A 52,209-nucleotide genomic window follows, 5' to 3' on the forward strand; every position below is an offset into this window, starting at 1 on the left:
AACGCCATGAAGAAGGCCGCACCGTGTGGCACCCGGTCGGCTGCGACAAGTGCGGCCATTCGGGCTACGCGGGCCGGCGCGGCGTGTACGAACTGCTGCTCGTCGACGACGCGATCCGCTCGCTGATTCACCGCAACGCAGCCGACGCGGAGATTCTCGCGACGGGCCGCGCGCAAGGGATGCGCACGCTGCGCGACGACGCCGAGCGCTGGCTCGCGGCCGGTGCGACGTCGCTCGAGGAAGTGCTGCGCGTGACGGGAGGCGCATAGCGCGATGCCGGCATTCCGTTTCGAAGCGATCGATGCGGCGGGTCACGCGCAAAAGGGCGTCGTCGAAGCCGACAGCGCGCGCGGCGCGCGCGGCCAGCTGCGCACGCAGGGGCTGACGCCGCTCGTCGTCGAGCCGGCGGCCAGCGCGACCCGCGGCGCGCGCAGTCAGCGCCTCGCGTTCGGCCGCAAGCTGTCGCAGCGCGAGCAGGCGATCCTCACGCGCCAGCTCGCGAGCCTGCTGATCGCCGGGCTGCCGCTCGACGAGGCGCTCTCGGTGCTGACCGAACAGTCCGAGCGCGACTACATCCGCGAACTGATGGCCGCGATCCGTGCCGAGGTGCTCGGCGGCCATTCGCTCGCGAATGCGCTCGCGCAGCATCCGCGCGATTTTCCGGAGATCTACCGCGCGCTGGTGTCGGCCGGCGAGCACACGGGCAAGCTCGGCATCGTGCTGTCGCGGCTTGCCGACTACATCGAGCAGCGCAACGCGCTGAAGCAGAAGATCCTGCTCGCGTTCACCTATCCGGCGATCGTCACGCTGATCGCGTTCGGCATCGTCACGTTCCTGCTGAGCTACGTGGTGCCGCAGGTCGTCAACGTGTTCGCGAGCACGAAGCAGCAGCTGCCGATCCTGACGGTCGTGATGATGGCGCTGTCGGATTTCGTGCGGCACTGGTGGTGGGCAATCCTGATCGCGGTCGCGCTGGTGATCTGGTTCGTGAAGGCGACGTTGTCGCGCGACGGCCCGCGGCTCGCGTTCGACCGCTGGCTGCTTACCGCGCCGCTCGCGGGCAAGCTCGTGCGCGGCTACAACACGGTGCGCTTCGCGAGCACGCTCGGCATCCTGACCGCGGCGGGCGTGCCGATCCTGCGCGCGCTGCAGGCGGCTGGCGAGACGCTGTCGAACCGCGCGATGCGCGCGAACATCGAGGATGCGATCGTGCGCGTGCGCGAAGGCTCGGCGCTGTCGCGCGCGCTGAACAACGTGAAGACGTTTCCGCCGGTGCTCGTGCACCTGATCCGGTCCGGCGAAGCGACGGGCGATGTGACGACGATGCTCGACCGCGCGGCGGACGGCGAGGCGCGCGAACTCGAGCGCCGCACGATGTTCCTGACGAGCCTGCTCGAGCCGCTGCTGATTCTCGCGATGGGGGGGATCGTGCTCGTGATCGTGCTGGCCGTGATGCTGCCGATCATCGAGCTGAACAACATGGTGCAGTGACGGCCGTGTCGGCCGTCACCGGAACCGGGCGCTCAGCGCATGTAGATCGCGGGGGACGGCGTGTTGGCCGGCAGCTGGATTTCGGCGCGGGCGCCGTTGCGGTCGACGACGATCGAGCGGCCGCGGACTTCGGCGAGCTTCGCACCGGGCGCGACCTCGGCGCCGAGCGACACCGCGCGCGGCGGTTCGCCGCCGACGCCGACGATCGCGGCGGCGCCATGCTGGAGCGCGAGGATGCCGAACAGGTGGATGTCCTGCACGGGATTGCGCACGAGCTGGCCGCCGAATAGCGCGGCGGCCTCCTCGGTGCGGATCGGGGGCCGCGCGGCGGCGGCGGGCAGCGGCGCTTCGCGGGCCGACAGCGTGACGACCCAGTAGGTGGCCGTCGCGCACAACGCCGCGAAGAGTGCGAGGGAAAGGATCCGGATCGAGAGCGCGTTCATGCGGGCTATTGTACGGATGTATGTGAAATTTGCGTTGGGTGAAAGCCCTTGGCGATGCGCGCCTTACAATGCGTGCTCCGTGTTCGGGTCTGCTGGAAGCGTGCCGTAAGGTCGTGGTCTGGCGATCGAGGATGCGTCACTCAATCGACGATATTTTTTTGGAAAGAGGTAGTCAGTCATGCAAACGTGGATCACTCGCCGCAACGGGGCCGTTCGCCGTCAGCGCGGTTTCACGCTGATCGAGATCATGGTGGTGGTCGCGATCCTCGGGATCCTCGCGGCGCTGATCGTGCCGAAGATCATGAGCCGCCCGGACGAGGCGCGCCGCATTGCCGCGAAGCAGGACATCGGCACGATCATGCAGGCGCTCAAGCTGTACCGTCTCGACAACGGCCGCTATCCGTCGCAGGACCAGGGCCTGCAGGCGCTGATCCAGAAGCCGAGCACCGATCCGATCCCGAACAACTGGAAGGACGGCGGTTATCTCGAGCGCCTGCCGAACGATCCGTGGGGTAACGCGTACAAGTACCTGAACCCGGGCGTGCACGGCGAGATCGACGTGTTCAGCTACGGCGCCGACGGCAAGGAAGGCGGCGAAGGCAGCGATTCCGACATCGGTTCGTGGCAGTAACCGGCCGCTGATCCGTCACGCGCGACGCCCGTCCATGCAAGCCAGCCGCACGACTTTCCGCTTCGGGCGCCGCGCCGGTGTGTACCGGAAGGCGCGGGCCGCCGGCTTCACGCTGCTCGAGATGCTCGTCGTGCTCGTGATCGCGGGGCTGCTCGTGTCGCTCGCGTCGCTGTCGCTCACGCGCAATCCGCGCACCGACCTGCGCGAGGAAGCGCAGCGGGTCGCGCTGCTGTTCGAGACCGCGGGCGACGAGGCGCAGGTCCGCGCGCGCCCGATCGCGTGGCAGCCGACCGCGCACGGCTTTCGCTTCGACGTGAGCACGCCCGACGGCTGGCGCACGCTGCGCGACGACCTGCTGCGCCCGCGCGACTGGGACGGGGGCGTGACGGGCGCCGACATCGACTATCCGGGGTCCGATTCGCACGCGACGCGTGTCGTGTTCGGCACCGAGAGCATCGACACGCCGGTGCGCGTGACGCTGCATTCGACGGCCGGCAGCGCGACGATCGTCGGCACCGGCAACGGCCGCTACGAGGTGCAGTGACGATGCGTCGTCGGCCGTTCTCCCCTTCCTCCACGATGCGCCCCTCAAGGCGGCTGCGTTCCGCACGCGGTTTCACGATGATCGAGGTGCTGGTCGCGCTCGCGATCATCGCGATCGCGCTGGCCGCGTCGATCCGCGCGGTCGGCACGATGGCGACCGGCGCGTCGGACCTGCATCGCCGGCTGCTGGCCGGCTGGAGCGCCGACAACGCGCTCGCGCAGCTGCGCCTCGCGCACGCGTGGCCGCAGATCGGCGAGCAAAGCTTCGACTGTTCGCAAGGCAACGTGCAGCTCGTCTGCACGCAGCGCGTCAGCGCGACGCCGAATCCGGTGTTCCGGCGCGTCGAGGTATCGGTGAGTTCGCCGGGAAGCTCCGGCGTCCTGGCACAGATGGTCACGGTGATCGCGAATGAAACCAGCCGCTCGCTCTGACGCGCTCCGCCGTGCGCGCGTCAACGGCCCTTCCTCCGGGGCGCGTCCCCGCAGAGGGCGCCGTTCGGCACGCGGCTTCACGCTGATCGAACTGATGATCGCGATCGCGATTCTCGCGGTCGTCGCCGTGCTGTCGTGGCGCGGGCTCGACCAGATCATGCGCGGCCGCGACAAGGTTGCGTCGGCGATGGAGGACGAGCGCATCTTCGCGCAGATGTTCGACCAGATGCGCATCGACGCGCGCCGCGCGGCGACCGACGACGAAGCGGGCCAGCCCGCGATCGGCGTCGCCGGCAACACGCTGCAGATCGTCCGCGAATTCGACGTGCCGGGTGCCGCGCCGCGGCTGCAGGTGGTCCGCTACCGGATCGCGGGCGGCCGCGTCGTGCGTTACGCATCGCCGCCGTTCGACGACGCCAACCGGCTGCACGACGCGCTGAAGAATGTCAGCGTCGACGGCTGGAACGCAGTGGCGCTGATGGGCGGGGTCGGCGCGATCAACGCGAAGTTCTATGTGCCGCGCGTCGGCTGGACCACCAGCCTGCAGGCGGCCGACGACGCGCTCGCGCAGAACATCGACGCGCAGAAGGTGCCGCAGCTCGGCAATGCGCCGCCGCCACGCGCGGTGACGGGCCTGCAGGTCAGCATCGGCGCGACGTCGCTGCGCGTGCCGGTCACGCGCATCTTCCTGGTCGGGGAATGACGATGCGTGTGTGTCGCCCTTCGTCGCCCCCTCCCTCGCCCTCCTCGTCCGCGCGCGCGGACGCCGCCGGCCGCATGCGAAGCGCCGGCAGCGCGTGCCGCATCGCGCGCGCGCCGATCCGGGCGCGCAGGCAACGCGGCGCCGCCATCATCACCGCGCTGCTGGTCGTCGCGCTGGCGGCGATCCTCGTGTCGGGGATGCTGTGGCGCCAGCAGGTGCAGGTACGCCGCATCGAGAACCAGCGCGTGCTCGCGCAGGCGCAGTGGGTCGCGCGCGGCGCGCTCGACTGGACGCGGATGGTGCTGCGCTCCGAAGGCGACACGGCGCCCGGCATCACGTACCTCGGCGGCATCTGGGCCGTGCCGATCGCGAAGACGAAGCTGTCGGACTTCATGGGCAAGATCGGCATTACCGACGGCAGCGGCGGCGATGACACCTATATTTCCGGCTCGATCGAGGACGCGCAGGCGAAGTTCAACCTGCGCAACCTCGTGTCGACGCCCGCGCCCGGCGTGCTGCAGCTGAACGCCGCGCAACTGCAGGCATTCGCGCGCCTGCTGTCGACCCTCGGCTACGACGGCGCGCTCGCGAAACGGATCGCGATGCAGGTGCGCGCAGGCCTGATGCATTCGTCGTCGCGCTTCCAGATGCCGACCCTGCCCGGCGCCGGGGGCACGCCCGTGGTGCCGGAAGCGGGCACGGGCACGCAGGGCACGACCTACACCGACGAACCCGGCCTCGCCGACAGCGATCGCGGGCCGTCGCCGCTCATCATGACGGGCGTCGACAGCCTGCTCGACGTCGACGGCGTGACGCCGGAAATGGTCGAACGGCTGCGCCCGTTCGTGACCGTGCTGCCGACGACGACACCCGTGAACATGAACACCGCGCCCGCCGAGGTGATCGCGGCGCTCATGCCGGGGATGAGCGTCGCGTCGGCGCAGGCGCTCGTGTCGCGCCGCGAGACCGTGTTTTTCCGCAACATCGGCGACGTGACGCTCGCACTGCGCGGCGCCGGCGCGCCGCCGAACGTGACGCTCGACACGAGCCAGATCGATGTCAATTCGAGCTATTTCATCGTGCATGGCCGGATCCAGCACGATCGCGCCGAGGTCGATCGCACCTCGCTCGTGTATCGTGATCCGACCACGCACTCGACGCGGGTCGTGCGTATCCGCGACCAGCTATAACGACGCCATTCGGGAGAGGAGCCCTTGAGCACGCTGATTGTTTTACTGCCGCCGCGCGAGCCCGCCGTGCCGTTGCAGGAATGGCAATGGCCCGAGCTGCCGTTCATGCTCGTCGACAAGGCCGGCCAGACGCAGCGCGCCGGCCGCGCCGCGCTCACGCTGCTGCCGCGCGCGGCCGCGACGGTGCTGATCGTCGCCGCGCGCGACGTGCTGCTGCTCGCCGCGACCGTGCCGCCGCTCAAGGGGCCGAAGCTGCGCCAGGCGCTGCCGAACATCGTCGAGGATCAGTTGATCCAGGATCCGCAGGGCTGCCACATCGCGCTCGACCCGGCCGCGCTGCCCGACGCGCGCCGCGTGGTCGCGGTCGTCGATCGCGCGTGGTTCCGCACGATCTGCGACGCGTTCACCGCGGCCGGCCACCGTCACCTGCGAGCGGTGCCCGCGATGCGCTGCCTGCCGTCACCGCTCGCACCACTCGCGTCGCCCGCGGCCGATCCGGCGCAGGCGGCCGACGGTGAGGCCGGCATGGCCGACGCGGCCGATACGGCTGACACTCCGCCGACGGTGCGTCCGACCGTGGTAGCCGCGGTGCTCGGCACCGTGACGTCGGTCGAGCCCGCGCTCGTCGAAGCGGGCGCGCAGCCGGGCATGGCTGTCGCGCCGCGTCTGGAGCTTGCGGTCGCGCGCGGCGCGCTCGGCGAAGGTTTTGCCGCACCCGCGCAGCGCGCGGCCGGAACGCTCGCCGCGCTGGCGGGCGGCGCAGCGGTGGAACTGTACGAACTCGGCGAGCCGGGCGCGGAGCCGCGGCTCGCGTCGGTCACGCGCGCCGACGCAGACGCAGCGGGCGCTGCGCTGCTGCCGGGCGCGACACCGCTGCCGTTCGACGCGTTCGCGCGCCGCGCGCTCGCCGAGCGCTTCGATCTGTGCCAGTTCGAATTCGAGTCGCAGCCATGGCGCTTCGACCGCGCGACGCTCAAACGGCTGCGCTTGCCGGTCGCGCTCGCGGCGGCGACGCTCGCCGTCGCGGTGATCGGGATCAACCTGCACTGGTGGAAGCTCGCGCGCGAGCGCGATGCGCTGTCCGCGCAGATCACCGAAACGCTGCTGTCCGCGTTCCCGAAAACCACGACGGTGCTCGATCCGCCTGCGCAGATGCAGCGCCAGCTCGACCAGCTGCGGCTCGCGGCCGGCGAGCTGTCGCCGAACGATTTCCTCGCGCTCGCGAGCGGGCTGTCGCGCTCGATGGGCGCGCTGCCGCTGAACGGCATCGCGTCGCTCGATTATCACGACCGCAGGCTCGACGTCGGCTTCAAGCCGGGCGTGACGGTCGATCCGGACTTCACGCAGCGCCTCGCGCGCAACGGGCTCGCCGGCGAAGTCGACAGCAGCACGGGCAAGTGGACGATCCGGAGCCGCTCATGAAGGCAGAACTGAATCAGACCCTCGCGCAATTCTGGGGCGAGCGCACCCCCCGCGAAAAGACGCTGCTCGGCTGGGGCGGCGCCGTGCTGGCCGTCGCAATCGCGTATTCGGTGCTGTGGTCGCCCGCGCAGGAAGGCCGTGCGCGGATCACGCGCGCGCTGCCGGCGATGCGCAGCGAGCTTGCGCAGATGACCGCGCAGGCGAACGAGGCGCGCTCGCTCGCAGCCGCCGCGCAAGGCGTCGCGCCGACCGGCGCCGCGCTGAAGGATGCGCTGACGGCGTCGCTGTCCGATCACGGCCTGCCGGCGCCGCAGACCCAGGTGATCGGCACCGGCGTGCAGATCCAGATGAAGAACGTGCCGTTCCCGGCCTGGACCCAATGGCTTGACGACGCGCGCAAGCAGTTCAAGGTGCAGGTTGGCGAGGCGCACGTGAGCGCGCTGAAGGAGGACGGCCAGGTCGACCTGACGGCCGTGATGCAGCCGTCGACGCAAAAATGAGGCAGAAATGACGCGGTGGATGAAGCAAGCGGCGGTCGGTCGATGAGGCCGTGGTCGAAGCGGCTCGTCGCCGCATTGCCGTGGCTCGCGGCGGGTGGGCTTGCAACCGCAATCACGCTGGCCGCGCTCGCGCCGGCCGCGTGGATTGCGCCGCAGTTCGCGCGCGCGACGGGCGGGCATGTGAATCTCGTCGATCCGGACGGCTCGCTGTGGCACGGCTCGGGCACGCTGATGCTCGCGCCGGGCGCCGATCGCAGCGCGGCGACGCTGCTGCCGGGGCGGGTCGAATGGACGACGCGCTTCTGGCCGCTCTTCACCGGGCGCGTGCAGATGCGGATGCGGCAGACCGACGCGATGCCCGAGCCGGTCACGCTCGATGCGACGTGGCGCGGCGCTGTGCTGTCCGCGGGCGCGATCGCGGTGCCCGCGTCGCTGCTCGCGGGGCTCGGCACGCCGTTCAACACGCTCGACCTGCAGGGTGACGTGCGGCTCGGCTGGACCGACTGGCGGCTCTTCGGCAGCAACGCGTTCGGCCAGCTGACGGTGACGATCGACGAGATGAGTTCGCGCGTCTCGCGCGTGAAGCCGCTCGGTTCGTACCGCGCGGTGTTGCAGGCGAAGGGTGCGGGCGCGGATCTCGACCTCGCGACGACGAAGGGCCCGCTGTTCCTCGACGGCCACGGCGCCTTCGGTGCGGCCGGCGGATCGTTCCGCGGCACCGCCCACGCGGCGCCCGAGCAGCAGCCGAACCTCGCGGGGCTCCTGAACCTGCTCGGCCATCCGATCGGCAACGGCGAGGTGTCGCTGATCTTCGGCGGCGACGCGGCGCGCTGAAGCGCACGCAGCGCACGCTGCGTGAGCCTCAGGTCACTTCTGCGCGAGCGGCGCGCCTGTGCCAGTGGCGCCGCCAGCCGGCACGGCCGACGTCCCGCTCGCCGGCGCGGCCACGCTGCCCGTCTCGCGCGCCATCTGCGACGCGTCCCAGCCGCCGCCGAGCGCCTTCACGAGCCCGACCGACGACACCATCCGCTGTCCCGAGATCGTCGCGAGCTTCTGGTGCGCGGTGAACGCGGTCGTCTGCGCGGTCAGCACGTTCAGGTAGCCGACCGTGCCGGCCTTGTACTGGTTCGTCACGATCGCGAGCGCGTGCTCGGCGCTGTCGACCGCCTGCCGCTGCACGTCGATTTCCTGCGCGAGGATGCGTTGCGACGCGAGATTGTCCTCGACGTCCTGGAACGCGGTGAGGACGGAGAGCCGGTACGCGGCGACGTCCTGGTCGTAGGTCGCGCGCGCGGCGTCGGTCTGCGCGGCGCGCAGGCCCGCGTCGAACAGCGTTGCCGCGAGCTGCGGGCCGACCGTCCAGAAGCGCGCCGGCAGCGTGAACAGGTTCGACCACACCGAGCTCTGCACGCCGCCCTGCGCGGACAGCGTGAGCGTCGGGAAGAACGCCGAGATCGCGACGCCGATCTGCTCGTTGGCCGCCGCCGCGCGGCGTTCGGCCGCTGCGATGTCGGGCCGCCGCTCGAGCAGTGCCGACGGCACGTCGACCGGCGTGACGGGCGGCTCGGCGGTGAGCGGCATCGGCGGCAGCGAGAACGTCGACGCCGGTTCGCCGATCAGCGTCGCGATCGCATGTTCGTACTGCGCGCGCGCGACGCCGTTCTCGATCGCGGCCGCCTGCGCGCTTTGCAGCTGCGTCTGCGCCTGGATCACGTCCGCGCGGGCGGCGACGCCCTGCGCGTACTGGTTCTGCGTCAGCTGCAGCGAGCGCGCGTACGACGCGACGGTATCGTCGAGCAGCTTCTGCAGCGCGTCGGCGGTGCGCAGCTGGAAGTAGGTCTGCGCGAGCGTCGCCTGCTGCGACAGCCGCGCATTCGCGAGATCGGCGGCGGCCGCCGCTTCGCCCGCGCGCTGCGCGCCGACCGTGCGGCTGACCTTGCCCCACAGGTCGGGCTCCCACGACGCGTCGAGGCCGACGCTGTAGCTGTTGTTGATCGATCCGGAACTGCCGCCGCTGAAGCTCGACGACGACACCGACGTGTGTGGCGTGCGCGCGCGCGACGCCGATGCGTTGAAACCCACCGTCGGGAAATACGCGGCGCGCGCCTCGGCGACGAGCGCGCGCGCCTGCCGGTACGCGGCCGCCGATTGCGCGATGGTCTGGTTCGACGCATTGAGCTTGTCGACCAGCGTGTTCAGCTGCGCGTCGCTGTAGACGGTCCACCACGCGCCGCGGTCCGCGCGATCGGCCGGTTGCGCGACCTTCCAGCCGGCGGGCGCTTCCTTGAACGCAGCGGGCATGGGCGTATCGGGGCGGTGATAGTCGGGCCCGACGGCGCAGCCGGCAAGCAGCACGGCCGTCGCGAAGGCGACGGCGGCACTCAGCGGGCGACGGGCGCGCGGGGATGGGGCGTACGGCATCGTGTAATTCCTGTCTGGACGCGGCCCGGTGGACGGGCGCGCGATGCGGCCGGGCGACCGCAGGCGGACAAATGGTAACTGACGGCGGGGAAGCTGCGCAGTCGTTAGGGTACGGTGCGCGGCAGCGGGAATGTGTTACCGGCGCGGTGCGCAGGTTTACAGGGGATTACAGCAGCAGGATTACGGCGGGGGCATTACAGCCGGCAAACCGCGCATCGGCGGGTGCGTGCGGCTCGTCTCCGGCAGTGCAACATGCACGTCGTAACTGGTTGCCTGAAATAATATTGACCAAGCAATTAATTTTCAAGATACTGGTCGCGTTTTTCCAACAATGCACTGTTGCAGCGCGCGCAATCGAGAATGAACGGCGGCCTCTACGATCCCGACGACATCCAGCTGGAAACGAGTCTCGGCTACTACCTGACGAAGGCGCGTCAGGCGCTGGTCGAGCGGATGGACCGTGCGCTCGAGCCGCTCGACCTGACCGCGCAGCAAGTCGGCGTGATCCTGCTGCTGTCGCGCGGCTACGTGCGCACGCCATTCGAGCTGTCGCGCAAGATGTCGTACGACAGCGGCTCGATGACACGGCTGCTCGACCGTCTCGAGCGCAAGGGTTTCATCGTGCGGTCGCGCAGCGAGCAGGACCGCCGCGTGATCGAGCTGTCGCTGACCGAGCGCGGCGCCGACGCCGCCCGCGCGCTGCCGTCGGTGATCGCGACCGCGCTGAACGCGCAGCTCACCGGCTTCTCGGCCGACGAGCTCGCGATGCTCACGGGCCTGCTGCAGCGTTTCATCGCGAACGGCCCCGGCACGCTCGCGTGCGAATCGTCCGGCGAGCCGGACTGCTGATGCGAAGCGAGGTGCGATGTCCAGGTTAAACATTCGCTTATTTATCTGTCTGGGCAGAAGATGACGCGTCATACGCTCACCGCCAGGTGCTCTCCCCTGCCCCCGGCCGGTTCGTGCTGCGTCGCGATACGGCACGCGTTGCGCGCGCATCGTGCGCGCCGCACTTAGGAGAATCCGATGTCCGCCACCACGGCTTCCGCGGGCTCGCCCGCGTCCCGCGCCGCCGAACCGGCGCCGCTATCCGGCGGCGCCCTCGCGCTGCTCACCGTCGGGCTCGCGCTCGGCACGTTCATGGAAGTGCTCGATACGTCGATCGCGAACGTCGCGGTGCCGACGATCTCGGGCAGCCTCGGCGTCGCGACGAGCGAAGGCACGTGGGTGATCTCGTCGTATTCGGTCGCGTCGGCGATCGCGGTGCCGCTCACCGGCTGGCTCGCGCGGCGGGTCGGCGAGGTACGGTTGTTCACGCTGTCGGTGCTCGCATTCACGATCGCGTCCGCGCTGTGCGGCCTCGCGACCAACTTCGAGACGCTGATCGCGTTCCGGCTGCTGCAGGGGCTCGTGTCGGGGCCGATGGTGCCGCTGTCGCAGACGATCCTGATGCGCAGCTACCCGCCCGCGAAACGCGGGCTCGCGCTCGGGCTATGGGCGATGACGGTGATCGTGGCGCCGATCTTCGGCCCGTTGCTCGGCGGCTGGATCAGCGACAACTACACGTGGCCGTGGATCTTCTACATCAACCTGCCGATCGGCGTGTTTTCCGCAATCTGCGCGTTCGTGCTGCTGCGCGGCCGCGAGACGAAGACGACGAAGCAGCGGATCGATGCGGTCGGCCTCGCGCTGCTCGTGATCGGCGTGTCGTGCCTGCAGATGATGCTCGACCTCGGCAAGGACCGCGACTGGTTCAACTCGACGTTCATCGCCGCGCTCGCGCTGATCGCGGTCGTGTCGCTCGCGTTCATGCTCGTGTGGGAGGCGACCGAGAAGGAGCCTGTCGTCGATCTGTCGCTGTTCAAGGATCGCAACTTTGCGCTCGGCGCGATGATCATCTCGTTCGGCTTCATGGCGTTTTTCGGCTCGGTCGTGATCTTCCCGCTGTGGCTGCAGACGGTGATGGGCTACACGGCCGGCAAGGCCGGCCTCGCGACCGCGCCGGTCGGGCTGCTCGCGCTCGTGCTGTCGCCGCTGATCGGCCGCAACATGCACCGGCTCGACCTGCGGATGGTCGCAAGCTTCGCATTCGTCGTGTTCGCCGGCGTGTCGATCTGGAACTCGACGTTCACGCTCGACGTGCCGTTCAATCATGTGATCCTGCCGCGGCTCGTGCAGGGGATCGGCGTCGCGTGCTTCTTCGTGCCGATGACGACGATCACGCTGTCGAGCATCCCTGACGAGCGGCTCGCGAGCGCGTCGGGGTTGTCGAACTTCCTGCGCACGCTGTCCGGCGCGATCGGCACCGCGGCCAGCTCGACGTTCTGGGAGAACGACGCGATCTACCACCACGCGCGGCTGTCGGAATCGGTGAGCGTCTATGCGCAGAGCACGGTCGACTACCAGGGCGCGTTGTCGCAGCTCGGCGTGGCCGGCCAGATGGCGAATGCGCAGCTCAACCAGATCGTCACGCAGCAGGGCTTCATGATGGCGACCAACGACTTCTTCCACCTGTCGGCGATCATGTTCGTCGCGCTCGCGGCGCTCGTGTGGGTCACCAAGCCGAGGAAGGGCGCGGGGCCGGCGATGGGGCATTGAGCGAGCGGCGCAGGCCGTCCACTCGAATATGCATGGCGACGCCGCGATAGCCACTCGCCGCCTTTCGGTTAGTCCCTCGCCCTTAACCCGCCAAACGCAAGATCGTCCCCGGGCGCGACCGGCAGCGTCGCCCGCGCGACCTCGAGCCACGCGCGCGCCGCGTGCGACAGGTAGCCCTTTTTCAGCCAGCCGAGCGCGATCGCCCAGGTGATTTCCGGCTCGACGATCGGCCTGCAAGTGAACTGCCCCACATCGAGGCGCCGGCAGTACGGCTCGGGCAACAATGCAATGCCGACCCCCGCGTGCACGAGCGCAGCCATGAAATCCCAATGGCCGCTGCGGCTCACGATCGACGGTGTGAAACCGGCCTGACGGCACGCGTCGAGCACCGCGTCGTGCAGCGCGAGGCTTTCCGCGTAGAACACGAACGACTCGCGCGCGAGGTCGGCGAGCGGCACGGCCACTTGATCCTCCCAGCGCGACTCGCGCGGCGCGACGAGCCACAGCGGCGCGCGCACCATCGGCAGCCGCTCGAACGTCGCGGGATCGACAGGCTCCAGCAAGCCGCCGAGCTCCAGCTCGCCCGACATCAGCGCCGCCTCGATCATCCGCGCGCCCTGCTCGAACAGCTTCAGCTCGATGTTCGGGTAACGCTGCTTGTACGCGGCGATGATCGGCGTAAACAACGAGCCGCCGAGCGGCGGGATCCCGATCGCCAGCTCGCCGCGGCCGAGCGTGCCGAGGTCGTTCAGCTCCGACTGCAGCTGCGCCTGCGCGGCGAGCACGTCCTGCCCGCGCTGAAACACGATCCGCCCGGCGTCGGTCAGCACCATCTGCCGACCGTCGCGCAGCAACAGCGGCGAGCCGATCTCGTCCTCGAGCGCCTTCACCATCTTGCTGATGGTCGGCTGGGTCACGAACAGCTTGTCCGCCGCCGCGGTGAAGCTCTGCTGGCGGACCACCTCGACGAAATACCGCAGCGCGCGCAATTCCATCAGCGCCTCCCCAAATTGGTGCAACGGTCAGTGAATTCCGAATTGGAATGACAAGGATAGAGACAAGTCATTTTATTTATGGATGAGGGAATCCTATACTTGCGCCATTGAAGAAATATCTGTATGGGAGCCCGCCATGAACAAGTCGATCGCCGTTGCCGCCGCCCGGCCCGCCGTCGCTGCCGCACCTGCCGTTTCCGCCGGCGTGGCGCACACCGGACGGATCGCGCTGCAGGCCGCCGCGCTCGGCGTGCTGTGGATGGCGGTCGACTGGGTCGTGCGCGCGGTCGGGCTGCCGATCCCGTCCGGCGTGATCGGCCTCGCGGTGCTGCTCGTGCTGCTGTTTTCCGGCGGCGTCGCGACCAAGTGGGTGAAGGACGGCGCGAACTGGCTACTGTCCGACATGCTGCTGTTCTTCGTGCCGGCCGCGGTCGCGGCCGTGCAGTACGGCGGGCTGTTCCGCGAGGATGGCTGGCGGCTCGCGCTCGTCGTCGTCGCAGGCACCGCGTTCGTGATGGTATCGGTGGCCGTCGCGGTCGATCTCGCCGCGAAGCTCGAGCGCCGGCTCGCCGCGCAGCGCGTGGTCGCCGAACGCCGCCGCGTGCACGGCTGAGCCCGCCCGTTTCCGGAACCGCCTGCCTGGAGCCCGTGATGCTTGACCCGCTGTCGAACCTGTCCGCCGATCAGACAAATGCCGCGATTTCCGTCGGCTGCTTCGTGCTGACGATCGCGCTGTATTTCGCGTCGAAGCGGCTCTATGCGTACAAGAAGACGCTGCTGTTCTCGCCGCTCGTGTTCGTGCCGGGCGTGCTGGTCGCGCTCGTCGCACTGACGGGCATCCCGTATTCGGTCTACTTCCGCGACACGCGCTGGCTGATGTGGCTGCTCGGCCCGGCGACGATCGCGTTCGCGGTGCCGATCTACGACTACCGCGACCTGATCCGCCGGCACTGGCTGTCGCTGTCCGTCGGCGTCGCGGTCGGGATTGCCGCCGGGGTCTGCGGGTCGCTGCTGCTCGCGAAGCTGCTGCACCTGTCGCCGGAGCTGCAGCGCTCGCTGATGACGCGCTCGGTATCGACGCCGTTCGCGCTGGCCGTCTCCGACAAGATCCACGCGCCGAAGGACCTGACCGCGCTGTTCGTTATCGCGACCGGCATCTGCGGGATGCTGCTCGGCGAGATCGTGCTCGCGCTCGTGCCGCTGCGCACGCGGCTCGCGCGCGGCGCGCTGTTCGGCGCGGCCGCGCACGGCGTCGGCACCGCGAAGGCGCGCGAGATCGGCAGCGAGGAAGGCGTCGTGTCGAGCCTCACGATGATGATCGCGGGCGTCGCGATGGTGCTGCTCGCGCCCGTGTTGACGTTGCTGCCGATCTGAGCGGACCCGCCCCCGGCGGGCCGCCCCGCGCGCCGCGTTCCCTTCATCCCGCCTCCAGCCACCCGACAATCGGCTGAGATAGCCGCAAATCCCCCCTCTTTTCCGCCCATCGGCGTCGGGCCGGATGCCGAACAATGCATGCTACGAGACATCACGCACGCATCCACATGGCCTCCACGACCGCAAATCCGCCCGCCGGCAATCCGGCATCGTCCGGCAAGCTCAAGCGCATCGCGCTCATTGCCGTCATCGCGCTCGGTGCGGCGGCCGCCGCCGCGGGCGGCATGTACGTGTTCCTGAGCAAGGAAGGCGTCGGCCACGCCGCGGCCGCGAGCAGCGAGCCGGCGCCGCTGGCCGCGCCGGTGTTCTTCGCGCTCGATCCGCTCACCGTGAACCTGCAGTCGGACGACGGCGCCCAGCACTACCTGCGCGTCGGCCTGTCGCTGAAGCTCACCGACCCGAAGGCGCAGGAGCAGCTGACCGCGCGGATGCCGGAAATCCGCAGCCGGATCCTGCTCGCGCTGTCGAACAAGCATCCCGAGGATCTCGCGACGCCCGACGGCAAGCGCGCGCTCGCCGACGAGCTGAAGGGCCTGGCCGAGCAGCCGACCCAGCCCGGCAACCAGCGTGCGCATGTCGACGACGTGCTGTTTACCGAGTTCGTCGTCCAGTAACGCCGCCGCAAACAAGGAGCGCGCATGGGCCACGAAGAATTCATGTCCCAGGAGGAGGTCGATGCCCTCCTCAAGGGCGTCACGGGCGAAACCGACGCCGCCGACGAATCGCGCGACTCGTCGGGCGTCCGCCCCTACAACATCGCGACGCAGGAGCGGATCGTCCGCGGCCGGATGCCCGGCCTCGAGATCATCAACGACCGCTTCGCGCGCCTGCTCAGGATCGGCATCTTCAACTTCATGCGGCGCACCGCGGAAATCTCCGTGAGCCAGGTGAAGGTGCAGAAGTACAGCGAGTTCACCCGCAACCTGCCGATCCCGACGAACCTGAACCTCGTGCACGTGAAGCCGCTGCGCGGCACGTCGCTGTTCGTGTTCGACCCGAACCTCGTGTTCTTCGTCGTCGACAACCTGTTCGGCGGCGACGGGCGCTTTCACACGCGCGTCGAGGGCCGCGACTTCACCGCGACCGAGCAGCGCATCATCGGCAAGCTGCTGAACCTCGTGTTCGAGCACTACACGACCGCATGGAAGAGCGTGCGGCCGCTGCAGTTCGAATTCGTGCGCTCGGAGATGCACACGCAGTTCGCGAACGTCGCGACGCCGAACGAGATCGTGATCGTCACGCAGTTCTCGATCGAGTTCGGGCCGACGGGCGGCACGCTGCACATCTGCATGCCGTATTCGATGGTCGAGCCGATTCGCGACGTGCTCGCGTCGCCGATCCAGGGCGAGGCGCTCGAGGTCGACCGCCGCTGGGTGCGCGTGCTGTCGCAGCAGGTGCAGGCGGCCGAGGTCGAGCTGACCGCGGATCTCGCCGAGGTCCCGACGACGTTCGAGAAGCTGCTCAACCTGCGCGCGGGCGACGTGCTGCCGCTCGAGATCGGCGACGCGATCACCGCGAAGGTCGACGGCGTGCCGGTGATGGAATGCGGTTACGGGATTTTCAATGGTCAATATGCGTTGCGCGTGCAGAAGATGATCAGCGCGGGCGACACGATGAAGGAAGGTGGATATGAGTGAGCTGAATCAGACGCCCGAACTCGACGCGCAGGCGCTCGCCGATGCCGCGCTGGCGGAAACGGCCGCAGCGCAGGCCGAGCCCGAGGCCGATCCGGGCATGGACGACTGGGCGGCCGCGCTCGCCGAGCAGAACCATCAGCCGGTCCAGGCGGGCGCGACGGGCGCCGGCGTGTTCCAGCCGCTGTCGAAGGCCGCGGCGAACTCGACGCACAACGACATCGAGATGATTCTCGACATCCCGGTCAAGATGACCGTGGAACTCGGCCGCACGAAGATCGCGATCCGCAACCTGCTACAGCTCGCGCAGGGCTCGGTCGTCGAGCTCGACGGCATGGCCGGCGAGCCGATGGACGTGCTCGTCAACGGCTGCCTGATCGCGCAGGGCGAGGTGGTGGTCGTCAACGACAAGTTCGGCATCCGGCTGACGGACATCATCACGCCGTCCGAACGTATCCGGAAGCTCAACCGATGAAGTTGGCGACGTCCGGCCGCCGCGCGCTCGCCGCGGTTGCGCCGGCCGCGGTGCTGGCTGCCGCCGCGCTCGGCGTAATCTGCGTGCTCGCCGCGCACCCGGCCGCCGCCGCCGACCTGAACGCGGTGAACCACGCGGACGCGATCGCGTCGGGCGTCGTCGTCGGTTCGGCCGCGCCGTCGCTCGGCGTCGGTGCGGTGCTGCAGACGCTCGTCGGGCTCGTGGTCGTGATCGGACTCGTGTTCGGCTGCGCGTGGCTCGCGCGCCGTTTCGGCTTCCAGCCGGCAAGGCGCGGCGGCCCGCTGAAGGTGGTGTCGAGCGTCGCGGTCGGCGCGAAGGAAAGCGCGACGATCGTCGAGATCGGCGATACCTGGCTCGTGCTCGGCGTCGCACCCGGCAACGTGCGGCTGCTGCATACGCTGCCGGCCGGCGGCGCGGCCGCGAACCCCGGAGGCGGCGGCCCTGGCGCGCGCGCGTCTGCCGCAGCCGACGCGTCCGTGCCTTCCTCCGGCGGCGGGCAGCCCGGCACGTTCGACCCATACTCCAAAGGCAGTTCCTTCGGCGTGCGCTTTCGCGATGCGCTCGCGAGCGAGGCCGCGAAACGTCTCGGGCGCGGCAAGGATCGCTGAGATGCCGCCGCGCGATTGGGCCGAGTACGCCGAAGGCCATGCGCGCCCTCTTCCACTCACCGCATTCCAATGACCCACGTTTTCCTGCGCCGCGCGGCGCGCATCGCGCCCGCGCTGATCCTCGGCCTCGTCCCCGCGCTCGCCTGCGCGCAGGCGGCGGGCCTGCCTGCGTTCAACGCGGCCCCCGGCCCGCACGGCGGCACGACCTACTCGCTGAGCGTGCAGACGATGCTGCTGCTCACGATGCTGTCGTTCCTGCCGGCGATGCTGCTGATGATGACGAGCTTCACGCGCATCATCATCGTGCTGTCGCTGCTGCGGCAGGCGCTCGGCACCACGACCACACCGCCGAACCAGGTGCTCGTCGGCCTCGCGATGTTCCTCACCTTCTTCGTGATGTCGCCGGTGCTCGACCGTGCGTACACGGACGGCTACAAGCCGTTCTCCGACGGCAGCGTGCCGATGGAGCAGGCCGTGCAGCGCGGCGTCGCGCCGTTCAAGACCTTCATGCTCAAGCAGACCCGCGAGACCGATCTCGCGCTGTTCGCGAAGATCTCGAAGGCCGCGCCGATGCAGGGCCCCGACGACGTGCCGCTGTCGCTGCTCGTACCGTCGTTCGTCACGAGCGAGCTGAAGACGGGCTTCCAGATCGGCTTCACGATCTTCATCCCGTTCCTGATCATCGATATGGTGGTCGCGAGCGTGCTGATGTCGATGGGGATGATGATGGTGTCGCCGTCCACCGTGTCGCTGCCGTTCAAGCTGATGCTGTTCGTGCTCGTCGACGGCTGGCAGCTGCTGATCGGCTCGCTCGCGCAGAGCTTCGCCTGACTGCCGGGAGCCTTCGATGACACCCGAACAAGTGATGTCGCTCGCCCACCAGGCGATGATGGTCGGCCTGCTGCTCGCCGCGCCGCTGCTGCTGGTCGCGCTCGCGGTCGGCCTCGTCGTGAGCCTGTTCCAGGCCGCGACGCAGATCAACGAGACGACGCTGTCGTTCATCCCGAAGCTGCTCGCGGTGCTCGCGACGCTCGTGATCGCGGGGCCGTGGATGCTGACGACGATGCTCGACTACCTGCGGCAGACGCTGCTGCACGTCGCGACGCTCGGCGCGGGCTGAGCGGCGCGCGCCCGCGACGATGTTCTCGGTCACCTACGCGCAGCTCAACGCGTGGCTCACGGCGTTCCTGTGGCCGTTCGTGCGGATGCTCGCGCTCGTCGCGACCGCACCGGTGACGGGCCACGCGTCGGTGCCCATGCGCGTGAAGATCGGCGTCGCCGCGTTCATCGCGCTGATAGTCGCGCCGACGCTCGGGGCGATGCCGGCCGTCACCGCGTTTTCCGCGCAGGGGATCTGGATCGTCGTCACGCAGTTCCTGATCGGCGCCGCGATGGGCTTCGCGATGCAGGTCGTGTTCGCCGCGGTCGAGGCCGCCGGCGACGTGATCGGCCTGTCGATGGGCCTCGGCTTCGCGACCTTCTTCGATCCGCACACAAGCGGCGCGACGCCGGTGATGGGCCGCTTCCTGAACGCGGTCGCGATCCTCGCGTTTCTTGCGTTCGATGGCCACCTGCAGGTGCTGGCCGCGCTCGCCGCGTCGTTCCAGTTACTGCCGGTGTCGGCCGACCTGCTGCACGCGCCCGGCTGGCGCGCGCTCGCGATGTTCGGCACGACGGTATTCCAGATGGGCCTGCTGCTGGCGCTGCCGGTGGTCGCGGCGCTGCTGATCGCGAACCTCGCGCTCGGCATCCTGAACCGCGCGGCGCCGCAGATCGGCATCTTCCAGGTCGGCTTCCCGGTCACGATGCTGGTCGGCCTGCTGCTCGTGCAGCTGATGGTGCCGAACATGGTGCCGTTCTTCAGGCACCTGTTCGATATCGGGCTCGATGCAATGGGGCGGATCGCGCTCGGCTGGCGGTAGCCGCCGCCCGCGCCCCCGCCGATTCGTTGGAACAGATTGCTGGAAAACCCCTAAAGGAATCGCCGGTTCGCGAAAGGTTGCAGAAGGTTTCGGATCCCTATACTCGTTGCAACGATGCAAGAGAGCATCGCGCCACACGGACAACGAACGGAGACAACCCGATGCGACCCATCCTGCGCCACCTCGCCGTTGCAGCCAGCCTCACCTGCGCGCTCGCCGCGCACCCCGCCCTCGCCGCAGACGACGGCGGCAAGATCACGATCATGGTCGGCGGGATCGCAAAGCTGATCTACCTGCCCGCGCGCCTGACCCAGGAACTCGGCTACTTCAAGGACGAAGGGCTCGACGTCGAACTGCTGTCGCAGCCGGCCGGCGTCGACGCCGAGAACGAGCTGCTCGCGGGCGCCGTGCAGGGTGTCGTCGGCTTTTACGACCACACGATCGACCTGCAGAGCAAGGGCAAGGACGTGAAGGCGATCGCCGTGTTCGGCCAGGTGCCGGGCGAAGTCGAGATGGTGTCGACCAAGGCCGCGCCGACCTTCAAGTCGATGGCCGACTCCAAGGGCAAGACGCTCGGCGTGACGGGCCTCGGCTCGTCGACGAGCTTCCTGACCCAATACCTCGCGCTGCAGCATGGCGTGCAGTCGACGCAGTACACGATGCTGCCGGTCGGCGCCGACGCGAGCTTCATCGCCGCAATCAAGCAGGGCCGGATCGACGCCGGGATGACGACCGAGCCGACCGTGTCCGCGCTCGAGAAGATGGGCGACGCGAAGGTGCTGGTCGACATGCGAACCGTCGAAGGCACGCGCGCGGCGCTCGGCGGCACCTACCCGGCCGCGAGCCTGTACGTGCAGTCCGCATGGGCCGACGCGCACAAGGCGCAGGCGACCAAGCTCGCGCATGCGTTCGCGAAGACGATGCAGTTCATCCATACGCACAGCGCCGAGGAAATCGCCGCGAAGATGCCGGCCGACTACCAGAAGGACAAGACGCTGTACGTGAGCGCGCTGAAGGCGTCGCTGCCGATGTACACCGCCGACGCGAAGATGCCGGCCGACGGCCCGGCGACGGTGCTGAAGGTGTTGTCGGCGTTCAACCCGTCGGTGAAGGGCAAGCACATCGACCTCGCGCGCACCTACACGAACGAGTACGTGACCGCGAAGTAAGCACGACGACTCAAGAGCAAAGCAAGCGCCGCGGCGGACGATCCCGCCGCCCCGCTCCCCCGTTCCGGCCCGGCTGACCGGCCCCGGCGCCGCTCCCAAGGCAGCGTCTTCCACCCGCAGGACGAATGCGATGACCCAGGCAGTTTCACCGAGCACACCGGCGATCGAGTTTCGCAACGTGTCGTGCCGATTCATTTCCCCGGAAGGCAAGGCGACCGTCGCGCTGCGCGACTTCAGCATGAGCGTCGCGCGCGGCGAGTTCATCGCGATCGTCGGCCCGACCGGCTGCGGCAAGTCGACGACGCTCAACATGATCACGGGGCTGCTCAAGCCCGCGTCGGGCGAGGTGCGCGTGATGGGCCGCCCGGTCGACGGCATCGATCCGCGCATCGGCTTCGTGTTCCAGGCCGACGCCGTGTTCCCGTGGCGCAACGTGATCGACAACGTCGCGGCGGGCCCGCTGTTTCGCGGGCGCTCGAAGGACGTCGCGTACGCGCAGGCCGAGGAATGGATTCGCAAGGTCGGCCTCGACAAGTTCGCGAAGCACTACCCGCACCAGCTGTCGGGCGGGATGCGCAAGCGCGTCGCGCTCGCGCAGACCTTCATCAACCAGCCGGAAATCCTGCTGATGGACGAGCCGTTCTCCGCGCTCGACATGCAGACCCGCACGCTGATGCAGGACGAGCTGCTGCAGCTCTGGTCCGCGAACAAGGGCTCGGTCGTGTTCGTCACGCACGATCTCGAAGAGGCGATCGCGCTGGCGGACCGCGTGTTCGTGCTCACCGCGCGTCCGGCGACGCTCAAGCGCGTGTACGAGATCGACCTGCCGCGCCCGCGCGTCACGTCGGAGATCCGCTATCACCCGCATTTCATCGAAATTTCCAAGGACATCTGGCACGACCTGCGCGAAGAAGTGCAGATCGGGTAAACGTTACAAGGACAGGACTGGAGCATGACTGACATGACGCTTCCCACCACCGCCATTCCGGCGACGTCGCTCGAGGACGAGCAGCGCGCCGCACAGATCCGGCTGCGCCGCCGCCGGCACCTCATCATCGGCCTGCGAATCGCCGTGCTCGTCCTCGTGCTGGGCGGCTGGGAACTCGCCGCGCGGCTCAAGTGGATCGATCCGTTCTTCTTCTCGATGCCGTCGCTGATCTATGACCAGATCGTCGACTGGTTCGTGAACGGCACGTCGCAGGGCCCGCTGCTCACGCAGGTCTGGGTGACGCTCGAGGAAACCACGATCGGCTTCGTGATCGGCTCGGTCGCCGGCGTGATTTGCGGGATCGTGCTCGGCCGCAACAAGCTGATGTCCGACGTGTTCGGTCTCTATATTCAAATCGCGAACTCGATCCCGCGCGTCGTGCTCGGCTCGATTTTCGTGATCGCGCTCGGCCTCGGCATGGCGTCGAAGATCGCCCTCGCCGTCGTGATGGTGTTCTTCGTCGTGTTCGGCAACGCGTTCCAGGGCGTGCGCGAAGCGGACCGCTACCTGATCGCGAACGCGCAGATCCTCGGCGCGTCGCGCCGGCAGATCACCACGGCGGTCGTGATTCCGTCCGCGCTGAGCTGGATTCTCGCGAGCCTGCACGTGAGCTTCGGCTTCGCGCTGGTCGGTGCGGTTGTCGGCGAGTTCCTGGGTTCCAAGCAGGGCATCGGCCTGTTAATCTCCACCGCCCAGGGTGCGTTCAACGCGAGCGGCGTGTTCGCGGCGATGATCGTGCTGGCCGTGGTTGCGCTGGCCGCGGACTACCTGCTGACCACGCTGGAGAAGCGGTTGCTGAAGTGGCGCCCCGCCGCGTTCTGAACACCGTACGACAAGGCTTGACCCCGACCGCGCCTGAGGCCTTCCCGGCCCCGGGCGCCGTTCGGCATTGTGGAGAAGGAGCGTGAACGGATGACGCACAGCCTGCGCGGGCGGCTGCTCTGGTGGCTGCTGCTGCCGCTCACGGTGTTCGTGCTGATCGCGGGTGCGATGTCGCACGACACCGCGCGCCGCACCGCCGATCTGGTGCAGGACAGCGCGCTCATCGCCTCCGCGCGCACGATCGGCGAGGACATCGAGTGGCGCAACGGCTACCTGGTGGCCGATGTGCCGCCCGCCGCGCTGGAGATTTTCGAATCGCCGTCGCGCGATTCGGTGTTCTACAAGGTGATCGACGGCCACGGCCGGCTGCTCGCGGGCAATCCCGAGCTCGACGTGCCCGCGCAGCACGGCGTCGAGCCGGCGCTGTACAACACCGCGCTCGACGGCATCGCGCTGCGCGCGGTCGCGTACGATCGCCAGCTGTACAACGAAGGCCAGGTGGAGACGGTGACGGTCGCGGTCGCGAAGACGACGCGCTCGCGCGGCGCGATGCTCGACACGATCTGGCGGCCGCAGCTCGCGCGGCTGTCGCTGATGCTGCTGCTCGCGGTCGTGCTCGTCTATCTCGGCCTCACCTTCGAGTTGCGGCCGCTGATGAAGCTGAAGGACGACGTTGCGGACCGCGGGCCGATGGAGCTGGAGCCGATCCGCCCCGAACGGCTGCAGCACGAGCTGCGGCCGATCGTCGACGCGATCAACCAGTGCATCGCACGCCTGAACACGCATACCGCGACGCAGCGGCGCTTCATCGCCGATGCCGCGCACCAGCTGCGCACGCCGATCGCGGTGCTCGACACGCAGATCCAGTACGCGCAGCAGCGCGAGCGCGACGATCCGGAGCTGACCGCGATGCTCGACAGCATGCAGCGCAGCAGCCGCAAGATGGCTGACGTGACCGACAAGCTGCTGTTGCTCGCGCATGCGGAGGCGACGCCGTCGACGCTGCTGACCCATCGCGTCGATCTCGCTACGGTCGTATCGAGCGTACTCGAGGAGACGATCGTGCTCGCGCAGCGGCGCAATATCGACCTCGGCGCCGATCTCGGCGAGCATCTCGACGTGACGGGCAGCGACAGCCTGCTGACCGCACTGGTGATGAACCTCGTCGACAATGCGGTCCGCTACACGCAGCCGGGCGGCTGCGTGACGGTCGCCGCACGCCGCGAAGACGAGACGGTCGTGCTCGACGTGATCGACAACGGCCCCGGCATTCCGCCGGAAGCGCGCCCGCACGTGTTCAAGCGCTTCTACCGCGTGTCGAGCGATACTGAAGGATCGGGGCTCGGCCTCGCGATCGTGCGCGAGATCGCGCAGGCGCACGGCGGGATGGTGTCGCTCGCGCCGGGGCCCGGCAACCGCGGGATCGTCGTGACGGTGCGGCTGCCCGCGTATGTTTGAAGTGAGTATGTGATGAAACTCCTGCTGGTCGAAGACAACGCCGAACTCGCGCACTGGATCGTGAACCTGCTGCGTGGCGAGGATTTCGCGGTCGACAGCGTCGGCGACGGCGAAGGCGCCGATGCGGTGCTGAAGACCGAGCGCTACGACGCGGTGCTGCTCGACATGCGGCTGCCGGGCATCAGCGGCAAGGAAGTGCTCGGGCGGCTGCGGCGCCGCAACGACAACGTGCCGGTGCTGATGCTGACCGCGCACGGCTCGGTCGACGACAAGGTCGACTGCTTCGGTGCGGGCGCCGACGACTACGTCGTGAAGCCGTTCGAATCGCGCGAGCTGGTCGCGCGGATCCGCGCGCTGATCCGCCGCCAGGCGGGCGTCGGCGCGACCCAGCTCGTGTGCGGCGACCTCGTCTATGCGTTCGGCACGCGCGAATTCCGCTGCGGCGACGTGCCGCTCGTGCTGCGCCGCCGCGAGCACGCGATCCTCGAAACGCTGATGCTGCAGCAGAACAAGACCGTGTCGAAGGCGCGGCTGATGGACAGCGTGTTCGCGCTCGACGACGAGCCGAGCGCCGACGCGATCGACATCTACATCCACCGGCTGCGCAAGCATCTCGCCAGCAGCAGCGCGGAAATCATCACGCTGCGCGGGCTCGGCTACATCCTGCGCAGCAAGACCGCGCAAGCCTGACGCGGCCTGCACGGTCTGCGCGCGCGGCCTGCCGCTCGCTGCGGCAGCGCGTTTGCACGCCTTTGATTTCCCGCTCGCCTCCCGTCCACACTGTTGTATTCACGCATCACGTGCCTGCGCCCGCGTGCGGTGCGGAAAACCCGCTCCAGCCCGTGCGCTCGGCCTGTGGCGTGCCATGAGCCGTTGTCGTTTGGTGTTTTCACCAATCGGTTTCACGTCACTGGGAAAGCGCCGTGAAGGGTTTCGCCGCCTAGGATTCTACGAGCCGGTCATCACGCAAGCACCGGCATCGCATGGCATCCGCTACGGACTGCCAATAACCTAATTTCAATGCGGCACCCGGAGGAGACGATCTTGAAACGAAAAACCCTGGCCCTTTCCTTTGCTGCGGCAGGCCTGTGCGCCGCCACGCAAGTCCACGCGCAGTCGAGCGTGCAGCTCTACGGCCTGATGGACCTGAGCTTCCCGACCTACCGCACGCACGCCGACGCGAACGGCAACCACGTGATCGGCATGGGCAACGAAGGTGAACCGTGGTTCAGCGGCAGCCGCTGGGGCCTGCGCGGCGCTGAAGACATCGGCGGCGGCACCAAGATCATCTTCCGCCTCGAAAGCGAATTCGTGGTCGCCAATGGCCAGATGGAAGACCCGGGCCAGATCTTCGACCGCGATTCGTGGGTGGGTGTCCAGGACGACCGCTTCGGCAAGCTGACGGCCGGCTTCCAGAACACGATTGCGCGCGACGCGGCAGCGATCTACGGCGATGCGTATGGCACCGCGCAGCTGACCACCGAGGAAGGCGGCTGGACCAACTCGAACAACTTCAAGCAGATGATCTTCTACGCGGCCGGCCCGACCGGCACGCGCTACAACAACGGCGTCGCGTGGAAGAAGCTGTTCGACAACGGCATCTTCGCGGCCGCCGGCTACCAGTTCAGCAACTCGACGCAGTTCGCGACCGGCTCGGCGTACCAGCTCGCGCTCGGCTACAACGGCGGGCCGTTCAACGTGTCGGGCTTCTACAACCACGTGAACCACGACAGCTTCCGGAACCAGACGTTCTCGGTCGGTGGCAACTACACGTTCAGCATCGTGCGCCTGAATGCTGGCTACTTCCGCTACAACGGCGACCAGGGCGCGCTCGGCCAGCGCCACGACAATTCGTGGACGGTGTCGATGAAGATCGCGCCGAAGGGCCCGCTCGACTACGAGCTCGGCTACCAGCAGATGCGCGTGCATAACGCCGCGTTCAACGCGGACGGCTTCACGCCGAACGCGAACCTCGGCGGGTTCAGCCTGACGAACGGTGTCGGCAACGGCTACAAGGAAACGCTGTACGGCTCGGTGTTCTATCACCTGTCGAAGCGCACCGAGGTGTACCTGGCCGGCGACTACATGCGCCTGCACGGCGACTACAAGGTGTCGTCGACGTTCGGCTCGAAGAACCAGCTCGAGCTGACGTCCGGTATCCGTACCCGCTTCTGACCCCGCTTCCAACCCCGGACAGGGCGCCCCGCGCCCTGCCGGTTTTCTCTGTTCCCGGACGCTCCCTCGGGCACGGCGGCGCAACGCGTCGTCCGTGCCCTTTTTTTCGTCGCACGTTCCGTTCCCTTTTTCCGGTGCCAATCCGGCCCGCGCGCCGCACGGTGCGACAACCCGCTTGCCGCCCCGCGCCGTCCGTCCGGCGGGCGATCCGGGCCGGCGCGCGCATTTCGGCGCACATCGGCGCTTGACCTCGGCCGACCGACTCGCTAGCGTTTCGGGTTCGCCCGCCGCGGCGCCCGACCTCCGGGCGCGTCGCGGCCGGGCCCAGGATGGAAAAAGACGATGCAGAAACTCGATGCGGCGAGCCCGCAGGCGATGTCGACGGACTTCACCGCCGACAACGTCGCGCGCCTGAAGGCGCTGTTCCCCGAACTCGTGACCGAAGGCCCTGACGGCGCATCGGTCGACGTCGACGCGCTGAAGGCGCTGGTCGGCGATCGCACGGTCGGCGACGCCGACGAAAGATACGGTTTTCACTGGCACGGCAAGCGCCGCGCGCGCCAGGCCGCGCTCACGCCATCGACCGGCACGCTGCGGCCCTGCCCGGCCGACAGCGTCGCGTGGGACGACACGCGCCACCTCGTGATCGAGGGCGACAACCTCGACGTGATGAAGCTGATGCACAAGAGCTACGCGGGCAAGGTGAAGCTGGTCTATATCGACCCGCCGTACAACACCGGCAGCGATTTCGTCTATCCGGACGACTTCAGCGACAGCCTGCGCCACTACCTCGCGGTCACGGGACAGACGGACGGCGGCGTGAAGCGCAGCACCAACACCGAGGCGAACGGCCGGTTCCATACCGACTGGCTGAACATGATGTACCCGCGCCTGAAGCTCGCGCACGCGCTGCTGTCCGACGCAGGCGTGCTCGCCGTGCACATCGACGAGCACGAGGTGCATGCGCTCGTGCTGATGCTGCGCGAGATCTTCGGCGAGGAGAACGAACTCGGCGTCGCCGTGTGGGACAAGCGCAATCCGAAAGGCGACGCGCGCGGCGTCGCGTACCAGCACGAATCGCTCGTGCTGTTCGCGCGCAACGCGGAGGCGCTGCATGAAGCGACGCCGCTAAAGCGGCCGAAGCGCAACGCGCAGCGGATGCTCGACGCCGCGTACGACGCGATGCGCCGCAGCGGGACGCCCGCCGACGCCGCGCAGACGTACCGCGCGTGGGTCAAGGCGCAGACGAACCTGTCCGGCGGCGAAGTGATGTACGACCGGCTGTCGGAGAGCGGGCGCGTGTACCGCCTCGTGTCGATGGCATGGCCGAACAAGAAGAAGGCGCCGGACGAATACTTCGTGCCGCTCGTGCACCCCGTCACCGGCAAGCCGTGCGCGATGCCCGAGCGCGGCTGGCGCAATCCGCCCGCGACGATGCAGGCGCTGCTCGAGCGCGGGCTGATCGAGTTCGGCGCGGACGAAACCACGCAGCCGCAGCGGATCTACTACCTCGACGAGAACATGTACGAGAACGTGCCGTCGGTGCTGCCGTTCGCCGGCACCGACGACGTGCTGCTGAAGACGCTCGGCGTGCCGTTCGAGCAGCCGAAGCCGGTCGACTTCGCGGCGGCCGTGATCGGCTGGTGCACGCGCGGCGACGACATCGTCGTCGACTGCTTCGCGGGCTCCGGTTCGACCGGCCACGCGGTGATGCAGCTGAATGCGACCGACGGCGGCGCGCGCCGCTACGTGCTCGTGCAGCTGCCCGAGCCGCTCGACCGGCACGACAAGGCGCAGCAGGCCGCGGCCGAGTTCTGCGCGAAGCTGAAGAAGCCCGCGACGCTCGCCGAGGTGACCAAGGAGCGGCTGCGCCGCGCCGCGCAGCAGGTCGCGCGCGACTTCCCGGAAAGCGGCGGCGACCTCGGGTTCCGCGTGTACCGGCTCGACACGACCAACGTGATCGAGTGGGATCCGCGCCGCAACGACTTCGACCATGCGCTGTTCGCGTCCGTCGAGCACGTGAAGACCGGCCGCACCGACGACGACCTGCTCGCCGAACTGACGCTGAAGCTCGGCCTCGACCTGTGCACGCCGGTCACGCATCACGCGATCGCCGGCAAGACGGTCCACCTGATCGGCGATACGCTCGTCGCGTGCTTCGACGCGCGCGTGTCGCGCGACGACGCCGAGCCGCTCGCCGACGGGATCGTCTCGCTGCTCGACGCGCACGGCACGACGCGCGACGTCACGTGCCTGTTCCGCGACAGCGGCTTCGTCGACGACGTCGCGAAGCTCAATCTCGCCGCGCTGCTCGAGCAGCACGGCGTGAAGCGCGTGCGGAGCCTGTGATGCGGCTGCATTTCGAAGCGGACCTCGACTACCAGCGCGACGCGATCGACGCGGTCTGCGACCTGTTTCGCGGCCAGGAAGCGTGCCAGGGCGACTTCAGCGTGCTCGCGAATGCGGCGCCCGGCACGACGGCGAGCGCGCAGGCGGCGCTCGGCTTCGCGCTGTCGGAGCGCGGCGTCGGCAACCACCTGTCGATCACCGACGACGCGCTCGCGCGCAACCTCGCCGACGTGCAGCTGCGCGGCGGGCTGCCGCCGTCCGGCGACCCGGCCTCGCGCGACTTCACGGTCGAGATGGAGACCGGCACCGGCAAGACCTACGTGTACCTGCGCACGATCTTCGAGCTGAACCGCCGCTATGGCTTCACGAAGTTCGTGATCGTCGTGCCGTCGATCGCGATCAAGGAAGGCGTGCACAAGACGCTGCTGATCACCGAGGATCACTTCCGCGGGCTGTATGCGGGCGTGCCGTACGACTACTTCCTGTACGACTCGGCGAAGCTCGGCCAGGTGCGCCACTTCGCGGCGAGCGCGGCGATCCAGATCATGGTGATGACGGTCGCCGCGATCAACAAGAAGGACATCAACAACCTCTACAAGGACAGCGAGAAGACCGGCGGCGAAAAGCCGATCGACCTGATTCGCGCAACGCGGCCGATCGTGATCGTCGACGAGCCGCAGAGCGTCGACGGCGGCCTCGAGGGGCGCGGCCGCGAGGCGCTCGCCGCGATGGCGCCGCTGTGCACGCTGCGTTATTCGGCGACGCACGTCGACCGGCACCACATGGTGTACCGGCTCGACGCGGTCGACGCGTACGAGCGCAAGCTCGTCAAGCAGATCGAGATCGCGTCGGCGATCGTCGAGGACGCGCACAACAAGCCGTATCTGCGGCTCGTCGGCGTGTCGAACCGGCGCGGCGCGATCGCCGCGCGCGTCGAGCTCGATGTCGCGACCACGGCCGGCGTGAAGCGCCAGATCGTGTCGGTGACCGACGGCGACGATCTCGCGCGTGTGACGAAGCGCGACCTGTACGACGGCTTGCGGATCGGCGAGGTACATGCGGCGAAGGGTGCCGAGTACGTCGAGCTGCGCAGCCCCGCAGGCGAATCGTTCCTGTCGCTCGGCGAAGCGTACGGCGACATCGACACGCTCGCCGTGCAGCGCGAGATGATCCGCCGCACGATCCGCGAGCATCTCGACAAGGAGCTGCGGCTCTCCGAGCGTGGCGTGAAGGTGCTGTCGCTGTTCTTCGTCGATTCGGTCGAACGCTATCGTCGGTATGACGAGAACGGGATGCCCGTGAAGGGCGACTACGCGCGGATCTTCGAAGAGGAATATGCGCGCGCCGCGCGCGTGCCCGCATATCGCGCGCTGTTCGACGGTGTCGACGTCGCGCGCGAGGTCGAGGCCGCGCACAACGGCTACTTCTCGATCGACCGCAAGGGCGGCTGGACCGACACGAGCGAAAGCAGCGCCGCGAGCCGCGAGAACGCGGAGCGCGCGTACGGGCTCATCATGCGCGAGAAGGAAGCGCTGCTGTCGTTCGACACGCCGCTCAAGTTCATCTTCTCGCACTCGGCGCTGAAGGAAGGCTGGGACAACCCGAACGTGTTCCAGATCTGCACGCTGCGCGACATCCAGACCGAGCGCGAGCGCCGCCAGACGCTCGGCCGCGGGCTGCGCCTGGCCGTCGATCAGGATGGCGAACGGGTGCGCGACCCGGGCGTGAACACGCTCACCGTGATCGCGACCGAACGCTACGAGAGCTTCGCGGAGAACCTGCAGAAGGAGATCGAGGCCGATACGGGGATCCGTTTCGGGATCGTCGAGGAACACCAGTTCGCGGCGCTCGCGGTGCAGGAAGGCGACGGGCCCGCGCACGCGCTCGGCATCGAGCTGTCGCGGGTGCTGTGGACGCACCTGCACGAACACGGCTACATCGACGCGCAAGGCAAGGTGCTCGACCGGCTGAAGGATGCGCTGCGGCAGAGCGCACTCGTGCTGCCGGGCGCGTTCGAAGTGCTGCGCACGGCGATCGTTGCGACGCTGCGCAAGCTGTCGGGCCGCTTTGCGGTGCGCAACGCGGACGAGCGCCGCGCGGTTGAGCTGCGCCGCGACGCGGCGGGCAAGGCCGTCGTGCTCGGCGACGAATTCCGCACGCTGTGGGACCGCATCAAGCACCGCACCGTGTACCGCGTGCAGTTCGACAACACGAAGCTCGTGCAGGACTGCGCGGCTGCGCTGCGCGACGCGCCGGACGTCGCGCGCGCGCGGCTGCAATGGCGCAAGGCCGAGATCGACATCGGCCAGGCGGGCGTCGAGGCGATCGAGGTCGCGGGCGCCGGCACGGTGCTGATCGACGAAGGCGAGTTGCTGCTGCCCGACCTGCTCACCGAGCTGCAGGACCGCACGCAGCTCACGCGCCGCTCGCTCGCGACGATCCTCGCGGACAGCGGGCGGCTCGACGATTTCCGCGTGAACCCGCAGCAGTTCATCGCGCTCGCGGCCGACGCGATCAACCGCTGCAAGCGGTTCGCGCTGGTCGACGGCATCTCGTACCGCAAGCTCGGCGACCGCCACGTGCACGCGCTCGAATCGTTCGAGAGCGACGCGCTGACGGGCTACCTGCGCAACCTGCGCGTGGACGCGCGCAAGGCGATCCACGACGCGGTGATCTGCGAGACGGACGCCGAGCGCGCGTTCGCCGACGCGCTCGAGGCGCACGACGACGTGACGCTGTACGCGAAGCTGCCCGCATGGTTCAAGGTGGCGACGCCGCTCGGCAGCTATCACCCGGACTGGGCGGTGCTCGCACGCGAAGGCGGCGACGCGCGGCTGTACTTCGTCGTCGATACGCCGGGCGACGCCGACGACGGCGCGCTGCGCGAGCACGAACGCGCGAAGCTCGCGTGCGGCGAAGCGCATTTCCGCGCGCTCGCGGACGGTGCTGCGCCCGCGCGCTACGTGCGTGCGCGCAGCGTCGACGCGCTGCTCGGGGGCGCGGCGCAGGCGCTCGACGCAGGCTGACGCATGACGGCCACGGCGCGCCGATGCGCGCACCGTGTCGCCGGGCCGGCGGCAACTTCCGCCGGCCATCTCCCCGATCACCTCCCCCCGCCGCGGCCGGCATGACGCGCCGCAACAACGTTGTACGCGCCCCTTCTTCCATTGCCGTTCCGGCCAGCGCCGCGCGCATCGCCGCTCGCCTGAAAACTTGCGGCCGCAAGCGCCGTACCCGGCCGGTTACGCCTCGTTGCAAATTTGGAGCAATGTGTTGCCGGGCCGGCACTATGCTCCGGGCACCCACACAAGAAAGAAGGAGGGGTTTCCATGAATACCTTGTTCAAGGCGCTCGCGTGCGCGTCCGTCGCCGCGCTTGCGCTCACGGTGGCCGGTTGCGGCGGCGGCGATGGCGGCGGCAGCCCCAGCGGGCAGAACGGCACGCTGCACGTCGCGATGACGGATGCGCCGTCGTGCGGCTTCGATCACGTTTTCGTGACCGTGTCGCAGGTGCGCGTCAACATGAATTCGAACGCCGGCGACAACGACGCCGGCTGGTCGACGGTCACGCTGCCGGCGGCGCAGAAGATCGACCTGCTGTCGCTGACCAACGGCGCGCTCGCCGACCTCGGCCAGACCGCGCTGCCGGCCGGTCAATACCAGCAGATTCGCCTCGTGCTCGCGCAGAACCAGGGCAACACGCTCGCGAACTCGGTCGTGCCGACGGGCGGTACCGAGCAGCCGCTGCAGACGCCGAGCGCGACGCAAAGCGGCATCAAGATCATCAGCCCGTTCACCGTGCAGCCGAACACGCTCGTCGATCTCGTGCTCGACTTCAACGCGTGCAAGTCGGTCGTGCAGCACGGCAACGGCTCGTTTGCGCTGAAGCCGGTCGTAACCGCGACGCCGACCGTCGTCAGCGGCGCGATCTCGGGCTTCGTCGCGCCGACCGAAGCGGGCGCGACCGTGTATGCGGAACAGGGCGGCCAGATCGTGCGCGGCACGGTGGCCGACAGCACCGGCAAGTTCGTGCTGTCGCCGCTGATCCAGAGCTCGACGCAGGGCAACTACGACGTCGTGATCGTGCAGACCAATGTCGCGTCGGGCATCGTCCGTTCGGTGCCGGTGACCGTCAACACGTCCACGGCCGTGTCGACGTCGAACGTGCCGATCTCGCTGCCGGCCTCGACGATGAGCACGGTCAGCGGTACCGTGACGCCGAGCGCGACTGCGCTGGTGCGGGCGCTGCAGTCGGTCAATGCGACGCAGTACGAGATCACGTCGGCGAACGCGAACCTGGATACCGGCTTCTATACGCTGTCGGTGCCGACCGCCGCGCCGATCGTCGGCACGTTTACGGGTTCGCTGCCGGTCGCGCTCGCGGCGGTGCCGGCCGCCGCGGGCCAGTACACGATCGAGGCGGACGCGGCGTCGGGCGCGAAGCAATCGACGGCCGTCAACGCGACGACCAGCCAGACGAACGTCAATTTCGCGTTCTGACGATGTGAGCGCGACGCGCTCGTCGCGCAACGGAAAGGGCCGCGGTTCACATGCGGCCCTTTTTTTGCGTGCGCATTTCGCGCAGGCATGAGAAAGGGCGCCCTCGGGCGCCCTGTTCGTTGGTGCTTTGCAGCTGCGCAGCGCGCTTACAGCGTACGGCCGAACCCGTGATGCTTCGCGTGGTGCGTCGTATGCGCGGTGTGTGCAGTGTGCGCGGTATGGCCATGCGCATGGCCGCGGCCCGGCTGGTTGCCCGAGCGATCGGCGATCGTGTCCGAACGGTCGGCCGCGCGCGCCAGGCCCTTGTCGCGGTCGCCGGACTTGAAGCCGTTCGAATGGGACATCGCTTCGCCGCTCATGTGACCGCCGGCCATGCCGCCGGCGTTGCCGCCAACCCCGCCCGCGCCATGGCCGCCGCCGCCACCATTGCCACCGCCGTTACCGCCAGCCGCCGCGTGGGCCGAGACCGCGCCGAGCGCGAGAAGTGCCGCTGCGAGCGCGGACAGGAAGCGTCGTTGTTTCATCTTTTGCTCCTTGGAGCGCATTGAGGTGATTGCATTGTATGAATGCGCGAATTGTCTGCTGCAGCACGTTGTAAATATTCGTAACGCGGCGTTCCACACGCATTGATCAGATCATTGCGCGTGTGTTGGTGCGCGGTGGCGCGGCAGTTGAAACGCCGCGCGCGCGGCGCGACACTCGCGTTGTATCCCGGCACTGACTTTGAGCCGACGAAAGCCGCGTCCCGCACGCGTGCCGCGCGGCGCCCTGGAGGCCAGATGGATTCGCGCACCGCCGTATCGTCCCGTCCCGCGATCCCGCACACCGTGTGGGCGCTCGGCTTCGTCAGCCTGCTGATGGACCTGTCGTCCGAACTCGTGCACGCGCTGCTGCCCGTCTATCTGGTGACGACGATGGGGATGAGCGTCGCCGCGCTCGGCGTGCTCGAAGGCGCGGCCGAATCGACCGCGCTGATCGTGCGGATCTTCTCCGGCGCGATCAGCGACTGGTTCGGCCGCCGCAAGGCGCTGCTGCTCGCCGGCTACGGGCTCGCGGCGCTGACCAAGCCGCTGTTTCCGCTCGCGCACGGGCCCGGCCTCGTGATTGCCGCGCGGCTCGTCGACCGGTTCGGCAAGGGCATCCGCGGCGCGCCGCGCGATGCGCTGGTCGCCGACGTCGCACCGCCCGAGATCCAGGGCGCGTGCTTCGGGCTGCGCCAGTCGATGGATACCGTCGGCGCGTTCGGCGGCCCGCTGCTCGCGATCGCGCTGATGTTCGCGTTCGCGGGCCAGATGCGCACGGTGCTGTGGTTCGCGTCGATTCCCGCATTCGCGACGCTCGCCGTGATCGTGTTCGGCGTGCGCGAGCCCGATGCCTTGCGAGCGGGCCGTGCCCGCCCGTTCCGTTCACCGCTCGACAGGCGCGCGCTGCGCGCGTTTTCCGGACGCTACTGGTACGTTGTCGCGATCGGCGCGACGTTCACGCTGGCTCGCTTCAGCGAGGCGTTCCTCGTGCTGCGCGCGCAGCAGACCGGGATCGACGTCGCGTGGATTCCGTCGGTGATGGTCGTGATGAGTGGCGCGTATGCGCTGTCCGCGTATCCGGCGGGCGTCGTGTCGGACCGGCTCGATCGCCGCGCGCTGCTCGCGATCGGGATGGCGCTGCTGATCGCCGCCGACCTGCTGCTCGGCGCGCACGCGGACATCGCGACGGTGCTGACCGGCGTCGCGGTGTGGGGGCTGCACATGGGATTCACACAAGGGATACTCGCGGCGATGGTCGCCGATACCGCGCCGGCCGAATGGCGCGGCACCGCGTTCGGGCTGTTCAATCTCGCGAGCGGCGTCGCGATGCTGCTCGCGAGCGCGATTGCCGGGTGGATCTGGCAGCGCTTCGGCGCGCCCGCGATGTTCTACACGGGGGCGGCGATCGTGGTCGTGCCGCTTGCGATGTGTGCGTTTGCGCCGGGGAGGACCGTGCGCGTGAATTGACGGAAGCTGAATCGGAATGAAGTGGTCGGCGGACGCATGACCGAAGTCATGCGCCCGCCGCTGGCGCGCTTACTGCGCCGGTTGGACGCCCTGCGCGGTGGCGGCCTTGCGTTGCGCGGCCTGTTCTTCGGCGTGCTTCTTCGCCATGTGGTGACCGACGATGCAGCCGCCGACCGCGCCCACCACCGCATGGTGGCCTGCGTAGTGGCCGGCGACGCCACCCACGACCGCGCCTTTCATGCAGCCTGCCGCTTGCGCGCTGCCGATCGATGCGAGCGCGACGCCGGCGGCGAGCGCGAACAGCCTGATGTGTCGAATGGTGGTCATGCGATCACCCTCCTCGTCGTTGCGAGCCGGTTATTTGTATTAGTTGCGCGTATCAGTCCCAGCGGCCGCGATCGTGCCAGTCGCGCCCACGCCACTCGTGCTCGCGCCATTCATGGCGACGCCACTCGCGTTCGCGCCATTCGCGCGCACGCCAGTCGTCGTAGCGATAGCCGACCGGCGCATACGTGACGGGCGGCGCCGCATAGACCGGCGGCGCGACATACACCGGCGGCGGCGGCGCATACACGCCCGGCACGCCGATGCCGACCGCGACGTCGACGTGGGCCGATGCGGCACCCGACGCCGCGAGCACTGCTACACCGAGAACTGCACCGAGAAGTTTCTTGTTCATCTCGCTACTCCCTGCACATGACGTGCTTTCAGTGAACACGGTACGCAGTGTAGGCGGCGACTCCTGACACAGGTGCAACGGGTCTGCGAGACTGGTAACGGGTGTTTACGCGGGCTGCAAAGCGTTGTCGCACAAAGGAAAGCGGGCGGCACGATGCCGTTGCGCCGATGCGGCACGCGCCGTCATGCGTGGCGTTGCGCACCGCCCTGCCCGGCGGCACGCATCACCCGTGGTCACGCGCGCACGTCGCCCGGGCTGCGCAGCCAGTGCACGCTGAACAGCTGCGCGTCGTCGGTCCATACGGTATCGGGCACGAACCCTGCGCGGCGCGCGATCGCCTGGAAGCCGTCGATGGTGAATTTGTACGAGTTCTCGGTATGGATGCGCTCGCCCGCATCGAAGCGGAACGTGCGGCCGCACACGCGGACGGTCTGCGCGCGCTCGCTGACCAGATGCATTTCGATCCGCTGCAGCTGCGGATCGTAGAACGCGCAATGGGTGAAGGCGTCGAGGTCGAAATCGGCACCGAGCTCGGCGTTCGCGCGCGCGAGCAGGTTCAGGTTGAATTGCGCGGTTACGCCTTGCGCGTCGTTGTACGCGCGATGCAGCGTGTCCGGGTCCTTCACGAGATCGGCGCCAACCAGCAGCCCCCCGCCACGCAGCAGGCGCGCGGCATCGTGCAGGAACGCATCGGCTTCGTCCGGCGAGAAGTTGCCGATCGTCGAGCCCGGAAAGAAGCCGATGCGCCGGCGCGGCGACGCCGACAGCACGGCGAGCTCGTCGGCCTTCGTGTAGTCGGCGGCGAGCGGCGCGACGTCGAGCCACGGATACGCGGCGCGCAGCCGTGCGGCCGCGTCGTGCAGGTAGTCGGCCGAGATGTCGACCGGCACATAGCGCGCAGGCGCTTGCTCGGCCGCGAACGCGTCGAGCAGGATGCGGATCTTCTCTAGCGAGCCCGCGCCGAATTCGACGATGTCCGCATGCGGGCCGACGCGCCGCACGATGTCGGCCGCGTGTGCGCGCAGGATGCCGAGCTCGGTGCGCGTCGGGTAGTACTCCGGCAGCGCGCAGATCAGGTCGAACAGCGCGGAACCGGCCGCGTCGTAGAAGTACTTTGGCGGGATGCTGCGCGGCCGCCGCGACAGCCCGTCGATCAGGTCGCACTCGAACGCGCTCGGCCGCGGGTCGCGGGCTGCTTGCAGGCCACCGTGCGCGGCGCTCAGGTCAGACGTCTCTCGCAAGTCGCACTCCCGTGAATTGCCAGCGCGCGGCCGGCGGAAAGAAATTGCGGTACGTCGGCCGCGCATGCCCGGGCGGCGTCGCGATGCTGCTGCCGCGCAGGACCTGCTGGCCGACCATGAACTTGCCGTTGTATTCGGCCGCGACGCCCGCGAGCGGCCGGAAGCCCGGATACGGCTCGTATGACGAGCGCGTCCACTGCCACGCATGGCCCGTCATCTGCCGGATCCCGTCCGCGCAGTACGCGGCTTCCCATTCGAATTCGGTCGGCAGCCGCGCGCCCGCCCATTCCGCATACGCGGCCGCCTCGTAAAAGCTCACGTGGCACACCGGCGCGTCGGGCGCGAGCGGTTCCGCGCCATGCAGGCCGTATGCGCGCTGCGGCGCATCGTATGGCGGAGCCGGTTCAGGTTCGTCTTCGTCTTCGACGATCCAGTACGCGGGCGCGCACCAGCCTTCGCGCTGCACCGTGGCCCAGCCGTCCGACAGCCAGAATTCCGGGCGCGCATAGCCGCCGTCGGCGATGAACGCCGCGAACTCCGCGTTGGTCACGAGTCGATCCGCGATGTCGTAAGGCCGTAGCAGCGCCGTGTGCCGCGGCCGTTCGTTGTCAAACGAAAAGCCGTGGCCATCGTGGCCGATCTCGACGAGCCCGCCCGGCTGGCGCAGCCAGCGCAGCGTATCGGCCTCGCGCGTGTGGGCCTCGCGCGCACCGTCGCGCGGCCGGAACGCCGGCAGCAGCGGATTGCACGAGAACGCATGCAGCATGTCAGTGACGATCAGCTCCTGGTGCTGCTGCTCGTGATGGAGCCCGAGCTCGAGTTCCGGCGCGATCGTATCGAGCAGCGACGCATCCGCATCCGCGAGCATGCGCAGCATCGCGTCGTCGACGTATTGCCGGTACGCGTGCACCTCGTCGAGCGACGGACGCGTGAGCAGGCCGCGCTGCGGCCGCGGATGGCGCGGGCCGAGCGATTCGTAATAGGAGTTGAAGAGGAACGCGTACGCGTCGTCGAACGGCGCATAGCCGCCGACGCGGCGCATCAGCACGACCGTCTCGAAGAACCACGTCGTATGCGCGAGATGCCACTTGACCGGGCTCGCGTCGGGCATCGACTGCACGGCCTGGTCTTCGGCTGACAGCGTCGCCGTCAGCTCGACGCTGCCCGCGCGAACGTCGCGGTAGCGGCGCTGAAGCTGGGATGCAAGGAGGCTCATCGGTTTACCGTCCACGTCGCGAATAGCTGCGTTGCCGGAAACGAAAGCCCGCGCTCGATGCGCGCGACTGACGTGAGAACTTCGATGCTGCGACGGGCGTGCCGCATGACAGGTGGCGCACGTCTGACGTTGCGACGGCGCTTCGTCTGCCCGTGCAGAGGAGTATGGACCAGAAATGTGAACGTCGCGCGTGGTGACGCGAATGAAACAGCGGCGCAAGAAGAATGAAAGGATCTGATGAACAGGCGGGCGGGCGGTTGCACGCCTGTCTCACTCGCGCCGAAAAAAGTTTTGCGCGGATGTCACACACGCGGGTGGCTCGCTCGTCATGTCAGCGTAACCCACCCAAGGAGATGCAACCATGACTGCGAAACTCGACCCGTTTGCCGCTGCCCCGTCGCTGATGAAGAACTGGATGGGCATGTCGCTGGCTGCCGCCGCGAGCCTCGAACCGACGCTGATCGAGCTGGTCAAGATCCGTGCGTCGCAGCTCAACGCATGCGCCAATTGCCTTAACATGCATACGGCCGAAGCGCGCGCGAACGGCGAGACCGAGCAACGCCTGTATCTGCTGTCCGCGTGGCGCGAAGCGCCCTGCTACACCGACCGCGAACGCGCGGCGCTCGGCTGGACCGACGCGCTCACGCGGCTGTCGGAAGGACATCCGGACGAGGCCGCGTACGCGGCGCTGAACGACCAATTTACGCAGGAGGAACAGGTGAAGCTCACGCTGATGATCAACGTGATCAACGGCTGGAACCGTCTCGCGGTCGGCTTCGGCCTGTGGGTCGACCCGGCCGTCGCGAAGGCGGCGGCCAAGGCGGCGGCCTGATGACAGACGCCGATTCGGCCAATACAGCGGACGCGGCGGCGAGCTTCAACCCGCTGCGCCGCACGCTGATCCGCGTCGCGTACCGGATGCTCGGTTCGGTCGCGGACGCCGAGGACATGGTGCAGGAGGCGTTCATCCGCTGGATGGACGTCGAGCGCGCCGAGGTGCGCGTGCCCGAGGCGTTCCTGCGCCGCATGGTGATGCGGATGTGCCTCGACCAGCTCAAGTCCGCGCGGCATCAGCGCGAGACCTATATCGGCCCGTGGCTGCCCGATCCCGTCGTCGAGGAAGACGAAGCGGAGGACGTCACGCTGCCGCTGATGCTCGCGCTCGAGCGCCTGTCGCCGCTCGAGCGCGCGGCGTTCCTGCTGCACGACGTGTTCGGCCTCGAGTTCGACGAGGTCGCGGCAACCATCCAGCGCGAGCCGGCCGCGTGCCGGCAGCTCGCCGCGCGGGCACGCACGCACGTGCGCGACGCGCGGCCACGGTTTCATGTCGAGCAGCAACGCGGGATCGAGATTGCCGAAGCGTTCTTCGCGGCGTCGCGCAGCGGCGACATGCGCGCGCTCGGCGCGATGCTCGCCGAAGACGTGAGCCTGCATGCGGACGGCGGCGGCAAGCGCCCGGCCGCGAACCGGCCGATCTTCGGCTTCGAAGGCGTGATGCGGGTGCACGAAACCCTGGCCGCACTTTTCAGCAAGCAAGGTTCGACGCTCGTGCGCGCGGGGTTCGTCAACGGGCTGCCGGGCTTCGTCACGCTGGAAGCCGACGGCGAGCTGCAGACGACCGCGCTCGAGATCGAGGACGGCAAGATCGCGGCGATCTACGTCGTCCGCAATCCGGACAAGCTGCGGCATCTGCATTGATGCGCGATGCGCGGCTGCGGTTGCGCGGCTGACGACGCGCGTACCCGGACGGCCCGTGTTGCCGCAAACGCCGTCCGGGTCGCGCCCCGCTCCTCCCTTACTCTACCGTCACCGATTTCGCGAGATTCCTCGGCTTGTCGATATCCGCGCCGCGGATGCACGCCGCGTGATACGCGAGCAGTTGCAGCGGCACGACGTGCAGGATCGGCGACATCAACCCGTAATAATCAGGCATCCGTATCACCGAAATGCCGTCGCCGTTGTCGATTCGCGTGTCGGCATCCGCAAACACGTACAGTTGCCCGCCGCGCGCCCTCACCTCCTGCATGTTCGATTTCAGCTTCTCGAGCAGCGTGTCGTTCGGCGCGATCGTCGCGACCGGCATCGTGTGCGTGACGAGCGCGAGCGGCCCGTGCTTCAGCTCGCCTGCCGGATACGCTTCCGCGTGGATGTACGAGATCTCCTTCAGCTTCAGCGCGCCTTCTAGCGCGATCGGATAATGCAGACCGCGACCAAGGAACAGCGCGTTCTCGTGGCACGCGAATTCCGCAGCCCAGCGCTCGACCTGCGGCTCGAGCGCGAGCACGTCGGCGAGCGCGTCCGGCAGGCGCCGCAGCTGCGTCGTGTAGCGCGCGAGCTGCGTGTCGTCGACGAAGCCGCGCAGCCGGCCGAGCGTGACCGCGAGGATGAACAGCGCGACGAGCTGTGTCGTGAACGCCTTCGTCGACGCAACGCCGATCTCCGGGCCCGCGCGCGTCAGGAACCGCAGGCCCGTCTGCCGCACCATCGCGCTCGTCGGCACGTTGCAGATCGCGAGCGTATCGGGATGGCCGAGTGATTGCGCGTACTTGAGCGCCGCGAGCGTGTCGGCCGTCTCGCCCGACTGCGACACGACGACGACCAGCGTGTTCGGCGTTGCGAGCGCATCGCTGTAGCGGTATTCGCTTGCGATCTCGACCTGCGCGGGCATCCGCGCGATCGTCTCGAGCCAGCGGCGCGCGGTGAGCCCCGAATAATGGCTCGTGCCGCACGCGAGGATCAGCACGTTGTCGATCTGCTCGAATATGTGCCGCGCGTCCGGCCCGAATACTGCGGGATCGAACAGCCCCGCATCGGGAATCGTCGCCGCGACCGCGTGCGGCTGCTCGAAGATCTCCTTCTGCATGAAATGCCGATACGGGCCGAGCTCGACTACGCCTTCACCGCTCGCGACCGTCTGCACCGGCCGCTCGACCTCATGGCCGTTGCGATCGAAGATCCGCACATGGCCGGCCATCAGCTCGACGATGTCGCCTTCCTCGAGAAAGATGAAGCGGTCGGTGATGCCCGCGAGCGCGAGCGCATCCGACGCGACGAAGCACTCGCCGTCCTTCAGCCCGACCACGAGCGGCGAGCCGACCCGCGCGCCGACGAGCCGCTGCGGCTCGGACTTGCTGAACACCGCGATCGCATACGCGCCGTGCAGCTGCGTGGTCGCGTCGCGCACGGCCGCGAGCAGGTCGCCGCGGTACTTGCTGTGGATCAGGTGCGCGACAACCTCGGTGTCGGTCTGCCCGTCGAATTCGTAGTGTTGGTCTGATAGTTGTAAGCGCAACGTTTCGTGGTTCTCGATGATGCCGTTGTGCACGAGCGCGATCTCGTCGCGCGAGAAGATCGGGTGCGCGTTGCAGGTCGCCGGCGCGCCATGTGTCGCCCAGCGCGTATGCGCGATGCCCGTGCTGCCGGACAGCCCGGCGCTTGCGACGTGCGCTTCGAGATCCGCGACGCGCGACACGCTGCGTTCGCGGCGCGCCGCGCCGTCGACGACAGTCGCGACGCCGCATGAGTCGTAGCCGCGATATTCGAGGCGGCGTAAGCCTTCGATCAGGATCGGAACGATGTTCCGTTGCGCGACCGCGCCGACGATTCCACACATGACGCGCTACCTCCAGTGTTAGGCCCGGTGCCGCACGCACGAACGGCCTGCGCGCGGGCTGCGCATTGCACGTCCGCCGCCGATACGGGTACGGCCGCACACGTGCAATGCGGCGCGGTGGCAACCGGTGCGCGTACGCGGCACGACGCGATGCAGGGCGGCGGAGATGCGAAGCGGCAAGGGCGCATCGCCGGGGTGACGGTCATCATCGCTGGGCGGCGACGTGTCGGCCCGCATCGCGAGGATGCGTCGCGCGTATGGCAGGCACGCACGTGACGGTTGCTCGCAGAACAGCGCCCCTGACGTGGCGTGCGATCCGGCTGGACAGAGGTGAAGCGGGAAGGGTGAAAGGCCGATCCGAACAGCGCAACGCGTGCCTCGGCGCACCGCACGCACGCAGATTGGCGTCAACGCCGGCCACATCCAGAACGCCACGTACGACCACAGCGGCAATGCGACACGACCCCATGCCGGACACGCCAGCGCCGCATCGTACGCGGCCAGCGCGCAGGCCAGCGCGAGCAGCATGACGTCTTCGACGCGGTACGTGACGCAGTACGGCACCGCCCGACAGTCCTTCATCGTTCGTCCCCGGGTCTGCGCCCACGGGAGTGGTCGCAGTTGGACAAAATGCAAAAGGGGCCGGCAGAGCACGCATCGATTGCGTCGCCGCTTTCCGCTGGCGGCGCCGCCGATGCCGATCCCTCACACCGTTTCCCGACCTCGTTTCAGTCGCTTTCACCGTCCCGTAGTTACCGGCCTGTCATTCATGCATCTGGGACGGGGTTCATCCTGACCGAAGCAAGCGCCGAGCCATCGAGCGGCGCGGCCCGTGCGGCAAGGCGGGAGGGCCGCGCGAAAAGCACGAGGGCAGCCCAGTCGAAAGGTTTTTGATTCATCGACGTATCAGAAGTCGGTGCGCCGTGCGGGGCGTGCCGGAGGCCGCACCGTGCGGCCCTGACGCGCGTCGTGCAAGGCTCGAACGGGAGCGTTCGCGGTGCAGAAGGCGAGGGTGAAGATGCCCGGACGTTCGATTTGCACGTAGGAGCGGCTCACCGGCAGCGCGCTGACGATGGCAAGGAACGGACGTCGGGCATTCGTTTCACGGACGCAACGTTTCGATGCATCGGCACGCGACGATTGCGCCGCGCGCGTTCGCCCCGGAGAAATCAACATGCGCACTCAATCGTCAGTCATGTACGCCGCATCACGATCGCCGCCGCCAGAATGCCGTATCGACATGCATGGATGACGGCGTTCGGCCAGCCGTGTCGGCCGACGTGCCGCACGCTTCGTGATCCTACGAAATGCAATTGCGCCCCGCGTACGGCCATCGGCACGCGCCGCACCCCGTATCACGTATGAAACATTCCGCACGGCCTGGCAGCCCACCCCGCGCGTCACGCACCGCGCTCGCCGGACGCGGCGCGGCTGGTTTGAAATATGCAGCATTCAGTATGCCGACACGCGTGCACGCAGAAGCGGCAACACACACAATCGGCCGGTGAAACCGATTGCATGAATAGAGGTAACGACAGATGACATGACTTGCCACTCGCAACGAGATGGCGGGCACGGGGACGCTTCGCCGACGCAAGCCCCCACGACGAACCTCCCCGGCCTTCACGCGGCGCGGCTGACTGCCGGCCGGTGCGGATCGGCCCGGCGGCAGGCGACCGTGTTGCGCCGCCCATCCCCGTGCAAGCGTGCGGGGCCGCCTCGCGCGCCTGGACGAACGGAATCAGGGAGCGATTCGAGGTTCGACATGCGGAAATTCTTGTTTGTGTTCGGTACGCGTCAGGAAGCGGTCGGGATGGCACCGCTCGTGCGCGCGCTGAGGGCCCACGGCAACATCGATGCGAAGGTGTGCGTGACCGCCGCGCGGCAGCGGGAGATGTTCGACCCGCTGCTCGCGTTGTTCGACATCACGCCCGACTTCGCGCTGAACCTGACCGACCCCGGCCATGTGCACGCTGATGCGACGCCAGGGCTGCTGCAGGCAGTTGGCGGGCTGTTCGACCGGCTGCATCCGGATACGGTCGTCGTGTACGGCGACACGACGACGACGCTGATGGTCAGCCTCGCGGCGTTCTACCGGTACCTGCCGGTCGCGCACGTCGAGGCGGGGCTGCGCAGCGGCGACATCTGGTCGCCGTGGCCCGAAGAGCTGAACCGCCGGATCACCGACGCGGTGTCGTCGTGGCATTTCGCGCCGACCGAGCGCGCACAGCGCAACCTGTTCAGCGAAGGCGTGCCGGCCGACAGCGTCGTGCTGAGCGGCGACACGCTGATCGACGCGCTGCAGGGCGTGCGACGCGTGCTCGAGCGCGACGACGCGTTCGCACAGACCATCACCGCGCGCTACCCGTTCCTCGGCGGCGATGCGCGGATCGTGCTCGTGTCCGGCCACCACGTCGGCACCGGCGACGCACTCGTGCACTTCGGCCGCGCGCTGCGCGTGCTCGCGGGCCGGCACCGCGACGTGCAGTTCGTCTATGCGCTGCACGGCGACTCGCTTGTCGACGAACCGATGCACGCGCTGCTCGACGGGATCGCGAACCTGCACGTGATCGAACCGCAGGCGTACCTGTCGTTCGTGTTCCTGATGTCGCGCGCCCACTTCATCATCACCGATTCGTGCGGGATCCAGGAGGAGGCGCCCGCGCTCGGCAAGCCGGTGCTCGTCACGCGCGACACGAGCGAGCGACCCGAGGCGATCCAGGCCGGCACCGCGCGGCTCGTCGGTGCCGATGCGGCACGGCTCGTCGAAGAGGCATCGCGTCTGATCGGCAACGAACGCGCATACGACGAGATGGCGCATGCGAGCAATCCGTACGGCGACGGCCATGCGTGCGAGCGGATCGTGCAGGCGCTGCTGAGCCGCCGGCATGCGCTGCCGAACATCGTGAATTTCGGAATGGGTGCGGGGGAAATGCCGTATAACGCGCTGGCGCTCGGACTGCATGCGCTGCGTTCGGCCTGAACGAAAAAAAACGCCGCGCGGTTTTGCCGCGCGGCGTCTGTACTGTTGGCGAGCCGCGTTGCCTATGGGCAATGCGTACTGCCGGACCCCTTCAATTGTGCGTTGGTAGGCTCGATTGGACTCGAACCAACGACCCCCACCATGTCAAGGTGGTGCTCTAACCAGCTGAGCTACGAGCCTAGTGAAGCGGCGAATTATAGAGAGGGTCGGTGGGGAGCACAAGCGTTTTGATGAAAATTTTTTGAATCGACGTGAGTGGCGACGCGTGAAGCTCGCTGGAACCCTTGTGTGCCAACGGTTTGCGCGGTTCGAGAAGTGCTGCGCGATGCGCTTCGTTATTTGCGGTGCATGTCATGCGATGCGCGCACGCGTGATACGCGACGCGGTCGCGCTGCTTGTGATCGATGAGATGGTGACATCGTGGAGTCGCGCATCTGTGGATGCAACATGCGAAGCACAGCGTAACGAGTCGTTGCTGTGAGGTTATCCACATTCGCTTCTGGATAACCGCTTCGCAAGCCTCTGGATTCACAGTGGAACGATTGAGGATATCTGTGACGTCTGTGAATCCGCGCAAAAGTTGTTCTGTGCTCGCCGGAACTTTGCACGCGAGTCGCGTACGGTTATGAATTCCGCATCGCGCTTATTTTTCAGTACGTTAGGGTAGTTATCCACAGAACGGCGAGCAGCTTGTTAACTATCACTACGTATATATACACAACAAGTCAAAACCATTGGATAAGCACAGCGCGGCGACTGTGACCTGTGCATGGACGACCCGAAATGCTGTGAGGCGATGACCCAAAGCGTGCTCGGGAGCACAGCGTTTTCGCTGTGAATCCTCTGTAGAATCCCGCGCGTCGACACAGCGAGCGGTTCAACCATGTTCATAAAACTGCAGGCGCAGTGCGCGATCATCTCGGACGATCTCACCGTAGCGGGTTTTCCGTCGATGGCCGGCGAGGTAGCGCGGCTTGCGGGCATTGCCTGCGATCAGGCGACGTTGGCTGCCGACCGCCGGGCCGCGTTGCTGCGGCTGGAGGACATGACGAAGATTCGATGGCTCGGCGATCTGAACACCGCGCATATCCCGTATCTGTCCAACAACGCATGGTGGGACAAGCTGGAGCAGCTCAGGCAAGCGGCGAATGGCGCGCTTTCGACGATGAACGAGGAGTGATGATGGCGGCAGTCCAGTGTTCCGTGCATGGCCGCGGCAGCGGCGTCAATCTGACGCGTACCGCAGCCGAACTGCTGTACGGCGGGCGAGCCGGATGGGCGGCCGGCAGCCGGCTCGTGAAGCTGATGCTCGAAGACGACGGCGTCGAATGGTTGTGCTTCATCCTCGAATCGGACGCGCTGACGTTCAAGGCGCTCGGCGGCGTGCGCGACGCGGACGGCAATTACCGCATCGTCGGCGAGGATGCGGCCTGGGCCGCGCTCGCGACGATGACGGCCGCGTGTCATGGCTGCCTACTGGAAATGAAACGCGTGCAGGACAACGTGCGCGATGCAGACGAGGACGGGAACCGGTGATGGTGAGGCCATCGGTCGCGCGTTTCGAACCGATATACCGGCATCTGTATTGGAGCGTGACCGGTACAGATCAGCGACTTTGATCCAATCCGTCTCTTTCCTGACGGCGAGGCGCTACTGACAATACAGCCAGTGTTCAATTGAAGGGGGCACCGTGCTTACCGATGCGTTCGACATCCTCACACTCCCGGGTTGGCGAAACTCCGGCCCGGACAACTGGCAAAGCCACTGGGAGCAGGCCTTTCCCTCGATACAGCGTGTCGTCCAGGATGACTGGGACCACGCTGACTACGAAAAATGGGCGAAGTGCCTATCCGGTGAGGTGGCGCGGCGCAGCCGCCCGGTGATTCTCGTTGCCCATAGTCTCGGCACATCGTTGGCGACCCGATGGGCGCTAGCGGGACAAACCGGGCCGGTGGCAGGTGCCTTTCTCGTCGCGCCAACCGATCGAGACACGGAAACAGCCTTGGCAAATTCGGCGATTACCGGTTTTTCGCCCATGGCACTGAAGACACTACCGTTCCCGTCGATGGTTGTTGCCAGCAGCAACGACCCGCACGTATCGCTTGATCGAGCAACACAGTTTGCCGAGGCGTGGGGTTCTCGCTTCATCAATGCCGGTCCGCTCGGCCATATCGGTGCGTCCGAAAAGTTGGGGCTCTGGCCGCAGGGCCTGGTTCTCTTTGGCCAATTCCTGGCCGATCTCGCGTAGCCAACATGGCGGGTCTCGACGATAGCCTCGATAATTCAGCATCGTGACGAAAGGGCGCCGCAATACGGCATGTGGATAATCTCCGCGCAAAGAATTAAAAACGCTGTGTGTGCCGCGCCGGTTTGAGCGGCGGCGGGGGTGATTGTCGTGCCTTTGGGGATGTGGACAAGCGCGTTCAAACGGGTCGAAAACGCTGTGTAGCGTGGCGCGAGCGCGTTGTGTCGCGCTGGTTCAATCACGACCTTCGATCTTGCTGCGTCGATCGAGTGGAGACGGCCTCCGCTGCTTGTCGCTATCGAAGCGTATCCGCTTCGGATGGGGTGCCGTTGGGCGTACGACACTGTACTCGCGGTGTGGAAAACACCCTCAAAAGCAATCGCAAACGCTGTGTGTGATATCGTGCGCGGCCGCGCGTATCTGCCAAGCGACGCGCATTCTACGGTGCGATCGAATTCGAGCTGGTGTTCGCGTGACTAGCGGCAGTGATTTTTGCTCGAAGAGGCGGCTCCCGGTTAAAGCAAAAGGGGCCGGCTGCGCTGTTGATTTCATTGTGGATAACCGACCCTCAAGACGACTCGAAACGCTGTGAATCGGCAGGGTGAGGGTTGATGCCTGCATTTGAGTGCATCGCGCCAATCGGCCTATGCGCGGACGTTTCGGGCGGATAGACAGGCGTCTCGATTGAAGCGCAAGCGGTCGGCAAAGTCGTCACGCGTATTGTGGATATCTGCCTTCAGAAATCACTCGAAACGCTGTGCATTCTAGTGGTGAGGCTGAACGCCATCGAACGAAAGCGTTGAACAGTCGCTTCCATTGTGGATATCCGACCGCACAAAGGACTCAAAACCCTGTGCCTTTCAATGGTGAGTGTGAACCCCTCGGTTGAGCGTTTCGCCTCGTCGTTACCGTTGTGGATATCCGATCCCCAAAACGACTCGAAACGCTGTGCAATCGAACGGTGAGCGTGCACGGCTCTGGGGTCGAGAACGCCCGTCATACGGTGCAAGAGCGGACGCGTTCAGCCTCAGGCGAAGAACGAGTGCCGATTACGTCTGCTCGTCGAGCGCGCGCGCGAGGGCTTTCTCACCGAGGCTGTCGGCTTTTCCGACCACCGCGTAGTTGAGCCCATGCAGTGAGCCATAGCGCGCGAGCAATTCACCGTCGACGCGTTCGCCCGCTGCGAGCAGCCGACGCGCGGATTCAGGCGGCCGCACGTAGAAGCTCAACGTGCGCCCCGCGTTGTCTTCGTAAAGCACCATTACCGCCGCACCACGCTCGGTCGCAAACAGACGCCCGCCCACCGGACGGAAGCCTGCCGCGCTCAAATCCGGCAACTTCGCGCCCGGCCCGACCTGACGAGTGAGCCAAGTCTGCAACTCTCCCGCACTCGTCGGCGTGACATCCACCCGCGCCCTGCGATCCACGACCATCATCTTGTACGCCTCGACCGCATCGCTCATAGGCGCGGCGGCCGTCGGCGCGTTCCAGCCGCGCGCCTGCCAGCCGCCGAACGTGCCGAGGCCGATGCAGAGAACAAAGGATGCGGCCATCGCGAACCGCATCCGCGTGCGCTCGTTGCGGCGCGCGCGGATCGCCGCCGGATCGAGCGCCGGGTTTTCGAACGGCGGCGACACACTTGCGAGCGCGGCCCGCAGCCGCTGCGCGTCCTGCCGCCAGCGCTGCACCTGTTCCGCGCGTTCCGGGTGATGCGCGAGATAGCGCTCGACCGCAGCGCGAGCGTCGTCATCGAGCTGGCCGTCGACGTAGGCGTGGAGGTCGTGTTCGTCGGGTGGGATGTTCATTTCATCAACCGGAGGGAGGGGGCGGGGAGTTCGCCGTCGCTGAGCCGGCGCAGCGCCTGGCGCGCGCGGGAGAGTCGCGACATCACGGTGCCGATCGGCACGTCGAGCAGATCGGCGACTTCCTGGTAGCTGAAGCCCTCGACCGCGACGAGCAGCAGCAGGCTGCGCTGCTCGTCGGAGAGGCGGCCGAACGCTTCGAGCGTCGCGCGCGCGGCCACCTCGCGTTCGGCGGACGGCCAGTGCGGCTCGTCGTCGTCCTTGATGCGGCCGAGCAGCCACGCGTAGCGTTTCGCGCGGCGTTTGCCGTCGAGAAACTGCCGGTAAAGGATCGTGAAGAGCCAGCTGCGCAGCGACGCGTCGTCGCGGCGGCTCGACCAGCGCGACAGCGCGCGCTCGAGCGCCGACTGCACGAGATCGTCGGCCGCGTGGACGTCGCGGGTCAGCCAGAGCGCGAAGCGGCGCAGCCGCGGGAGCTGTTCGCGCAGTTGATCGTCTTGGTCGGTCGAGGACATGGCGGGCCAGATGCCGGAGCGGCGTGGATTCGTTGCGTAGGACGTCTGCCGGGCGCGGTTATTCCACCAGCATAGAAAAAATTCTTCGATGGAATAAAGCGGGCGGTGGGGCGTCCTACGGCGGTTCGATACAAGACCGCGAGGTCGGGAGTGACAACATGGAGCGATCTTCTTCTTCATCTTCTTCGCCGCAGGGTGAGCCTGGGCGCGGGTTCTGGCGCTGGGCGGCGATTGGCGGGGCCGTGGTGGGCGTGGCGGCGGCGTTCGGGTATGTCGGCGGGTGGCTCGCGCCAGGGCGGCTGACGCCCGACAGGCTCGTCGACGCGCTGCAGGCGAACGGCGGCGTACATCCTGGGTTTAGGCGCAATCACGCGAAAGGCGTTTGTGTGAGCGGTTACTTCGAAGGGAATGGCGCGGCGAGCGCTTATTCGACCGCACCCTTTTTCAAGGCGGTGCGGACGCCGGTGGTTGGGCGGTTCGCGTTGCCGGGCGGGAATCCGTATGCGCCGGATAGCAGCGTGCCGATCCGGAGCATGGCGTTGCGGCTCACCGCGCCGGATGGGGAGCAATGGCGGACCGGGATGAACAGCATGCCGGTGTTTCCGGTGGCGACGCCGGCCGCGTTCTATGCGCTGACGGTGGCGGGGCGGCCCGATCCGAAGACCGGGAAGCCGGATCCGGCGAAGCTCAAGGCGTTTTTCGCTGCGCATCCGGAGACGACGGCGTTTCGGGAATGGGTGAAAGGGGCGAAGCCGAGTGGGAGTTATGCCACCGAGGCTTATTCCTCGTTGAATGCGTTTTATCTCGTCGATGCTGGCGGGAAGCGGCAGGCGGTGCGGTGGCAGGTGGTGCCGCAGCAGATGGCCGGGGCGGGGGATGTCGCGAAGGCCGGGGATCCGGATGTGTTGCAGGCGGATCTGGCTCGGCGGATCGCGGACGGTGCGCAGCGGTGGAAGTTGGTGCTCACGCTCGCGGAGCCGGGAGATCCGGTGGACGACGCGACGAAGGTCTGGCCCGCGCAACGGACGACGATCAATGCGGGGACGCTGGTGCTCGATCGCGTGGAGGCGCAGGACAGCGGGCCTTGTCGGGATGTGAATTACGACCCGACGGTGTTGCCGGAAGGGATTCAGGCTTCGGAGGATCCGTTGCTCGCGGCGAGGTCGGCGGCTTATGCGGATTCGTATCTGCGAAGGACGAGTGAGGAGGCCGGGGTGCCTGGGGTGGCGAAGGTGATTGCTTCGGAGAAACGGTGATGAAGACGACGTTCAGTTTGCCGGCGAGGGTGCTGCATTGGGTCATGGCCGCGATGATCGTCGCGATGCTGTTTATCGGGGTGGGGATGGTGGCTTCGGTTTCGGAGCGGCATGCGGTGCTCGTCGCGATTCATAAGCCGCTGGGGGTGGCGGTGCTTGTGCTGGTTTGTTTGCGGGTTGTGGTGCGGTTGAGTTCGCGGGCGCCGGCGCTGCCGGGGGATTTGCCTGGGTGGCAGAAGGCTGCGGCGCATGGGTCGCATCTTGTGATGTATGCGCTGATGGTTGCGATGCCGGTGATCGGGTGGGCGATGCTTTCGGCGGGTGGGTATCCGGTGACGCTTGGGGGTGGGGTGCAGTTGCCGGCGATCGTGGCGGCCGATCCCGTGGCGTTTGCGTGGCTCAGGAATGCGCATCGGTGGGTCGCTTATCTGTTCTTTGCGACGTTTCTTGCGCATTTTGCGGCGGCGCTTTATCACGGGTTGGTGAGGCGGGATGGGGTGTTGAGGGCGATGGTAGGGAGGTGATCGTGGACGGCCGCTTTCTGCCGTTGTGACGGTTGTTGAAGGTGGTCGTTAAAAAACGCGGGTGTATCTGCGCCACGGAGTGGCGCATGGAGACTCGCTGAAAGTTGATCCAGCCACCAAAGCAATAAGGGCCGCTTAACGCGGCCCTTGCTTGTTACGCCTGCCGCTCTGGCTCGGCATGCTGATGGTAGGGCTGCTCTCGATACGCAAGCTGGCAACCGTCAGGCGTGATGGTGATTTTCCGGGTCTTGTGATTGATGTCGAGAAAGACGCGGTCCCCCGGTTCGAATCCGAACAGCTTGAAGTGAGCATCGATGACGCTCATCCATGGCATGTACGGCCAGCCTCTCTTGGGTCGGTCGGGCGTGCTGCGGAGGATCATCGCAAGCACGGTGTTCGGTTTGCGCGGTTTGCGCTTCTTTGGACGTGACTTATGATTGGCGTCAGCCATTTCCGACTCCTGGTATGAGTTGGTTGTGGTCAGCGGGTCGTATGGGCTGCCACCCATGCGGCCCGCGCTTTGTGCGGTGGTGCTGATTGAGTTTAAGCGAAGAAATGCGCTCGATGAGGTCAACACATGCGAACTAGCCGAACGGTATAGAAGGCGTCAGGCGTCTCGAATTTTGTGCTGTCGAACAATAGGGAGCGGAGCCCGCTGTTGGCGAAATCGTCGGCGGGTGACAAGGAGATTGCGAGTCGTCGTTGAAGCGAGTGTTCGATCAATTTGTGCGCGAGCGTCGGAGCAAGCGCATCTCACGAGCACTGCGTGAAGAGCACGAGGCAGCAGCGGAACGACTCTTCGATATGAGGCTGCTCCCCTCTACGACCACTGGCTGCAACCTCCGCTCATCCCCCGGTAGCGCATCTTGGCAAAATTTTTTTCAAGGAGGGCTTGACGGCAGAGCTGGGGGAGCCCATAATTCGCCTCCCTGTTGATGACAGGGCAGCAAAAAAAGCTGCAAACGCTCTTTAAAAATTAACAGCCGATAAGTGTGGGCGCTTGATGACAGCGAGCCCGGTCCTCGGATCGGGATAGCAAAAGTATCAAGAGTCTCACACTAAAGTAAGTCAGGTTTATGAAGCAATTCATATGACCTGTCAGCTTTGAGTGAGCGACCGGTTTCTAACGAAACCGAAAACAGTAACAGGTTTAAACTGAAGAGTTTGATCCTGGCTCAGATTGAACGCTGGCGGCATGCCTTACACATGCAAGTCGAACGG

52 protein-coding genes, 1 tRNA gene, 1 rRNA gene and 1 pseudogene are annotated in these 52,209 nt (G+C 67.5%); 40 read left to right on the forward strand and 15 right to left on the reverse strand.

Annotated elements, in window-relative coordinates; genetic code table 11:
• Together DID96_RS29820 and gspF are read left to right on the forward strand one after the other, a co-directional pair.
• Nucleotides 1-269 (forward strand): annotated as a pseudogene (locus tag DID96_RS29820) (type II secretion system protein GspE); the annotation flags it as partial.
• 4 nt (nt 270-273) lie between these two features.
• On the forward strand, nt 274-1,491 hold the full coding sequence (gspF, locus tag DID96_RS29825) for a type II secretion system inner membrane protein GspF (protein WP_124602823.1): 1,218 nt from the start codon (nt 274-276) through the stop codon (nt 1,489-1,491).
• Nucleotides 1,492-1,523: 32 nt separating this feature from the next.
• Here gspF and DID96_RS29830 read toward each other — a convergent pair whose 3' ends face one another.
• Nucleotides 1,524-1,934 carry a general secretion pathway protein GspC gene (locus DID96_RS29830; protein WP_124602824.1) on the reverse strand — a complete coding sequence of 137 codons (411 nt, stop codon included), beginning with the start codon at nt 1,932-1,934 and terminating at the stop codon, nt 1,524-1,526.
• 178 nt (nt 1,935-2,112) lie between these two features.
• Here DID96_RS29830 and gspG point away from each other — a divergent pair, with 178 nt between their 5' ends.
• The 8 genes from gspG to gspN all read left to right on the forward strand — a co-directional run bounded on the left by gspG (nt 2,113) and on the right by gspN (nt 8,189).
• Nucleotides 2,113-2,565 (forward strand): type II secretion system major pseudopilin GspG, encoded by a 453-nt coding sequence (gene gspG / locus DID96_RS29835; protein ID WP_124602825.1) that lies wholly within the window; start codon nt 2,113-2,115, stop codon nt 2,563-2,565.
• A gap of 34 nt (nt 2,566-2,599) precedes the next feature.
• Nucleotides 2,600-3,109: a GspH/FimT family pseudopilin gene (locus DID96_RS29840; protein ID WP_124602826.1), complete on the forward strand. Its 510-nt coding sequence runs from the start codon at nt 2,600-2,602 to the stop codon at nt 3,107-3,109.
• Nucleotides 3,110-3,111: 2 nt separating this feature from the next.
• The gene (gspI, locus tag DID96_RS29845; protein ID WP_185732408.1) at nt 3,112-3,540 is read left to right on the forward strand and encodes a type II secretion system minor pseudopilin GspI; all 429 of its coding nucleotides are present in this window, start codon (nt 3,112-3,114) and stop codon (nt 3,538-3,540) included.
• Entirely contained in the window at nt 3,518-4,243 is a 726-nt protein-coding gene (locus DID96_RS29850) for a type II secretion system protein J (protein WP_124602827.1), read from the forward strand. The genes gspI and DID96_RS29850 overlap by 23 nt, the downstream gene beginning before the upstream one ends.
• A gap of 74 nt (nt 4,244-4,317) precedes the next feature.
• Nucleotides 4,318-5,433, forward strand: coding sequence for a type II secretion system minor pseudopilin GspK (gene gspK, locus DID96_RS29855; protein ID WP_124602828.1), 1,116 nt, complete (start codon nt 4,318-4,320; stop codon nt 5,431-5,433).
• Nucleotides 5,434-5,457: 24 nt separating this feature from the next.
• The gene (gspL, locus tag DID96_RS29860; RefSeq protein WP_124602829.1) at nt 5,458-6,855 is read left to right on the forward strand and encodes a type II secretion system protein GspL; all 1,398 of its coding nucleotides are present in this window, start codon (nt 5,458-5,460) and stop codon (nt 6,853-6,855) included.
• Nucleotides 6,852-7,355: a type II secretion system protein GspM gene (gspM, locus tag DID96_RS29865; protein WP_124602830.1), complete on the forward strand. Its 504-nt coding sequence runs from the start codon at nt 6,852-6,854 to the stop codon at nt 7,353-7,355. The genes gspL and gspM overlap by 4 nt, the downstream gene beginning before the upstream one ends.
• Nucleotides 7,356-7,397: 42 nt before the next feature.
• On the forward strand, nt 7,398-8,189 hold the full coding sequence (gspN, locus tag DID96_RS29870) for a type II secretion system protein N (protein WP_124602831.1): 792 nt from the start codon (nt 7,398-7,400) through the stop codon (nt 8,187-8,189).
• 33 nt (nt 8,190-8,222) lie between these two features.
• On the opposite strand, the gene DID96_RS29875 is transcribed toward gspN, so the two are convergent.
• On the reverse strand, nt 8,223-9,776 hold the full coding sequence (locus DID96_RS29875; protein WP_124602832.1) for an efflux transporter outer membrane subunit: 1,554 nt from the start codon (nt 9,774-9,776) through the stop codon (nt 8,223-8,225).
• Between the two features lie 360 nt (nt 9,777-10,136).
• On the opposite strand from DID96_RS29875, the gene DID96_RS29880 reads away from it, so the two are divergent.
• Both DID96_RS29880 and DID96_RS29885 read left to right on the forward strand, forming a co-directional pair.
• A complete protein-coding gene (locus DID96_RS29880) occupies nt 10,137-10,625 on the forward strand; it encodes a MarR family winged helix-turn-helix transcriptional regulator (RefSeq protein ID WP_124602833.1) in 489 nt (162 codons plus the stop codon).
• 177 nt (nt 10,626-10,802) lie between these two features.
• On the forward strand, nt 10,803-12,374 hold the full coding sequence (locus tag DID96_RS29885; protein WP_124602834.1) for a DHA2 family efflux MFS transporter permease subunit: 1,572 nt from the start codon (nt 10,803-10,805) through the stop codon (nt 12,372-12,374).
• Between the two features lie 68 nt (nt 12,375-12,442).
• On the opposite strand, the gene DID96_RS29890 is transcribed toward DID96_RS29885, so the two are convergent.
• The gene (locus DID96_RS29890) at nt 12,443-13,369 is read right to left on the reverse strand and encodes a LysR family transcriptional regulator (protein ID WP_124602835.1); all 927 of its coding nucleotides are present in this window, start codon (nt 13,367-13,369) and stop codon (nt 12,443-12,445) included.
• A 136-nt stretch (nt 13,370-13,505) separates the two neighbouring features.
• On the opposite strand from DID96_RS29890, the gene DID96_RS29895 reads away from it, so the two are divergent.
• The 18 genes from DID96_RS29895 to DID96_RS29980 all read left to right on the forward strand — a co-directional run bounded on the left by DID96_RS29895 (nt 13,506) and on the right by DID96_RS29980 (nt 32,923).
• Nucleotides 13,506-13,982 (forward strand): CidA/LrgA family protein, encoded by a 477-nt coding sequence (locus tag DID96_RS29895; protein ID WP_185732404.1) that lies wholly within the window; start codon nt 13,506-13,508, stop codon nt 13,980-13,982.
• 38 nt (nt 13,983-14,020) lie between these two features.
• Entirely contained in the window at nt 14,021-14,743 is a 723-nt protein-coding gene (locus tag DID96_RS29900; protein ID WP_124602836.1) for an LrgB family protein, read from the forward strand.
• Nucleotides 14,744-14,877: 134 nt separating this feature from the next.
• Nucleotides 14,878-15,417, forward strand: a complete 540-nt coding sequence (gene fliL / locus DID96_RS29905; protein ID WP_124602837.1) for a flagellar basal body-associated protein FliL — start codon at nt 14,878-14,880, stop codon at nt 15,415-15,417.
• A 24-nt stretch (nt 15,418-15,441) separates the two neighbouring features.
• Entirely contained in the window at nt 15,442-16,440 is a 999-nt protein-coding gene (fliM, locus tag DID96_RS29910; protein ID WP_124602838.1) for a flagellar motor switch protein FliM, read from the forward strand.
• Nucleotides 16,433-16,912: a flagellar motor switch protein FliN gene (fliN, locus tag DID96_RS29915; RefSeq protein WP_124602839.1), complete on the forward strand. Its 480-nt coding sequence runs from the start codon at nt 16,433-16,435 to the stop codon at nt 16,910-16,912. The genes fliM and fliN overlap by 8 nt, the downstream gene beginning before the upstream one ends.
• Nucleotides 16,909-17,541: a flagellar biosynthetic protein FliO gene (gene fliO, locus DID96_RS29920; protein ID WP_124602840.1), complete on the forward strand. Its 633-nt coding sequence runs from the start codon at nt 16,909-16,911 to the stop codon at nt 17,539-17,541. Before fliN ends, fliO begins: the two co-directional genes overlap by 4 nt.
• Nucleotides 17,542-17,610: 69 nt before the next feature.
• Nucleotides 17,611-18,372: a flagellar type III secretion system pore protein FliP gene (gene fliP, locus DID96_RS29925; RefSeq protein WP_124602841.1), complete on the forward strand. Its 762-nt coding sequence runs from the start codon at nt 17,611-17,613 to the stop codon at nt 18,370-18,372.
• Between the two features lie 16 nt (nt 18,373-18,388).
• A complete protein-coding gene (fliQ, locus tag DID96_RS29930) occupies nt 18,389-18,661 on the forward strand; it encodes a flagellar biosynthesis protein FliQ (protein WP_124602842.1) in 273 nt (90 codons plus the stop codon).
• A 19-nt stretch (nt 18,662-18,680) separates the two neighbouring features.
• Nucleotides 18,681-19,463 carry a flagellar biosynthetic protein FliR gene (gene fliR, locus DID96_RS29935; protein ID WP_124602843.1) on the forward strand — a complete coding sequence of 261 codons (783 nt, stop codon included), beginning with the start codon at nt 18,681-18,683 and terminating at the stop codon, nt 19,461-19,463.
• 161 nt (nt 19,464-19,624) lie between these two features.
• On the forward strand, nt 19,625-20,632 hold the full coding sequence (locus DID96_RS29940; protein WP_124602844.1) for an ABC transporter substrate-binding protein: 1,008 nt from the start codon (nt 19,625-19,627) through the stop codon (nt 20,630-20,632).
• 130 nt (nt 20,633-20,762) lie between these two features.
• Complete coding sequence (locus DID96_RS29945; RefSeq protein ID WP_124602845.1) at nt 20,763-21,560, forward strand: ABC transporter ATP-binding protein; 798 nt, start codon at nt 20,763-20,765, stop codon at nt 21,558-21,560.
• A gap of 33 nt (nt 21,561-21,593) precedes the next feature.
• On the forward strand, nt 21,594-22,442 hold the full coding sequence (locus DID96_RS29950) for an ABC transporter permease (protein WP_185732405.1): 849 nt from the start codon (nt 21,594-21,596) through the stop codon (nt 22,440-22,442).
• 90 nt (nt 22,443-22,532) lie between these two features.
• Nucleotides 22,533-23,900: a sensor histidine kinase gene (locus DID96_RS29955; protein WP_124602847.1), complete on the forward strand. Its 1,368-nt coding sequence runs from the start codon at nt 22,533-22,535 to the stop codon at nt 23,898-23,900.
• 12 nt (nt 23,901-23,912) lie between these two features.
• Nucleotides 23,913-24,590, forward strand: coding sequence for a response regulator (locus tag DID96_RS29960; RefSeq protein WP_124602848.1), 678 nt, complete (start codon nt 23,913-23,915; stop codon nt 24,588-24,590).
• A gap of 330 nt (nt 24,591-24,920) precedes the next feature.
• Entirely contained in the window at nt 24,921-26,075 is a 1,155-nt protein-coding gene (locus DID96_RS29965) for a porin (protein WP_124602849.1), read from the forward strand.
• A gap of 342 nt (nt 26,076-26,417) precedes the next feature.
• On the forward strand, nt 26,418-28,424 hold the full coding sequence (locus DID96_RS29970) for a site-specific DNA-methyltransferase (RefSeq protein ID WP_124602850.1): 2,007 nt from the start codon (nt 26,418-26,420) through the stop codon (nt 28,422-28,424).
• Nucleotides 28,424-31,450: a type III restriction-modification system endonuclease gene (locus DID96_RS29975; RefSeq protein ID WP_124602851.1), complete on the forward strand. Its 3,027-nt coding sequence runs from the start codon at nt 28,424-28,426 to the stop codon at nt 31,448-31,450. Before DID96_RS29970 ends, DID96_RS29975 begins: the two co-directional genes overlap by 1 nt.
• Before the next feature lie 303 nt (nt 31,451-31,753).
• On the forward strand, nt 31,754-32,923 hold the full coding sequence (locus DID96_RS29980; protein ID WP_124602852.1) for a DUF4382 domain-containing protein: 1,170 nt from the start codon (nt 31,754-31,756) through the stop codon (nt 32,921-32,923).
• Between the two features lie 146 nt (nt 32,924-33,069).
• Here DID96_RS29980 and DID96_RS29985 read toward each other — a convergent pair whose 3' ends face one another.
• Nucleotides 33,070-33,447: a hypothetical protein gene (locus DID96_RS29985; protein WP_124602853.1), complete on the reverse strand. Its 378-nt coding sequence runs from the start codon at nt 33,445-33,447 to the stop codon at nt 33,070-33,072.
• 255 nt (nt 33,448-33,702) lie between these two features.
• On the opposite strand from DID96_RS29985, the gene DID96_RS29990 reads away from it, so the two are divergent.
• A complete protein-coding gene (locus DID96_RS29990; RefSeq protein ID WP_124602854.1) occupies nt 33,703-34,914 on the forward strand; it encodes an MFS transporter in 1,212 nt (403 codons plus the stop codon).
• Between the two features lie 69 nt (nt 34,915-34,983).
• Here DID96_RS29990 and DID96_RS29995 read toward each other — a convergent pair whose 3' ends face one another.
• From DID96_RS29995 to egtB, 4 genes are all read right to left on the reverse strand, one after another.
• A complete protein-coding gene (locus DID96_RS29995) occupies nt 34,984-35,241 on the reverse strand; it encodes a hypothetical protein (RefSeq protein WP_124602855.1) in 258 nt (85 codons plus the stop codon).
• Between the two features lie 52 nt (nt 35,242-35,293).
• Nucleotides 35,294-35,593: a hypothetical protein gene (locus DID96_RS30000; protein ID WP_124602856.1), complete on the reverse strand. Its 300-nt coding sequence runs from the start codon at nt 35,591-35,593 to the stop codon at nt 35,294-35,296.
• Nucleotides 35,594-35,826: 233 nt separating this feature from the next.
• The gene (egtD, locus tag DID96_RS30005) at nt 35,827-36,834 is read right to left on the reverse strand and encodes an L-histidine N(alpha)-methyltransferase (RefSeq protein WP_124602857.1); all 1,008 of its coding nucleotides are present in this window, start codon (nt 36,832-36,834) and stop codon (nt 35,827-35,829) included.
• Nucleotides 36,818-38,050, reverse strand: a complete 1,233-nt coding sequence (gene egtB, locus DID96_RS30010) for an ergothioneine biosynthesis protein EgtB (RefSeq protein ID WP_124602858.1) — start codon at nt 38,048-38,050, stop codon at nt 36,818-36,820. The genes egtD and egtB overlap by 17 nt, the downstream gene beginning before the upstream one ends.
• 361 nt (nt 38,051-38,411) lie before the next feature.
• Between egtB and DID96_RS30015 the strand changes: the two genes are divergently transcribed.
• Both DID96_RS30015 and DID96_RS30020 read left to right on the forward strand, forming a co-directional pair.
• Nucleotides 38,412-38,882, forward strand: coding sequence for a carboxymuconolactone decarboxylase family protein (locus DID96_RS30015; RefSeq protein ID WP_124602859.1), 471 nt, complete (start codon nt 38,412-38,414; stop codon nt 38,880-38,882).
• Nucleotides 38,882-39,748, forward strand: a complete 867-nt coding sequence (locus DID96_RS30020) for a sigma-70 family RNA polymerase sigma factor (RefSeq protein ID WP_124602860.1) — start codon at nt 38,882-38,884, stop codon at nt 39,746-39,748. The genes DID96_RS30015 and DID96_RS30020 overlap by 1 nt, the downstream gene beginning before the upstream one ends.
• 97 nt (nt 39,749-39,845) lie before the next feature.
• Here DID96_RS30020 and glmS read toward each other — a convergent pair whose 3' ends face one another.
• The 3 genes from glmS to DID96_RS30035 all read right to left on the reverse strand — a co-directional run bounded on the left by glmS (nt 39,846) and on the right by DID96_RS30035 (nt 42,839).
• Nucleotides 39,846-41,663, reverse strand: coding sequence for a glutamine--fructose-6-phosphate transaminase (isomerizing) (gene glmS, locus DID96_RS30025; protein ID WP_124602861.1), 1,818 nt, complete (start codon nt 41,661-41,663; stop codon nt 39,846-39,848).
• Between the two features lie 18 nt (nt 41,664-41,681).
• Nucleotides 41,682-42,191: a hypothetical protein gene (locus DID96_RS30030; protein ID WP_124602862.1), complete on the reverse strand. Its 510-nt coding sequence runs from the start codon at nt 42,189-42,191 to the stop codon at nt 41,682-41,684.
• A 378-nt stretch (nt 42,192-42,569) separates the two neighbouring features.
• Complete coding sequence (locus DID96_RS30035; RefSeq protein WP_124602863.1) at nt 42,570-42,839, reverse strand: hypothetical protein; 270 nt, start codon at nt 42,837-42,839, stop codon at nt 42,570-42,572.
• Between the two features lie 589 nt (nt 42,840-43,428).
• On the opposite strand from DID96_RS30035, the gene wecB reads away from it, so the two are divergent.
• The gene (gene wecB / locus DID96_RS30040) at nt 43,429-44,646 is read left to right on the forward strand and encodes a non-hydrolyzing UDP-N-acetylglucosamine 2-epimerase (RefSeq protein ID WP_124602864.1); all 1,218 of its coding nucleotides are present in this window, start codon (nt 43,429-43,431) and stop codon (nt 44,644-44,646) included.
• Nucleotides 44,647-44,749: 103 nt separating this feature from the next.
• Here the strand turns inward: wecB and DID96_RS30045 are convergent.
• A tRNA-Val gene (locus DID96_RS30045) sits at nt 44,750-44,826 on the reverse strand.
• A 703-nt stretch (nt 44,827-45,529) separates the two neighbouring features.
• Here DID96_RS30045 and DID96_RS30050 point away from each other — a divergent pair.
• From DID96_RS30050 to DID96_RS30060, 3 genes are all read left to right on the forward strand, one after another.
• Nucleotides 45,530-45,826 carry a hypothetical protein gene (locus tag DID96_RS30050; RefSeq protein WP_124602865.1) on the forward strand — a complete coding sequence of 99 codons (297 nt, stop codon included), beginning with the start codon at nt 45,530-45,532 and terminating at the stop codon, nt 45,824-45,826.
• Nucleotides 45,826-46,182: a hypothetical protein gene (locus tag DID96_RS30055; protein ID WP_124602866.1), complete on the forward strand. Its 357-nt coding sequence runs from the start codon at nt 45,826-45,828 to the stop codon at nt 46,180-46,182. Before DID96_RS30050 ends, DID96_RS30055 begins: the two co-directional genes overlap by 1 nt.
• 154 nt (nt 46,183-46,336) lie before the next feature.
• Nucleotides 46,337-46,894: an alpha/beta hydrolase gene (locus DID96_RS30060; RefSeq protein ID WP_124602867.1), complete on the forward strand. Its 558-nt coding sequence runs from the start codon at nt 46,337-46,339 to the stop codon at nt 46,892-46,894.
• 1,046 nt (nt 46,895-47,940) lie between these two features.
• Here DID96_RS30060 and DID96_RS30065 read toward each other — a convergent pair.
• Together DID96_RS30065 and DID96_RS30070 are read right to left on the reverse strand one after the other, a co-directional pair.
• A complete protein-coding gene (locus tag DID96_RS30065) occupies nt 47,941-48,696 on the reverse strand; it encodes an anti-sigma factor (RefSeq protein ID WP_124602868.1) in 756 nt (251 codons plus the stop codon).
• A complete protein-coding gene (locus DID96_RS30070; protein WP_124602873.1) occupies nt 48,693-49,208 on the reverse strand; it encodes a sigma-70 family RNA polymerase sigma factor in 516 nt (171 codons plus the stop codon). Before DID96_RS30070 ends, DID96_RS30065 begins: the two co-directional genes overlap by 4 nt.
• A 158-nt stretch (nt 49,209-49,366) precedes the next feature.
• Between DID96_RS30070 and DID96_RS30075 the strand changes: the two genes are divergently transcribed.
• The gene (locus DID96_RS30075) at nt 49,367-50,464 is read left to right on the forward strand and encodes a catalase family peroxidase (protein WP_124602869.1); all 1,098 of its coding nucleotides are present in this window, start codon (nt 49,367-49,369) and stop codon (nt 50,462-50,464) included.
• The gene (locus DID96_RS30080; protein ID WP_185732406.1) at nt 50,464-50,988 is read left to right on the forward strand and encodes a cytochrome b; all 525 of its coding nucleotides are present in this window, start codon (nt 50,464-50,466) and stop codon (nt 50,986-50,988) included. The genes DID96_RS30075 and DID96_RS30080 overlap by 1 nt, the downstream gene beginning before the upstream one ends.
• 154 nt (nt 50,989-51,142) lie before the next feature.
• Here DID96_RS30080 and DID96_RS30085 read toward each other — a convergent pair whose 3' ends face one another.
• The gene (locus tag DID96_RS30085) at nt 51,143-51,439 is read right to left on the reverse strand and encodes a hypothetical protein (protein ID WP_185732407.1); all 297 of its coding nucleotides are present in this window, start codon (nt 51,437-51,439) and stop codon (nt 51,143-51,145) included.
• Nucleotides 51,440-52,140: 701 nt separating this feature from the next.
• Here DID96_RS30085 and DID96_RS30095 point away from each other — a divergent pair.
• Nucleotides 52,141-52,209 (forward strand): 16S ribosomal RNA (locus DID96_RS30095); the annotation flags it as partial.

Source organism: Burkholderia sp. Bp8963 (assembly GCF_003854275.1).
Classification (GTDB): domain Bacteria; phylum Pseudomonadota; class Gammaproteobacteria; order Burkholderiales; family Burkholderiaceae; genus Burkholderia.

Bases quoted from the DNA above. Each gene is read 5' to 3' on its own strand.
- gspF (WP_124602823.1), top strand. From the start codon at position 274: ATGCCGGCATTCCGTTTCGAAGCGATCGATGCGGCGGGTCACGCGCAA.
- DID96_RS29830 (WP_124602824.1), bottom strand. From the start codon at position 1,934: ATGAACGCGCTCTCGATCCGGATCCTTTCCCTCGCACTCTTCGCGGCG.
- gspG (WP_124602825.1), top strand. From the start codon at position 2,113: ATGCAAACGTGGATCACTCGCCGCAACGGGGCCGTTCGCCGTCAGCGC.
- DID96_RS29840 (WP_124602826.1), top strand. From the start codon at position 2,600: ATGCAAGCCAGCCGCACGACTTTCCGCTTCGGGCGCCGCGCCGGTGTG.
- gspI (WP_185732408.1), top strand. From the start codon at position 3,112: ATGCGTCGTCGGCCGTTCTCCCCTTCCTCCACGATGCGCCCCTCAAGG.
- DID96_RS29850 (WP_124602827.1), top strand. From the start codon at position 3,518: ATGAAACCAGCCGCTCGCTCTGACGCGCTCCGCCGTGCGCGCGTCAAC.
- gspK (WP_124602828.1), top strand. From the start codon at position 4,318: ATGCGAAGCGCCGGCAGCGCGTGCCGCATCGCGCGCGCGCCGATCCGG.
- gspM (WP_124602830.1), top strand. From the start codon at position 6,852: ATGAAGGCAGAACTGAATCAGACCCTCGCGCAATTCTGGGGCGAGCGC.
- gspN (WP_124602831.1), top strand. From the start codon at position 7,398: ATGAGGCCGTGGTCGAAGCGGCTCGTCGCCGCATTGCCGTGGCTCGCG.
- DID96_RS29875 (WP_124602832.1), bottom strand. From the start codon at position 9,776: ATGCCGTACGCCCCATCCCCGCGCGCCCGTCGCCCGCTGAGTGCCGCC.
- DID96_RS29880 (WP_124602833.1), top strand. From the start codon at position 10,137: ATGAACGGCGGCCTCTACGATCCCGACGACATCCAGCTGGAAACGAGT.
- DID96_RS29885 (WP_124602834.1), top strand. From the start codon at position 10,803: ATGTCCGCCACCACGGCTTCCGCGGGCTCGCCCGCGTCCCGCGCCGCC.
- DID96_RS29890 (WP_124602835.1), bottom strand. From the start codon at position 13,369: ATGGAATTGCGCGCGCTGCGGTATTTCGTCGAGGTGGTCCGCCAGCAG.
- DID96_RS29895 (WP_185732404.1), top strand. From the start codon at position 13,506: ATGAACAAGTCGATCGCCGTTGCCGCCGCCCGGCCCGCCGTCGCTGCC.
- DID96_RS29900 (WP_124602836.1), top strand. From the start codon at position 14,021: ATGCTTGACCCGCTGTCGAACCTGTCCGCCGATCAGACAAATGCCGCG.
- fliL (WP_124602837.1), top strand. From the start codon at position 14,878: ATGCATGCTACGAGACATCACGCACGCATCCACATGGCCTCCACGACC.
- fliM (WP_124602838.1), top strand. From the start codon at position 15,442: ATGGGCCACGAAGAATTCATGTCCCAGGAGGAGGTCGATGCCCTCCTC.
- fliN (WP_124602839.1), top strand. From the start codon at position 16,433: ATGAGTGAGCTGAATCAGACGCCCGAACTCGACGCGCAGGCGCTCGCC.
- fliO (WP_124602840.1), top strand. From the start codon at position 16,909: ATGAAGTTGGCGACGTCCGGCCGCCGCGCGCTCGCCGCGGTTGCGCCG.
- fliP (WP_124602841.1), top strand. From the start codon at position 17,611: ATGACCCACGTTTTCCTGCGCCGCGCGGCGCGCATCGCGCCCGCGCTG.
- fliQ (WP_124602842.1), top strand. From the start codon at position 18,389: ATGACACCCGAACAAGTGATGTCGCTCGCCCACCAGGCGATGATGGTC.
- fliR (WP_124602843.1), top strand. From the start codon at position 18,681: ATGTTCTCGGTCACCTACGCGCAGCTCAACGCGTGGCTCACGGCGTTC.
- DID96_RS29940 (WP_124602844.1), top strand. From the start codon at position 19,625: ATGCGACCCATCCTGCGCCACCTCGCCGTTGCAGCCAGCCTCACCTGC.
- DID96_RS29945 (WP_124602845.1), top strand. From the start codon at position 20,763: ATGACCCAGGCAGTTTCACCGAGCACACCGGCGATCGAGTTTCGCAAC.
- DID96_RS29950 (WP_185732405.1), top strand. From the start codon at position 21,594: ATGACGCTTCCCACCACCGCCATTCCGGCGACGTCGCTCGAGGACGAG.
- DID96_RS29955 (WP_124602847.1), top strand. From the start codon at position 22,533: ATGACGCACAGCCTGCGCGGGCGGCTGCTCTGGTGGCTGCTGCTGCCG.
- DID96_RS29960 (WP_124602848.1), top strand. From the start codon at position 23,913: ATGAAACTCCTGCTGGTCGAAGACAACGCCGAACTCGCGCACTGGATC.
- DID96_RS29965 (WP_124602849.1), top strand. From the start codon at position 24,921: ATGCGGCACCCGGAGGAGACGATCTTGAAACGAAAAACCCTGGCCCTT.
- DID96_RS29970 (WP_124602850.1), top strand. From the start codon at position 26,418: ATGCAGAAACTCGATGCGGCGAGCCCGCAGGCGATGTCGACGGACTTC.
- DID96_RS29975 (WP_124602851.1), top strand. From the start codon at position 28,424: ATGCGGCTGCATTTCGAAGCGGACCTCGACTACCAGCGCGACGCGATC.
- DID96_RS29980 (WP_124602852.1), top strand. From the start codon at position 31,754: ATGAATACCTTGTTCAAGGCGCTCGCGTGCGCGTCCGTCGCCGCGCTT.
- DID96_RS29985 (WP_124602853.1), bottom strand. From the start codon at position 33,447: ATGAAACAACGACGCTTCCTGTCCGCGCTCGCAGCGGCACTTCTCGCG.
- DID96_RS29990 (WP_124602854.1), top strand. From the start codon at position 33,703: ATGGATTCGCGCACCGCCGTATCGTCCCGTCCCGCGATCCCGCACACC.
- DID96_RS29995 (WP_124602855.1), bottom strand. From the start codon at position 35,241: ATGACCACCATTCGACACATCAGGCTGTTCGCGCTCGCCGCCGGCGTC.
- DID96_RS30000 (WP_124602856.1), bottom strand. From the start codon at position 35,593: ATGAACAAGAAACTTCTCGGTGCAGTTCTCGGTGTAGCAGTGCTCGCG.
- egtB (WP_124602858.1), bottom strand. From the start codon at position 38,050: ATGAGCCTCCTTGCATCCCAGCTTCAGCGCCGCTACCGCGACGTTCGC.
- DID96_RS30015 (WP_124602859.1), top strand. From the start codon at position 38,412: ATGACTGCGAAACTCGACCCGTTTGCCGCTGCCCCGTCGCTGATGAAG.
- DID96_RS30020 (WP_124602860.1), top strand. From the start codon at position 38,882: ATGACAGACGCCGATTCGGCCAATACAGCGGACGCGGCGGCGAGCTTC.
- glmS (WP_124602861.1), bottom strand. From the start codon at position 41,663: ATGTGTGGAATCGTCGGCGCGGTCGCGCAACGGAACATCGTTCCGATC.
- DID96_RS30030 (WP_124602862.1), bottom strand. From the start codon at position 42,191: ATGCTGCTCGCGCTGGCCTGCGCGCTGGCCGCGTACGATGCGGCGCTG.
- DID96_RS30035 (WP_124602863.1), bottom strand. From the start codon at position 42,839: ATGTTGATTTCTCCGGGGCGAACGCGCGCGGCGCAATCGTCGCGTGCC.
- wecB (WP_124602864.1), top strand. From the start codon at position 43,429: ATGCGGAAATTCTTGTTTGTGTTCGGTACGCGTCAGGAAGCGGTCGGG.
- DID96_RS30050 (WP_124602865.1), top strand. From the start codon at position 45,530: ATGTTCATAAAACTGCAGGCGCAGTGCGCGATCATCTCGGACGATCTC.
- DID96_RS30055 (WP_124602866.1), top strand. From the start codon at position 45,826: ATGATGGCGGCAGTCCAGTGTTCCGTGCATGGCCGCGGCAGCGGCGTC.
- DID96_RS30065 (WP_124602868.1), bottom strand. From the start codon at position 48,696: ATGAACATCCCACCCGACGAACACGACCTCCACGCCTACGTCGACGGC.
- DID96_RS30070 (WP_124602873.1), bottom strand. From the start codon at position 49,208: ATGTCCTCGACCGACCAAGACGATCAACTGCGCGAACAGCTCCCGCGG.
- DID96_RS30075 (WP_124602869.1), top strand. From the start codon at position 49,367: ATGGAGCGATCTTCTTCTTCATCTTCTTCGCCGCAGGGTGAGCCTGGG.
- DID96_RS30080 (WP_185732406.1), top strand. From the start codon at position 50,464: ATGAAGACGACGTTCAGTTTGCCGGCGAGGGTGCTGCATTGGGTCATG.
- DID96_RS30085 (WP_185732407.1), bottom strand. From the start codon at position 51,439: ATGGCTGACGCCAATCATAAGTCACGTCCAAAGAAGCGCAAACCGCGC.